The 57671-nt window shown below is 43.3% G+C and carries 47 protein-coding genes and 2 pseudogenes (1 of these 49 running past the window's edge); 26 read left to right on the top strand and 23 right to left on the bottom strand.

Annotated elements, in window-relative coordinates:
- From gcvP to AB6E52_RS12855, 3 genes are all read right to left on the bottom strand, one after another.
- Window positions 1–66, bottom strand: partial view of an aminomethyl-transferring glycine dehydrogenase gene (gene gcvP, locus AB6E52_RS12865; RefSeq protein WP_102319701.1) — the beginning only. The gene continues 2814 nt to the left of window position 1, outside the view; only the first 66 of its 2880 coding nucleotides appear in the window; the start codon lies at window positions 64–66; its stop codon lies off the left edge, out of view.
- A gap of 90 nt (window positions 67–156) precedes the next feature.
- The gene (gcvH, locus tag AB6E52_RS12860) at window positions 157–537 is read right to left on the bottom strand and encodes a glycine cleavage system protein GcvH (protein WP_008216962.1); all 381 of its coding nucleotides are present in this window, start codon (window positions 535–537) and stop codon (window positions 157–159) included.
- 51 nt (window positions 538–588) lie between these two features.
- Window positions 589–1881 (bottom strand): serine hydroxymethyltransferase, encoded by a 1293-nt coding sequence (locus AB6E52_RS12855; RefSeq protein ID WP_102319702.1) that lies wholly within the window; start codon window positions 1879–1881, stop codon window positions 589–591.
- 440 nt (window positions 1882–2321) lie between these two features.
- Here AB6E52_RS12855 and AB6E52_RS12850 point away from each other — a divergent pair, with 440 nt between their 5' ends.
- The 3 genes from AB6E52_RS12850 to AB6E52_RS12840 all read left to right on the top strand — a co-directional run bounded on the left by AB6E52_RS12850 (window position 2322) and on the right by AB6E52_RS12840 (window position 5867).
- A complete protein-coding gene (locus tag AB6E52_RS12850) occupies window positions 2322–2945 on the top strand; it encodes a helix-turn-helix domain-containing protein (RefSeq protein ID WP_017059847.1) in 624 nt (207 codons plus the stop codon).
- Window positions 2946–3392: 447 nt separating this feature from the next.
- Entirely contained in the window at window positions 3393–4526 is a 1134-nt protein-coding gene (gene gcvT / locus AB6E52_RS12845; RefSeq protein ID WP_102319703.1) for a glycine cleavage system aminomethyltransferase GcvT, read from the top strand.
- Between the two features lie 279 nt (window positions 4527–4805).
- Complete coding sequence (locus AB6E52_RS12840; protein ID WP_102319704.1) at window positions 4806–5867, top strand: trypsin-like serine protease; 1062 nt, start codon at window positions 4806–4808, stop codon at window positions 5865–5867.
- A 100-nt stretch (window positions 5868–5967) separates the two neighbouring features.
- Here AB6E52_RS12840 and AB6E52_RS12835 read toward each other — a convergent pair whose 3' ends face one another.
- Window positions 5968–6294: a hypothetical protein gene (locus AB6E52_RS12835; RefSeq protein ID WP_102319705.1), complete on the bottom strand. Its 327-nt coding sequence runs from the start codon at window positions 6292–6294 to the stop codon at window positions 5968–5970.
- 200 nt (window positions 6295–6494) lie between these two features.
- On the opposite strand from AB6E52_RS12835, the gene AB6E52_RS12830 reads away from it, so the two are divergent.
- Window positions 6495–6812, top strand: coding sequence for a helix-turn-helix transcriptional regulator (locus AB6E52_RS12830; RefSeq protein ID WP_102319706.1), 318 nt, complete (start codon window positions 6495–6497; stop codon window positions 6810–6812).
- 93 nt (window positions 6813–6905) lie between these two features.
- On the opposite strand, the gene arfB is transcribed toward AB6E52_RS12830, so the two are convergent.
- Window positions 6906–7316, bottom strand: coding sequence for an alternative ribosome rescue aminoacyl-tRNA hydrolase ArfB (gene arfB / locus AB6E52_RS12825; RefSeq protein WP_017059842.1), 411 nt, complete (start codon window positions 7314–7316; stop codon window positions 6906–6908).
- A gap of 87 nt (window positions 7317–7403) precedes the next feature.
- Here arfB and AB6E52_RS12820 point away from each other — a divergent pair, with 87 nt between their 5' ends.
- A complete protein-coding gene (locus AB6E52_RS12820; protein WP_017069882.1) occupies window positions 7404–8009 on the top strand; it encodes a beta-phosphoglucomutase family hydrolase in 606 nt (201 codons plus the stop codon).
- 63 nt (window positions 8010–8072) lie between these two features.
- Here AB6E52_RS12820 and AB6E52_RS12815 read toward each other — a convergent pair whose 3' ends face one another.
- The 4 genes from AB6E52_RS12815 to AB6E52_RS12800 all read right to left on the bottom strand — a co-directional run bounded on the left by AB6E52_RS12815 (window position 8073) and on the right by AB6E52_RS12800 (window position 14172).
- A complete protein-coding gene (locus tag AB6E52_RS12815) occupies window positions 8073–9977 on the bottom strand; it encodes a diguanylate cyclase (RefSeq protein ID WP_065584255.1) in 1905 nt (634 codons plus the stop codon).
- Between the two features lie 237 nt (window positions 9978–10214).
- On the bottom strand, window positions 10215–11963 hold the full coding sequence (locus AB6E52_RS12810) for a formate--tetrahydrofolate ligase (protein ID WP_102319707.1): 1749 nt from the start codon (window positions 11961–11963) through the stop codon (window positions 10215–10217).
- Window positions 11964–12258: 295 nt separating this feature from the next.
- A complete protein-coding gene (locus AB6E52_RS12805) occupies window positions 12259–13563 on the bottom strand; it encodes an inosine/guanosine kinase (protein WP_017069885.1) in 1305 nt (434 codons plus the stop codon).
- A gap of 129 nt (window positions 13564–13692) precedes the next feature.
- A complete protein-coding gene (locus tag AB6E52_RS12800; RefSeq protein WP_017064645.1) occupies window positions 13693–14172 on the bottom strand; it encodes a CreA family protein in 480 nt (159 codons plus the stop codon).
- A gap of 248 nt (window positions 14173–14420) precedes the next feature.
- Between AB6E52_RS12800 and AB6E52_RS12795 the strand changes: the two genes are divergently transcribed.
- The 3 genes from AB6E52_RS12795 to AB6E52_RS12785 all read left to right on the top strand — a co-directional run bounded on the left by AB6E52_RS12795 (window position 14421) and on the right by AB6E52_RS12785 (window position 17814).
- Entirely contained in the window at window positions 14421–14915 is a 495-nt protein-coding gene (locus AB6E52_RS12795; RefSeq protein WP_017064644.1) for a hypothetical protein, read from the top strand.
- A gap of 60 nt (window positions 14916–14975) precedes the next feature.
- On the top strand, window positions 14976–16784 hold the full coding sequence (locus tag AB6E52_RS12790; protein WP_102319708.1) for an HD domain-containing phosphohydrolase: 1809 nt from the start codon (window positions 14976–14978) through the stop codon (window positions 16782–16784).
- 304 nt (window positions 16785–17088) lie between these two features.
- On the top strand, window positions 17089–17814 hold the full coding sequence (locus AB6E52_RS12785) for an HAD-IA family hydrolase (RefSeq protein WP_017059834.1): 726 nt from the start codon (window positions 17089–17091) through the stop codon (window positions 17812–17814).
- A gap of 408 nt (window positions 17815–18222) precedes the next feature.
- Here the strand turns inward: AB6E52_RS12785 and AB6E52_RS12780 are convergent, their stop codons facing one another.
- Window positions 18223–19647: a methyl-accepting chemotaxis protein gene (locus AB6E52_RS12780; protein ID WP_017064641.1), complete on the bottom strand. Its 1425-nt coding sequence runs from the start codon at window positions 19645–19647 to the stop codon at window positions 18223–18225.
- 148 nt (window positions 19648–19795) lie between these two features.
- On the bottom strand, window positions 19796–21019 hold the full coding sequence (locus AB6E52_RS12775) for an aromatic amino acid transport family protein (protein WP_017059832.1): 1224 nt from the start codon (window positions 21017–21019) through the stop codon (window positions 19796–19798).
- A 446-nt stretch (window positions 21020–21465) separates the two neighbouring features.
- On the opposite strand from AB6E52_RS12775, the gene AB6E52_RS12770 reads away from it, so the two are divergent.
- From AB6E52_RS12770 to AB6E52_RS12760, 3 genes are all read left to right on the top strand, one after another.
- Window positions 21466–21594: a hypothetical protein gene (locus tag AB6E52_RS12770; protein WP_017059831.1), complete on the top strand. Its 129-nt coding sequence runs from the start codon at window positions 21466–21468 to the stop codon at window positions 21592–21594.
- A gap of 205 nt (window positions 21595–21799) precedes the next feature.
- The gene (locus tag AB6E52_RS12765; RefSeq protein WP_017059830.1) at window positions 21800–22411 is read left to right on the top strand and encodes an ACP phosphodiesterase; all 612 of its coding nucleotides are present in this window, start codon (window positions 21800–21802) and stop codon (window positions 22409–22411) included.
- Between the two features lie 57 nt (window positions 22412–22468).
- The gene (locus AB6E52_RS12760) at window positions 22469–23740 is read left to right on the top strand and encodes a DEAD/DEAH box helicase (protein WP_102319709.1); all 1272 of its coding nucleotides are present in this window, start codon (window positions 22469–22471) and stop codon (window positions 23738–23740) included.
- A 115-nt stretch (window positions 23741–23855) separates the two neighbouring features.
- On the opposite strand, the gene AB6E52_RS12755 is transcribed toward AB6E52_RS12760, so the two are convergent.
- Window positions 23856–24599: a TetR/AcrR family transcriptional regulator gene (locus AB6E52_RS12755; RefSeq protein WP_017064637.1), complete on the bottom strand. Its 744-nt coding sequence runs from the start codon at window positions 24597–24599 to the stop codon at window positions 23856–23858.
- Between the two features lie 150 nt (window positions 24600–24749).
- Between AB6E52_RS12755 and AB6E52_RS12750 the strand changes: the two genes are divergently transcribed.
- Genes AB6E52_RS12750 through AB6E52_RS12740 form a run of 3 tightly spaced genes read left to right on the top strand, consistent with a single transcriptional unit; the run spans window position 24750 to window position 29949 of the window.
- Window positions 24750–25838 carry an efflux RND transporter periplasmic adaptor subunit gene (locus tag AB6E52_RS12750; protein ID WP_102319710.1) on the top strand — a complete coding sequence of 363 codons (1089 nt, stop codon included), beginning with the start codon at window positions 24750–24752 and terminating at the stop codon, window positions 25836–25838.
- Window positions 25838–26893, top strand: coding sequence for an efflux RND transporter periplasmic adaptor subunit (locus tag AB6E52_RS12745; protein WP_102319711.1), 1056 nt, complete (start codon window positions 25838–25840; stop codon window positions 26891–26893). Before AB6E52_RS12750 ends, AB6E52_RS12745 begins: the two co-directional genes overlap by 1 nt.
- Window positions 26890–29949: an efflux RND transporter permease subunit gene (locus AB6E52_RS12740; RefSeq protein ID WP_102319712.1), complete on the top strand. Its 3060-nt coding sequence runs from the start codon at window positions 26890–26892 to the stop codon at window positions 29947–29949. The genes AB6E52_RS12745 and AB6E52_RS12740 overlap by 4 nt, the downstream gene beginning before the upstream one ends.
- Window positions 29950–30128: 179 nt before the next feature.
- Here the strand turns inward: AB6E52_RS12740 and AB6E52_RS12735 are convergent, their stop codons facing one another.
- Both AB6E52_RS12735 and AB6E52_RS12730 read right to left on the bottom strand, forming a co-directional pair.
- A complete protein-coding gene (locus tag AB6E52_RS12735; RefSeq protein ID WP_102319713.1) occupies window positions 30129–30866 on the bottom strand; it encodes an EAL domain-containing protein in 738 nt (245 codons plus the stop codon).
- A 576-nt stretch (window positions 30867–31442) separates the two neighbouring features.
- Window positions 31443–32078: a hypothetical protein gene (locus tag AB6E52_RS12730; RefSeq protein WP_017069925.1), complete on the bottom strand. Its 636-nt coding sequence runs from the start codon at window positions 32076–32078 to the stop codon at window positions 31443–31445.
- 252 nt (window positions 32079–32330) lie between these two features.
- Between AB6E52_RS12730 and AB6E52_RS12725 the strand changes: the two genes are divergently transcribed.
- From AB6E52_RS12725 to AB6E52_RS12715, 3 genes are all read left to right on the top strand, one after another.
- Window positions 32331–32576 carry a DUF2164 domain-containing protein gene (locus tag AB6E52_RS12725; protein WP_017059821.1) on the top strand — a complete coding sequence of 82 codons (246 nt, stop codon included), beginning with the start codon at window positions 32331–32333 and terminating at the stop codon, window positions 32574–32576.
- Window positions 32577–32729: 153 nt separating this feature from the next.
- Window positions 32730–33269 (top strand): cytochrome b, encoded by a 540-nt coding sequence (locus tag AB6E52_RS12720; protein WP_017067366.1) that lies wholly within the window; start codon window positions 32730–32732, stop codon window positions 33267–33269.
- Window positions 33266–33835 carry a YceI family protein gene (locus AB6E52_RS12715; RefSeq protein WP_102319714.1) on the top strand — a complete coding sequence of 190 codons (570 nt, stop codon included), beginning with the start codon at window positions 33266–33268 and terminating at the stop codon, window positions 33833–33835. Before AB6E52_RS12720 ends, AB6E52_RS12715 begins: the two co-directional genes overlap by 4 nt.
- A gap of 273 nt (window positions 33836–34108) precedes the next feature.
- Here AB6E52_RS12715 and focA read toward each other — a convergent pair whose 3' ends face one another.
- Window positions 34109–35560, bottom strand: a complete 1452-nt coding sequence (focA, locus tag AB6E52_RS12710; RefSeq protein WP_050650436.1) for a formate transporter FocA — start codon at window positions 35558–35560, stop codon at window positions 34109–34111.
- A 273-nt stretch (window positions 35561–35833) separates the two neighbouring features.
- Here focA and AB6E52_RS12705 point away from each other — a divergent pair, with 273 nt between their 5' ends.
- Window positions 35834–36739, top strand: a complete 906-nt coding sequence (locus AB6E52_RS12705; protein ID WP_065584985.1) for a LysR substrate-binding domain-containing protein — start codon at window positions 35834–35836, stop codon at window positions 36737–36739.
- Between the two features lie 205 nt (window positions 36740–36944).
- Window positions 36945–37439 (top strand): DUF1097 domain-containing protein, encoded by a 495-nt coding sequence (locus AB6E52_RS12700; RefSeq protein WP_102319715.1) that lies wholly within the window; start codon window positions 36945–36947, stop codon window positions 37437–37439.
- Between the two features lie 171 nt (window positions 37440–37610).
- Here AB6E52_RS12700 and AB6E52_RS12695 read toward each other — a convergent pair whose 3' ends face one another.
- The gene (locus AB6E52_RS12695) at window positions 37611–39410 is read right to left on the bottom strand and encodes an ATP-dependent endonuclease (RefSeq protein ID WP_102319716.1); all 1800 of its coding nucleotides are present in this window, start codon (window positions 39408–39410) and stop codon (window positions 37611–37613) included.
- Between the two features lie 238 nt (window positions 39411–39648).
- Here AB6E52_RS12695 and AB6E52_RS12690 point away from each other — a divergent pair, with 238 nt between their 5' ends.
- From AB6E52_RS12690 to AB6E52_RS12660, 7 genes are all read left to right on the top strand, one after another.
- The gene (locus tag AB6E52_RS12690) at window positions 39649–41388 is read left to right on the top strand and encodes a bifunctional UDP-sugar hydrolase/5'-nucleotidase (protein ID WP_102319717.1); all 1740 of its coding nucleotides are present in this window, start codon (window positions 39649–39651) and stop codon (window positions 41386–41388) included.
- Window positions 41389–41962: 574 nt separating this feature from the next.
- On the top strand, window positions 41963–42964 hold the full coding sequence (locus AB6E52_RS12685) for a TerC/Alx family metal homeostasis membrane protein (RefSeq protein WP_017059813.1): 1002 nt from the start codon (window positions 41963–41965) through the stop codon (window positions 42962–42964).
- 313 nt (window positions 42965–43277) lie between these two features.
- Entirely contained in the window at window positions 43278–43466 is a 189-nt protein-coding gene (locus AB6E52_RS12680) for a hypothetical protein (RefSeq protein WP_017059812.1), read from the top strand.
- A gap of 175 nt (window positions 43467–43641) precedes the next feature.
- Window positions 43642–44382: a DUF1223 domain-containing protein gene (locus AB6E52_RS12675; protein WP_102319718.1), complete on the top strand. Its 741-nt coding sequence runs from the start codon at window positions 43642–43644 to the stop codon at window positions 44380–44382.
- 200 nt (window positions 44383–44582) lie between these two features.
- Window positions 44583–45872, top strand: coding sequence for a DEAD/DEAH box helicase (locus tag AB6E52_RS12670; RefSeq protein WP_017059810.1), 1290 nt, complete (start codon window positions 44583–44585; stop codon window positions 45870–45872).
- Window positions 45873–46086: 214 nt separating this feature from the next.
- Window positions 46087–47805: an autotransporter assembly complex family protein gene (locus tag AB6E52_RS12665; protein WP_102319724.1), complete on the top strand. Its 1719-nt coding sequence runs from the start codon at window positions 46087–46089 to the stop codon at window positions 47803–47805.
- Window positions 47806–48033: 228 nt separating this feature from the next.
- Window positions 48034–48798, top strand: a complete 765-nt coding sequence (locus tag AB6E52_RS12660) for an aspartate/glutamate racemase family protein (protein WP_102319719.1) — start codon at window positions 48034–48036, stop codon at window positions 48796–48798.
- Window positions 48799–48892: 94 nt separating this feature from the next.
- Here the strand turns inward: AB6E52_RS12660 and AB6E52_RS12655 are convergent, their stop codons facing one another.
- The 7 genes and pseudogenes from AB6E52_RS12655 to AB6E52_RS12625 all read right to left on the bottom strand — a co-directional run bounded on the left by AB6E52_RS12655 (window position 48893) and on the right by AB6E52_RS12625 (window position 57264).
- A complete protein-coding gene (locus AB6E52_RS12655) occupies window positions 48893–50350 on the bottom strand; it encodes a phospholipase D family protein (RefSeq protein WP_029235238.1) in 1458 nt (485 codons plus the stop codon).
- Between the two features lie 84 nt (window positions 50351–50434).
- Window positions 50435–51085: pseudogene (locus tag AB6E52_RS12650) on the bottom strand (carboxylesterase/lipase family protein); the annotation flags it as partial.
- A gap of 278 nt (window positions 51086–51363) precedes the next feature.
- A pseudogene (locus tag AB6E52_RS12645) lies at window positions 51364–52573 on the bottom strand (carboxylesterase family protein); the annotation flags it as partial.
- A gap of 251 nt (window positions 52574–52824) precedes the next feature.
- Window positions 52825–54483 carry a hypothetical protein gene (locus AB6E52_RS12640; RefSeq protein WP_102319721.1) on the bottom strand — a complete coding sequence of 553 codons (1659 nt, stop codon included), beginning with the start codon at window positions 54481–54483 and terminating at the stop codon, window positions 52825–52827.
- A 326-nt stretch (window positions 54484–54809) separates the two neighbouring features.
- Window positions 54810–56165 carry an FUSC family protein gene (locus AB6E52_RS12635; RefSeq protein ID WP_102319722.1) on the bottom strand — a complete coding sequence of 452 codons (1356 nt, stop codon included), beginning with the start codon at window positions 56163–56165 and terminating at the stop codon, window positions 54810–54812.
- Between the two features lie 9 nt (window positions 56166–56174).
- On the bottom strand, window positions 56175–57041 hold the full coding sequence (locus tag AB6E52_RS12630) for an HlyD family secretion protein (RefSeq protein WP_017059803.1): 867 nt from the start codon (window positions 57039–57041) through the stop codon (window positions 56175–56177).
- A 10-nt stretch (window positions 57042–57051) separates the two neighbouring features.
- A complete protein-coding gene (locus tag AB6E52_RS12625) occupies window positions 57052–57264 on the bottom strand; it encodes a DUF1656 domain-containing protein (RefSeq protein WP_017059802.1) in 213 nt (70 codons plus the stop codon).
- Between the last annotated feature and the right edge of the window lie 407 nt (window positions 57265–57671).

Here is a 57671-nt window from a genome sequence, read left to right as displayed (position 1 = left end):
ACGAGCAACAAACTCGTTTTGTGTACCCAAGTCTTTCAGTAATTGGCTTTGAAGTAATTCAGTCATGATATCGTTCTACTTTCTCTCTGGAGCCGTGAGCTAGCCCCTAAAATTAAGCTGCTCACAAGAGCAGCTTTATTGTAATGAGGTTACCTATTAGTCTTCTTCGATAGAGCTTAGGTATTCTTCCGCATCTTTAAGGTTGTCTAGTTCAGACGCATCAGACATCTTCACTTTAACAATCCAACCACCTTCATAAGGTTCTTCGTTGATTAGCTCTGGGCTATCTTCTAGTTCTTCGTTGATTTCTACGATTTCACCAGAGATTGGCGCGTAGATATCAGAAGCAGCTTTAACTGACTCAACTAGAGAGAAGCTTTCGCCAGCTTCAATTTCGTCTTCAGTTTCAGGCAGGTCAACAAACACAACGTCACCTAGCATCTCTTGAGCGTGCTCAGAAATACCGATAGTTACAGTACCGTCACCGTTGTCTTTTACCCACTCGTGGCTGTCTGCAAACTTAAGTGTATTGTCCATTGCTTATTCTCCAAAAATTTATGAGGTTTTAATTTAAATCTTAAAAACGGTCTAACGGTAAAGAGGGAAGCGCTTGCAAAGCTCTTTAACTTGCTTGCGAACACGTTGCTCAACTTCAGCGTTGCCTTCAGGGCTTTCAACTAAGCCATCAAGTACATCGCCGATCCATTCACCGATAAGTTTGAATTCTTCAGTGCCAAAACCACGACTGGTTCCAGCTGGCGTACCTAAACGAATGCCAGAGGTAATCATAGGCTTCTCTGAATCGAATGGTATACCATTTTTGTTACATGTGATCCCTGCACGCTCTAATGCCTCTTCAGTTACGTTACCTTTCAAGCCCTTAGGACGAAGGTCAACCAGCATTAGGTGCGTGTCTGTTCCGCCAGTCACAATGTCACAACCGCGAGTTTGCAACACTTCAGCAAGAACTTTTGCGTTGTCGATCACTGAATCAATATAAGTATTAAATTCTGGGCCAAGTGCTTCGCCAAACGCCACTGCTTTAGCCGCGATAACGTGCATGAGTGGGCCGCCTTGTAGGCCAGGGAACACTGCAGAGTTGATCTTTTTGTTGATGTCTTCGTGGTTCGTCAGAATCATACCGCCGCGTGGGCCACGAAGTGTTTTGTGCGTTGTTGTTGTAACAACGTGTGCGTGTGGTAGTGGGCTAGGGTGAGCACCTGTCGCGATAAGACCCGCGATGTGTGCCATATCTACCATAAGGATAGCGCCAACTTCGTCAGCGATTTCGCGGAATTTAGCGAAGTCGATAACGCGTGGGATAGCACTACCACCTGCAATAATCATTTTAGGTTGGCTTTCGATAGCTAAAGCGCGAACCGCTTCGTAATCAATTTCAAGTGTGTCGCGGTCTACGCCGTATTGAACGGCGTTGAACCATTTGCCTGAAAGCGCAGGGCGTGCACCGTGCGTAAGGTGACCACCAGCGTCAAGAGACATACCTAGGATAGTGTCGCCAGGTTGAAGTAGGGCAAGTTTAACTGCGCCGTTCGCTTGAGCACCTGAGTGAGGTTGTACGTTCGCGTATTCACATTTGAACAGCTGTTTAGCGCGTTCAATCGCGATAGCTTCAACTGTATCTACGTGCTCACAACCACCGTAGTAACGACGGCCTGGGTAGCCTTCTGCGTATTTGTTGGTTAGGCAAGTGCCTTGAGCTTGCATTACTGCTTTAGAAACGATGTTCTCAGAAGCAATAAGTTCGATTTGTTCGTTTTGACGAGTGTTCTCTGCTTGGATGCCAGCAAATACTGCGTCGTCAGTACCAGATAGGTTCGTAGTGAAAAAACTGTCTAAGCTATGGTTTTGGTAAGCGTTCATTGTCGAGACCTTTCATTAAGCTAATGGTGATTATTTTTATAGTCCATTAGGTCTTAAGTTGATTTCTGCATCGGTATCGTTTGCGTTATATAGGTGTATAAATAGTGCGTTGCTTCTTATTTATACGACCATAGCGTCAAAGCGATCGTTGTAGGGTCAATGCAGCACGAATTGGTTCCCAAAAATTTCGGGTAAAAAACAGCTCTTACAAATGTTAAATCTATCACTTGCTGCAAGCTGAAGTAGCATCTCTTCATCTAACAAGTCGATAACATAGCTCCGATAAAATCAATTTTCAACAAAAATTTCCAATAGGAAACAGATTTTCTCGTTTTGCTACAGGGAGCACGCTTTATTTCTCTGTGTGCTCTTTAATCAACAAAGCGCTTCATGCAACAATGAAATCAATAGACAGGAAGTAAGAAATGAATGAGGGACCTATGTCAGAAGACATTTATGATGAGTACCCATCTTTAACGTTGGCGAAAGAGACGTTAGATCAGAATATCGAACCACTTAGGCTCGGCCAGCGTATTAAAGATATCCGCAGCAAGCTGGGCATTACGTTAGAAGAGGCGAGCCAACGTACTGGTTTGGCGCGCTCTACGCTGAGTAAAATCGAGAACGAACAAATCTCACCGACGTTCCAAGCGATGCAGAAATTGGCTATGGGTTTGCAAATTGATATGCCGCAACTCTTTGAGCCACCAAGAAAAAAGGTTGCCACAGGACGTCGTGACTTAACTAAAGCAGGTCAGGGCAAACCTCACCCAACTCCGACTTACGAGCATGAACTGCTCGCGACAGAACTTTCGAATAAGAAGATGATGCCGTTCAAGAGCCGAGTGAGAGCACGCACCTTTGAAGAGTATAACGATTGGGTTCGCCACGATGGTGAGGAGTTCTTGATGGTGATCTCTGGTGATGTGATGTTCTACTCAGAATTCTATGAGCCGGTACCCATGAGCGAAGGTGACAGCATGTATTACGACGCCAACATGGGGCATATGTTGATTTCTACTAGTACAGAAGATGCACTGATTTTGTGGGTGACTGCAAAATAAGTTAACAAAGTTAGAATTTCTTATAGTGAATACAAACGTTTGCTTTTGTTTCTAACGTTTGCCAAAAGACGCGATGTTGGTGTGAAAAGCATCAATATCGCGTTTTTGTATGCGACTGAAAGTTGTTTTTAAATTGTTAAATATCACATTTTGAGCTGTTTTAATCTTGTTAAGGGTGTAAAACTGACTCAGGCTTGTTTACTATAGTGAACACGGTTTACTCATGTTGATTGAAGTTTACTGAAGTGAATTCTTAGAAAGTGAGTCGTATAGCTTTTATACAGAAGCCTCTTTTTATATCGCTAGTAATAAAAGCCTATATAGAAGACATCACTTTTTACTATCTACTGTTTCTAACGTTAACCCATATCGTTAGAGGCGACTCTAAATAGAGATATAAGCGGCAGATTCGATTTGGAAAGCCTGCAACGCTTCATGGAGAATAAAATGACTCAAGAACACGCTAATCAAGACTTACTAAAAACACCTCTGCATGCACTTCACGTTGAAGTCGGCGCAAAAATGGTTCCTTTTGCTGGCTACGACATGCCAGTTCAGTATCCACTAGGTGTAAAGAAAGAGCACTTGCACACTCGTGACGCTGCTGGTCTTTTTGATGTTTCTCACATGGGGCAACTGCGTCTACACGGTGAAAATGCAGCCGCTGTTTTAGAATCTCTGGTTCCAGTAGATATTATCGACCTGCCTTCTGGTAAGCAGCGCTACGCCTTCTTTACTAATGAACAGGGCGGCATCATGGATGATCTTATGGTTGCTAACCTTGGCGATCACCTATTTGTTGTTGTGAACGCGGCGTGTAAAACACAAGATATCGACCACATAACGGCTCACCTTCCTGCAGACGTAAAAATGGAAGTGATTGATGACCGCGCTCTATTAGCACTTCAAGGTCCGAAAGCGTCTGAAGTTCTGGCTCGTTTCCAACCAAGCGTTGCAGACATGCTGTTCATGGATGTTCAAAAAGTCGATATCGACGGCGTAGAGTGCATCGTAAGCCGCAGTGGTTATACCGGTGAAGATGGCTACGAAATCTCAGTACCGAACGACCACGCTGAAGCACTAGCACGTAAGTTAACTTCAGAAGCTGAAGTTGAGTGGATTGGCCTTGGTGCTCGTGACTCACTTCGTCTTGAGTGTGGTCTATGTCTGTACGGTCACGATCTAGATACAACAACAACGCCGGTAGAAGCTAGCCTTTTATGGGGTATCCAAAAAGTGCGTCGTACTGACGGTGAACGTGCAGGCGGTTTCCCTGGCGCTGATATCATCCTTGAGCAAATCGCGACTAAAGACGTTCAACGCAAGCGTGTTGGTCTTGTTGGTCAGACTAAAGCACCAGTACGTGAAGGCGCTGAGCTGTTCGATGCTGAAGACAACAAGATTGGCGTTGTAACAAGTGGTACTGCGGGTCCTAACGCGGGCAAGCCTGTTTCTATGGCTTACGTTCGTACTGACCTAGCGGTTATTGGCACTAAAGTATTCGCTGAAGTTCGTGGCAAGAAGCTACCAATGACAGTAGAAAAAATGCCATTCGTACCTCAGCGTTACTATCGTGGCTAATCTCTTTTAAGAGAAACCACTAAGCTAAATGAAAGCCTATTGTTTGCTTCTCTTTATTGGGAAGCCTAACGGTAGGCTTTTTTGATTTTGGTAGCGTATGTCTTTGGTAACGTATTGCTTTTAACGTTACCCACTAACAACGGTTACTTAAAATTCGTTTATAAAATGAGATATGTGGCGATATCGTTACAAATACTTACTATAATCACGATTGTGACGTGTTATGGTGACGATTCATCATTTTTGTAAATAAGTAGTAGGGGTTACAAGGAGTTAACTATGAACGTAAACCATACAATGAGTCCGGTTCGTAAAGCCGTTTTAGGGCTTTTAGCGCCAATGATTTACACATCAAGTGTTATGGCGACAGAAAACTCGGTCGAAGTTTCTCCTGACGCGACTGTGACACCTTATATTGTTAATGGCAGCGATGCATCAGTTAGCGATTTCCCTTCAATGGCCAGCTTGTTCATCGATCGTATTGATTATGACGGTGTTTACTCAACAGGCCCTTACTGTGGTGCAACAATTTTAGATAACTATCATGTACTGACTGCTGCACACTGTATTTATGGTGATGAGAATGCTCAACTTTTCACGGTAGTTGTTCCTCAATTGGAAGATACTTCTCTATTCCCTAACGGTAGCATCCAGAAAGTACGAGTATCTGAGGTGTATTATCGAACGGATTATTCAAACAGTATCAATCAACTATTAAGAAATGATATTGCGATTTTAAAGTTAGAAGCTTCTCTTAACCTTCAATCCTCAGCTGAAACTGTTATCCCTCAATTTGATACATACCTTAATGCTGCGAATGATTTCGTTGCAGTTGGCCATGGTGACATCGAGACTGATGTTGATGGTACGACATTGCTACAACAAGTTGACCTGACATATGTTGATACTCTTAATTGTAAAGCTGTTTTCGGTCCGTTAGTCACTGATAAACAAATTTGTTTCAACGGTAACGGACCGAATAATGGCTTATACGGGGGTACATGCCAAGGCGATTCTGGTGGTCCGGTGTTTTGGAAAAATGGCTCTACATATGAACAGGTCGGTATAACGAGTTTTGGGCCGACTACTTGCGGTGATGACATCGGCGTAACATCTGTATTTACAGAGGTATATGATTATAAAGATTGGATTACGGATGTAACTAAAGGGGTAAATGATAGCACGGAAACTGTCCAGTTTACCGCGACAGAGGCAAAACGAGTTGCTGTTGCTGGGACAAGTGCGTCAACTGGCTCTGGTAGCAGTGGCGGAGGTATTTCATTTGGTTTGCTAGGGATGCTGATGTTGATTGCTGGTGTTAGAAAAGCAGTTAAACGTTAGATCTTCAATGTTTTGAACAAGTCGACGCTTTATTTAAAGATAGCGTCGACTTTTTATTTTTTACTTTTGCAGGTGTGCAGTTGGTTAGTTGCTTGTAGAACTAGTTACTCAGCTCGATAACCGCTTTACGGCTGTATCTTTCTAGAATCTCATCCATCTCTTTTATCGCAGCATTGATGCTTTTAATCCCACCTTGAGCCACACCTTTTTCATTTTCGTTCAATGCAGAAAAAGCTTGCTTTAATTCCTTACCTTCCAACATGTTCCCGTGCAGCAACACCTCTTTGTACGTGAGTAGCTTATGTTGTATTGCAATAATTTCTGGGCGGGGATTGTCTGATTCTAATGCGTGACTAATGCAAGGTAATGCCAATGTATAGCGATTCGCAATTTCCAATTTGACGTCTTTCTTATTCGCAATATGCAATTTTTATTATTTCCCAACACTTGAATACTCAAGTTACCTAGCCTGTACGTTCACAACTGATATCAGTGTGAAGGTTTATGAAACGTAACGGTTTTATCAAGCGAATAATATGCCTTTGATGGCTTATGTAAACCATCACAAGTCAATATGGTCTGCTTCTTGCTGAATTTAGGACATAACTGTCTTTTGAGGATGAGCTTATGTCACAAGAACCCATAATATTGGCGCTGATTGAGCGTAGGAAACAAGCCAACTTGTCTCAAGAAAAGTTAGCCTCGAGTGCAGGAATGAGCTTAAAAACCTATCAAAGGATTGAACGCGGAGAGGCGGACATCAAGATGTCTCAGTATCGTTCAATCACTAGAACCTTAAAAGTGACGGATTTGGATGTGGTGCTTGATATTGTTGGCGCATCACAAGTAACAGCGGAAGATGTAGCTGCGGTCAGTCGTCTGCTGACCAGCGAAGAGCGCCTGTTGTTTATCAAGCTGATTTTGTCGGTCAAAAAGAAGCAGTAGTCTTTCTTTCAAATAAACAGCGTAATAGATCGATTCGTTAGTCAAATTGACAGATACTTCTAGGGTAATGTGTTCTCTGAGGGCATGAAGCCATCAGCTCACTCTTCCACGCAGCTGTTTGGTGGTGCTTCTTTGTTTTTTGCTTTCTAAACGTCTTTTCTGAGAGCCACGCGTCGGCTTAGTTGCTCGTCTTACTTTTTGAACCTTTGTCGCTTCCAAGATCAATTCTTTCAAGCGCACTAAAGCATCATCTCGGTTTTGTTCCTGAGTTCTATACTGTTGCGCTTTAATGATAATCACACCGTCTTTGGTGATGCGGCTATCTTTGTGTGCGAGGAGCTTTTCTTTATAGAAGTCAGGTAGGGTAGAGTGCTTGATATCAAAACGTAAATGTATCGCGCTCGATACTTTATTGACGTTCTGACCGCCGGCTCCTTGTGCTCTGATCGCTGTTAACTGGAGTTCCCAGTCTTGAATCGAAACAGAGTTAGATATTTGTAACATAAACATCCATTTTGAACGGTAATATGGCGCCATGATACTGAATATTGGTTATGGTATCAGTAACTTTATTTAAGAGTGGTAGTAGTGATGAAAATAGATTTAACGGCATATGAAGGATTAATCTTTGATATGGACGGTACGTTGATCGATACAATGCCTGCACATGTAAAGGCGTGGGAGCGAACGGCTGAAGAGTTTGGCTTTCATTTTGAAGCGTCTTGGCTGCATAGCTTAGGTGGCATGCCGAGTTATAAGATAGCCGGTGAGGTGAACAGCAAATACGGTTTATCGCTCGACCCACAAGCGGTTTCTACGTTTAAAATGGCGTCGTTTGCGGCTATCGAAGACAAAGGAGACGTTATCCCTTGTACTCACTCTCTGTTGTTAGAGCATCTGGGTAACAAGAAGATTGCAGTCGGAACGGGCAGTCAACGTAAAAGTGCCGAACAGTTACTGGATAAGACAGAGATCTTGAGTAAGCTCGATATTCTCGTGACAGCAACAGACGTTAAGAATCACAAACCAAATCCGGATACTTTCTTAGATGCGTGTTTTGGTATGGGTTTGCAGCCAAAGCAGTGTGTTGTGTTTGAAGATACGAACCTAGGTAAGCAGGCTGCTCATGCTGCGAACATGGATTGTATTCTAGTGGTAGAGGGGAACAAACTAGAGTTCTATCCTGCACCAAGCTGATTGCAAGGATTGGGTTGTTAAACCGCCAAACTAATAGCCTAGCGGAACAATACTGATTTTCTGTTAGGCGATTTCGCTCATTTCGCTGTCTAGGAACAGGCACACACTGTTTCGACCTGCTGCTTTGGCTTCATAAAGTGCTAAATCGGCGCACTTGTAGTTAAGAGCAGGGTCGTTGGTCAGGTTGGTAATTCCACCACTGACCGTCACCACGTTATCGAGCTCAATACTGACTGCGATTCTCAATCTGTTAAGTACATACTCAGCTTCTTCTGTTGTGGTATGAGGCAGAATAACGCCAAACTCTTCGCCACCAATACGAGCCACAAAATCAGTTTCTCGGCACTCTCGTTGTAATACTTGAGCAACGGTTTGAATGACGCGATCTCCATAATCGTGACCAAATCTGTCGTTGATGCGTTTGAAGTGGTCTATGTCCAAAATCGCTAAACAAGACTGTTCGCGAGTAGGGTAACGATTAACACGAGAGCACTCATCTCGCAGCTCAAGATCGAATTTACGGCGGTTCCAACACCCAGCTAAGGCATCTTTTTCACTCAGGTTTCTCAGTTTGTTTTCTAGCTCTTTGTGTTTACTTATATCCACAAATGAAGCGACATAAAACTGAATCACGTCTTTCGAGTCTTTAATGGTTTGGATTCGCAATATTTCCGTGATCAAAGACCCGTCTTTACGACGATTAACCACTTCGCCTTCCCACATGCCTTTCTCTTTGATGATGCTCCACATCTTGATGTAGAACTCTTCGTTGTAGCGACCAGAGGCAAACATGGACGGTTGGCGGCCTTTTACGTCTTCTAACTCGTAGCCACTCACACGGGTGAACTCTTGGTTTACTTTGATGATTCGGTTGTTTCTGTCGGTAATCACCAAGGCAGACATGCCATTCATTGCGGCCTTAGCAAGTTGGCTCTCGATACTGTTCTTCTTGTGGTTGCTGTTCCACAATACGAAGCCAGCGGAGATCATCGAAATCAAGAAAGACAAGGTGATGATCTGAACGACGATCGCTTGTTTTTCTTGTCGGTATTGACTGCTGAACTGCTGATTTTCAATGTGAAGAACCATGTAAATAGGGCCTTCAAACTGTTTGATTTTAGGGCTGATGTCGGAATGAAAATACCAGTTCTCACCATCGAAATAGCTCGAAGATGTCTTGTCTTGAATCGCAGTCCAAAGCTCAGGGTATAACTTTGCGTAAGTCTGCTCTGAACGTGATTCAATTACATGTCCGAAAGATTCCGTAGGATCCGGCCCCATGATTATGTGTCCGGTTTTGTTGAGAATAATAGGAACAGCAGAAGATGCACCAATTTGATAGTGAAGGCGCTTATAAATCTCAAGCATGTTCAGGTTTGCGATGAAGTAACCAATAATGCGGTTGTTTTCAGCGACTGGCGTCATAATGCGTAGTGCTGGAATCAAAGGGCGAACGATCTCTCCGTTTTCGACTTCAAGATCAATACCGCGAGAGCTAATCTCACCAATCTTTAATTGCTGTAGTACCTCATAGTAATCACGCGAAGACTTGTTCTGCAGTTCACTATCTGGAACCACGATTGCTTGATTGTCTTTATAATTAACGCGAAACACTTCGTTGCCAGCTAGATCGAGGTAACGAAGCTGAGAATAGTATTTTTGGCCACGAGCTAACATCACCCAAAGATCTTGCAGGGTTTCTTTATGGATAATAGAAGGTTCTCGAATCGCTCGGAGTAGTGTTTGAGAGTCGGCGATTGAAGGAACAGAGTTAGAGATTTGCTCAACAATAACAGCGAGTTCATGAAAGCTGTATTCGATTTGATTTTGGCTAGACTGCTTAATATTTAGAGTGTGCTGAGCATCAATTCTGTCAAGTTCAGAATTGATGTAGAGGGCAGGGACTAGTCCTAGGGCAAAGATGGTACATAGAAATTGGCTGACTAGTTTTTTTATACTTGTATTCATCACTGTCCTCAAAGAATCAGCGCAATACTATATATTTTATAGGGTTTTTAATGTGATCTTGACCGAGAAGTTAAGACAAGATTCGCATATAACTACGATTTAAGTGCAACTTTTTGCATTTAAGCTTGATTGTTGAGCAATCACTTCGTTAGTAAATGATTACTCAATATAGAACACTGCTCCGAAACCTAAGCTAAATTAATCGCGATTAATTGCCGATTATCTAACTAAGGGCAGCTAGCTTAGGCCAACGATATTTCCATTACTATCAATATCTAACGACATGAATGCCGGTTTGTCAGGCAAGCCTGGCATGGTCATCAGATTGCCGCACAACGCGTAAATAAAGCCAGCACCAGCACACAATTTTAGTTCTCTAACAGGCACGTCAAATTGGGTTGGTGCACCTTTAATGTGTGCTTCTGTCGAGATTGATAGTGGTGTTTTTGCCAAACAAACCGATAGGTCGCTATAGCCATGAAGTTTGAATTCAGCCAGCTGTTTTTTAGCCAGTGGAGATAGCGAAATACTTGCCGCGCCATAGCCAACTTCAGCAACTGCCATCAGCTTTTCTTCTAGGCTTTGCTCTGAGTGATACAAAGGCTTAAATTCACTCTGTTTTTGGCAAGCTTTTACTACAGCGTGAGCCAGTTGAGTTGCCCCTTCGCCACCTTGACCAAATGCTTCGCTTACTTCAACGCTAACGCTTGGATCGAAGTCGGTGATCATCTGCTTCAAAGCATCGAGCTCTTGCGCTGAGTCTTGTGGGAATCGGTTAATCGCAACAACTGTAGGCACTTGGTATTGCTTAACGTTGTTGATGTGCCATTTTAGGTTCTCAAAGCCTGCAATTAGCGCGTCTTGGTCATCATTAAAAATTGAATCTGGTAATGGAGTGCCCGGTCTCAAATCGTATAAACCAGAGTTGGCCTTTAATCCACGTAATGTTGCAACAACCACAGCGCAATCGGGCTTTTTGTTCGACGCTTTCGCTTTTATGTTGCATGCTTTCTCAAAACCCATGTCTGAGCCAAAACCACCTTCGGTCACAACAAAGTCACTCAGTTTTAACGCTATCTTATCGGCAATAATTGAAGAGTTACCATGTGCGATGTTCGCGAAAGGCCCGGCGTGAATTAGGGTAGGGACGCCTTCAAGGGTTTGCATCAATGTTGGTTCAATAGAATCCTTCATGGTTACGGTCATTGCGCCTGCAACGTTGAAGTCATCTGCGATTAGCGGCAAGCCTTGTTTGTTGTAAGCAAGTACCACTCGTCCGATACGCTTTCTCAAATCTTGAAGGTTATTGGCTAGAGCAAGAATGGCCATTAGCTCTGAAGCGGCTGAGATATCAAATCCATCTTCGCGTTCAAAGCCGTTAATTGTTTTATCTGCTTCGTTTTTGCCAACCGTGATCATGCGTAATGCGCGATCATTGTGGTCAAGTACACGTCGCCAAACGATTCTGCTTGGGTCGATATCCAGTGCTTTTAAGCCTGAGCGCGCTTCAAAGGCTTCTAACCCTTCACGCTGCTCATGATACAAACGTGCGTCAATGGCGGCAGAGGCGAGGTTGTGAGCGGCCGTAACAGCATGAATATCGCCTGTCAGATGCAGGTTTAATTGTTCCATAGGGGCTACTTGAGAGTAACCACCACCCGCAGCACCGCCTTTTACGCCAAATATCGGACCCATTGAAGGCTGGCGAATGCAGGCCATGGCCGATTGGTTAATCTTTGCGAGGCCTTGTGCCAATCCGATAGTAGTGACGGTTTTGCCTTCACCAAGAGGTGTCGGTGTGATCGCCGTGACTACGACTAATTTACCATCTTGTTGGTTGGCGAGGCGTTCAAGTGATGTGAGAGACACTTTTGATTTGAATTGCCCTAATGGCTGATGTTCGTTGTGGTGCAGGCCAGCTTGCTTGGCAACCTCACTGATGTTTTTAAGGGGAGTAGAGCGACAAATATCAATATCAGACAGCATATTTGATCCTTATATCAGAACCGAAAAGGTGGTACGTAAACGTTTGCGTGGCGATAGTACTGTATAAATTTGCCAAGTAAAGGCAAACCACACGAATTATGTGCTGGAAGATAACAGATCTAAAGAGTCATTGCGCGAGATCAAATCTTAAACGAGCAAAATATTCGATATGATTAACTTCAGCTGCCGTTATATTGGTGTTGAATACAAAAAGGGCTGCATATAGCAGCCCTTCAAGGAATGGGTAATCTCACTTGGCGTTAACCTTTAAGAGGTAACTGCCTAATATGGTCGATTAACGATCCCAGTATGTTTCTTCTAAGCTATCTTCGCGTTCAGGTAATGCACGAGAAAGGCGAGGAGAGTGCTGAGTCAACACTTCGTAGCTTACACGGTTTGCGTATTTACAAATTTGAGACAGTGAAGAGTAAGTTAGACAAGTGTGCTCGTGTTTCTCTGAGTTTGGTACATTCACGTGGTGGTAGCTATTTGCTGCCATGTCGTGAAGTAGTGCTGAAAGTGCACCATCGCCAGCGCCATTGGTATTCTTAATCTCAAGTGGGCCACCTAGGTAAGGGCCAATGTGAGAGTACACTTTTACTGGGTCTTTACAGTCTTGCTTACGCATCGCACGGCTGAATTCGTATTTATTGAACTCAGGGATGTTACCCGGTAACAATGGCAGTGTGGTTTCGCGTTTCGCTGGTTCGTCAGTGTAACCTGCCATGTATAGACCAATAGGACCTGCAGTACATAGAACTAGGTCAACCCACTCAAGTGCCTTGTTAGCAGCCAATAGAGGATCTTTTTCACCCGTTAGCGCTTCACCTTCATCTTCGTTCATCGCGACGATGGTTACGTTTTCTTTCAGGTATTCTTGCCACCATTCAGCGTTGCCTTCGATCACATACTTAGTACCAAGTGTTAGTACAACAGGCACATTGTGCGCTTTCGCGTATTCAATCGCTTTTTGTACCGCTTTTGGCATCGGATCTTCAGGTTTGCCACGCATTAGGTATGACGACACAACCAATGCAGAAGCTTTCTCGAAGACTTTTTCAGGAATGCTTTCTGGAAGAAGTTGGTTCATGTGGCCTTCGTTGATTGCAAACGTACGTTCGCCATCTTCAGAAATCAGCGTGTAACAACGACCAATTGGACCATCAACAGTTTGAAGGTGGTTTAGATTCATACGAGAAGAAGTGCGGCAAAGGTAACGATAACCAAATGAGCCAACTTCAATCTTCTTAGACATTACGCCAAGCAGGACAGATTTGCTGTCCGCAAGTACGGAATAGTTGTGCAGTGTGTTGCCGATAGTATCGCCAGGATATTGATGCGTGATCAAACCGCGCTCAACTAACTCTTCATACAGCGCATCTGCTTTACTTTCTTCCAATACCAGTGAGTGACCTTTACTCAGCTCGTATTTTTCTAGGAACTCGTTGTCAACACGGGCTTCGATATCAACAATCGTTTGGCCAACACCCACAATCGTTGCGCGGTGAAGCTTAGGCGTTTGTTGAATTTGGTTGACCAACGGATCACGTGCGTGAGTTGGAAAGTAGTGCTTAGATTTACGCTGTCCAGGAAACTTCATATGAAAAATACAGTGAAAAAATTTTGCCGCATGATATCACATTTTGTTTCTGTTTCTTTCATTTTTATTACATTTTGAATCACCTGCACAATGTCTGTACAGGTGATTCAACTAACTATATGTTTGAAACTACTCGGTTGGCTGTACTAACGTCGCTGGATCAACGTAAGCCTCTGTACCCCATAGTGGAACAGTTGAAAGGCTGTGTTTGAAGCTACCTTCTGTTTCTTTGGTGGTGTAAGACAAGTAGAGCAGCGACTGATTCTCTGCATCGTAGATACGACGAACCTTCATTGTTTTAAAGAAGATACTTTTCGATTGCTTGAATACCACTTCGCCAGACTTACTCTTGTCTATTTGAGCAATCATTTCTGGTGTAATTTCACCTGTTTGACGACAAGAGATAGAGCTATCACTTGGATCAGAAAGGCTAAGGTTTGCTTCGATTGATGCGATATGACAGGTAACACCCGCGATCTTATCGTCATCTAATGAAGACATCTTGATATCCTTCATTGTGAAGAAACCCAGTGAGACGTCGCCAACCTCGTTGTCCGAACAGCCAGCTAACATTGTCACGATACCTGCTGCTATTAAGGCTTTTTTCATAAGAAGTCCTTTTTATTTATATAGTTCTGTTTACTATAAGGATATTGAAAGCTTGGATACGAGTGTAGAGCTTTTCGTTAAGTTCTTAAAGGATGTTGTTGGATAATGAAAAATATGAAGCATTTAAAGTACTTGTTGGCCTTGGTCATGCTCTGTATGCTCTCTGCTTGTAGCTCGGCACCTCAGCCGACCGTATGTCTTCCAAATAACTGCGATATTTGGGGATACTAACCGTAGGTACTAAAAGAATGAATAACGAAATACCTGAAATTGCACACAAGAAAAACCAATGGCTATTTAGTCAGCTCGATATTGCTTACCCCGCAAAAGAGAGCCTCCTCGGCCGTGAACTTTATCAAAGCAAACTTCCATCCAAGACATACCAACTCCTAGCACAAGATCAAACTCCTTCCCAAATTGATGAACTGCATAAAGTCGATTTCCATAAATTGACCGTGCTATTTTCACTCAACCAAGCAAGCGTTTACCAAGATGAAATCGAAAGGGCACACATGCTTGAGTTCTTGAGCCAAATTATGCTTTCTGACGATCATGTATTATATATTGGTACTCAAAACGGTGAAGTTGTGGCGAGCGCTATCGTCACAGAAGCGGATGGTTCCCTATTGATCTCGGATGTCGTTGCTGAAAATGGTCAAAGTATCAACAACTTTGCTAAGCAGTTACACGATTTTTGGGCACAAGATCATGCTTCTTGCGATAAAGTGTGGATCGAGAACTAAAGATTCTTTGACAAAGCGTTAATCTAAGTACAATACCCCGTCTTATTTAAAAGGTATTGTATGTACAAGCTATTGATATCAATCGCTGTATTGTGTGTTAGCGCTTATTCTTCACTCAGCTTTGCTAACTACTGGGATATAAAACGCATCCTAGTTTTACACTCATACGAACCTTCTTATCAATGGACTGCTGACTTCCAAAAAGGGATAGACAGTGCGTTCAGTCAGTCTCAAACCGAAGTTAAACTCTCAATAGAGTATTTGGATTCAAAGCGTGTCCACAGCCCAGAGTATTACGACTCTCTCGCGAACTACTTACGTGCGAAGTATGCAGGTTATAAATTTGATGGCGTAATTGCGACGGACGATAACGCAGCCAATTTTCTTGAATCTCTGCCTAATTTGATTGATCGCTCCACACCTGTCGTTGCAGCCGGCATCAATGATTTCAGCACCGACATGTACGCGGTGTCTGACAGAGCAACTGTGCTTTACGAGAACGATCAGATAGACGTTAATATTAAGCTGATCTCCAAATTAAGACCTAATCTAAAGAATCTCTATTTTGTAAATGATTACAGTGTCACGTCTGAATTGATTCATAAAGAAATGAACAAAATGATGGCTGAATTTTCAAATATCAATCTCGTAGAAATTCGCGACTTGTCGCTGGAGCATACGAGCCAATTTTTGGAAGGGATCTCTGCGGACGATGCGGTATTGCTCAGTCATTACAACACCGAGTTAAAGCAAGGGGTTTATCACACTTACCAAGAGATTGCGGATACGTTGTCAAAAGCGAGTGCTGCTCCGGTGTTTGCTTTATGGCAGTTCTATATTTCGGGTGATGTACTCGGTGGTTACGTTAATCACTCACAAAGCATGGGTGAACAGGCCGTCGATGCGTTGGATAAATACCTTCCACTTGGTTTTACTACACCGTTAACTCCCGGAGACAACAAACGTTTTGTATTCAATTACCCTGCAATGAAGAGATACGGGATTAGTGGAAACGCGTTACCTGACGAAGCGGTTTTCATTAACGAGCCTTCATCCTTTATTCGCAAAAACTTCCAGTTGTTATTGGGGCTGTCGATGGTGATTGCGGGTTTGAGCCTGATCATCTTGATGCAATTTGTCACTCTGCGCCAAAAGAAAGAGTTGGCGAATAAGAACAAACGAATCTTAAAGCTTCAGAAACAGACCTTGAATATCCAAAAGGATATGATTCATGTTCTCGGAGAGGCAATTGAAACCCGCTCTGGCGAAACTGGTAATCATGTTAAGCGTGTAGCCAAGTTGTCTGCACTGCTTGCTAAGTATCGTGGCTTGAGCCATCGCGAGGTCGAGATGATTGAGATCATCAGCCCAATGCACGATGTGGGTAAGATTTCAGTCCCTGAATCAATCTTGGATAAACCTGGGAAATTAACCGACCAAGAGTGGGAGGTGATGAAGCTTCATACTACGGCTGGCTATAACTTACTAAAGAGCGGAGCGGGTGATATTACCAACCTCGCGGCAATCATTGCTAACGAACATCACGAGCGTTGGGATGGTGCTGGATACCCGAATGGAAAAGTGGGTGATGAAATACACCTGTTTGCTCGTATCACTGCCGTAGCCGATGTGTTTGATGCGCTGCTTAGTGCACGTTGCTACAAAGAACCGTGGCCGTTAGAGATGGTGGTCGATTTGTTCGAGCGAGAGTGTGGCTACCAGTTTGATCCTCAGCTGACTAAATTGCTACTGAAACACTTACCCGAGTTTGTCGCTATCCGAGATTCGTATCCCGATACTGGAACTATAGAATATGCGTCTTCACCTTCGTTTGAAGCTAAGGTCTTAGAAGAGTCGGTTGTTAGCTAACCGTTGCTTTATCTGAGTGGCCTATACGTCTTGGCTTCTTTATCTATTCACCACGATCCGGCTAGGAAGTAGTGATTTATATTTCCCCTGAAATTGAGTCACTTATGTAAACCTCGCAGTCTTTGATTTCGTAGAATCTGGGGTCATTTGATGAAAACTGTTGCTTATGCTGAGCGATAAAGTGATCAACTCCATATTTCGCGAAGAGAAATAAGCCTGTATCTGCAAACTGTTACCTCAATCATCTCGCGCATTGAAAGAACACTATAGGATAAAACTTGGATTCAATCTGAGTGAGATACCTATGCGGTTAGAACAGACTAAATGTGTGATTTTCGATTGTGACGGAACACTTATCGATAGTGAAAAGCTGTGCTGCCAAGCTTTGGTGAACGTTTTCACTGGCTTTGGAGCGGAGCTAAACGTCAACGACTGCTATGCGCACTTTCAAGGCGGGAAGCTAGCCGACATCTTAATGGATACACAAGAACGTCTTGGGTTATCTATCTCGATTGATACACTTGAGCCGTTATATCGCAATGAATTACAAGCACTGTTCCAGCGTCATTTAAAACCGATGGATGGCGCTATCGAACTTATTGAATTCCTCAAACAACAAGACATCGAGTTTTGTATTGCTTCCAATGCACCGAAATCTAGGGTTGAATCTTCATTGGCGATGACAGGCATGCTAGACGACTTCAAAGGCAAAGTGTTCTCAGCTTTTGATGCTAACAGCTGGAAGCCAGAGCCTGATCTAATCATGTACACGGCCATGAACATGGGCTTTCTGCCAAATGAGTGCATCTACGTGGATGATACGTTGAAAGGGATTGAGGCTGGTGTTCGCGCGGGTATCCAATCGTTTCGATTACGCCCGAGTATTGATGAAGCAATCGTAGATCCCGAAGCCGACTCAGCAGAACTCGCGGCTCAGGATATCTACAGTTTAGAAGAAATTTCAGTTTGGATTAATGGCAAGCACTGCTCAAATGGTGGTATATCGAATTCTGCAGCTTTGGTGGGGTAGAGCTTAGTTGAAGGCTGACTACCTTACTAAATTGTTTGGTGTGGAAACCGCAAGATGCACAAGTAAACTTTTCTCCACTTTCTGAAAGCAGATACTCGTCGTGTTGGCATAAAGGGCATGTAATGTCGTCGGTGTTTGGTGTTTCTGTTTTATTCATTATGTGTCACCTGCAGCAAGGGGGTAAGCGAAAAAAGACCCGTTCAATTAGATTACTCCTAAGCTCGAATATTAGACAGTTCTGACACTTCTTAATCTCTCCTTTGCGACTTGCTTCATGGTAATTGATAATGTCATCGTTATTGACCATGGTTCTTGTAATGTTATTAAACAAAAGCCAAAAAGAAAGGACCCATTACGAGTCCTCATTAGTTTGTTTTCAATTCACGCCGCTAGTTCACCAGTTGATCCTTAAGTTCGGTAGCGTGCCAATGTCTGAGATAGAGAAACCGACGCTTCTGTTAGCCTAGATACGCCATTTGAAGAATTCTGAGCCACGTCTTTAATCACATCGGATTGGCTTCGAATATCGTTAAGCTCTGCTGCAATCGTATTGGCAACGTTACTTTGCTCATCGGCTGATGTTGCGATTTGGATACTCATGTCCATTAGTGCTTGAGCTGAATCTGCAATCGAGTTTACGTCGTGACCAATGTTTGAAATCAACTGGCTACTGGTTTGCGCTTGGTCAACAGTCTGTTCGGTGATCTTCGCGATATTTTGGCTCTCTTGCTGTAAGCGTTCAATCATCGCTTGGATTTCTACAGTAGCCGACTGAGTGCGGCTTGCCAGTGTTCTTACTTCATCAGCAACAACAGCGAAACCTCGGCCTTGCTCGCCCGCACGAGCGGCTTCAATCGCGGCATTTAAAGCAAGTAAGTTAGTTTGCTCTGAAATAGCATTGATCGTCGTGATGACCTCGTTAATTTGGCTCGTATTCACATTCAAGCTAGTAACAGAAGATGAGGTTTGCTCAATCAAAGAAGAAAGGGTGGTGATTTCCGAGATTGCCTGTTGAACCTTCGCGTGGCTATCGTTGATTTGCTGCGCGTCTTGTTCTGTTTGTTCAGTTGAGCGTGCAGAGATGTTAGAGACTTCATTTGCCGAAGCTGTCATCTGATCCATTGCTGTCGCTACAGAGTCTAGAGAGGCATTTTGGCTCATGATTTGTGTTTCGCTGCGCTTCATCTCAGTTTCGAAAGAAGCCGATGTTTCGCTTAGCGTTGCTGCACTGTGGTTTACGTTGTTGACTAACTCACTAAGCGTGTCCATTGAACGGTCAAGCGCACAACCAATCGTGCCGAACTCATCACGGCCAGGGTGGAAGCCAAGGCGTGATGTTAAGTCACCATCACCAATCTTTTGAGTCGTTGAATAAAGAACCCAAAGTGCGCCGCCTAGGAAAGTCGCTACCCAGTAACAGAAAAGACCAAAAGGCACACACCACAAGAAGCTCAGTAATAAAGTGTACAGTGCTTGCTGCTTTTGATTCTGTATATCGTTAGTTGAAACGGTAAGTGAGTAGTAGTTGCCATCTTGTGCGAGTGCTGTGGCAGTCACAGAACCATTATTTGAAATAGTGGTTTGTTGAGCGCGAGTTTGCTGGCTAACAGAGCGAACAGATGCCGGGGAATCTGATGCTGATAAAATGCCTTGCAGTTGATACTCGACCTGCTGTTTTGCAGTTACGTCAATGTGTTCCATTTTGTTGACGTAGTTCAGTCCAGCTAGGCTTGCCAGAGCGGCAAAAAAGATTAAGAAAATGACCCAAAACTTGTCGTTGATCGACATCTTAATAAACAGTTTGTCTATCGTTCGAAATTGTACTTCTTTCATAAAAACTCCACGGTAAATCCTTTACCGTGGACTCTAAATAACCGACCTCAATAAAAATGTGACTTAAATCGACTAATTGTGAAAATTAATGATAGTGATATGTCATTTATGAGATCTGAATCAAGTAAATTAGTTCTGTATAGGTTTATTAGCCTAAAGAAGGCAGTAACCCTACTGAAATAAGAACTTGAATCGCAATGATAAATACGCCAACGCTACCTGCTAAAAACAACGCTTTGCTACCGCCTAACACTTGGTAACTGGCTTCTGAAGATTGTGGTTTGACAGAGAAATCAGTGTAACGAACCTTGTAGACCATCACTGTTGGTAACAGAATCGCGAGCACTGAAAGTGCAATGGCTGCGTAGCCTAAAGCCATGATGAAGCCTTGTGGGTAAAATAAGGCAAACCCCAGTGGCGGTAAGAAGGTGATAGCAGCTGTCTTAACACGTTTTGCGTTACCTAGTTTCTTGCTCAGTGAGTCGCCCATGAATTCAAATAAGCCCAAGCTCACACCAATAAAAGATGTCAGCAGTGCAAGGTCCGCAAACACACCGACGATCACGCTTAGGTTGGATTGATGAACCGTTTGCGATAGCGAGACTAATAGCGCGCCCAAGCTTGTGTCAGACAACAACTGCTCTTGGCTAATCACGCCCAAAGTAACACTTTGCCAGAAAACGTAGATAACCAGAGGCAGTGCCGAGCCAATAATCATTACCTTACGTAAAGAACGAACGTCACCATCTAGGTATCGAACAATTGATGGGATGCTGCCGTGGAAACCAAAAGAGGTAAACACAACCGGAATAGCCGCAACAATCAGGCCTTGCTGTAAAGGCATGCTCATTAAGTATTGAGAGGTAATGTTTGGCGCTAGGAAGCTGAGTACCAAAACCATCGCGATAAGCTTTAAGCCAAACAAAACGCGGTTAACTTTATCAACACTGTGTGTACCAATCGTAACAACGCCGGCAACTAATAGGGTAAATAGAAGCGTGGTGATTTGAGCATTAAGTTCGATACCCGCGATATCCGAAATTCGTTGGTTAAATTGCGCACCGCCGCCAGCTATGTATGCCGCACACAGAGCGTAGAAAAGAAACATCACCGCGAAGCTCGCAATCCACTTTCCTTTTGTCCCCAAAATGGTATGAGCTAACGTGTGTAGGGTAGCGTCAGATTCTGCGAATTGGTGAAGCTCTACCATTAATAGCGCAGTAAAAGCCATTAACGCCCATAAACCCAGCATCAAGAAAAGTGAAGTTGAAAAGCCAATACCTGCAGAAGCAAGTGGAAGAGCGAGCATGCCAGCACCAATGGTTGTGCCTGCAATGATCAAAGTACTACCAAAAACCTTTGATTTATTCATTGTATATAATTCTTTACGTTAGGGTGTGTTTTCATTGTAATTCTTCTAGCTTAAGCGCATAAACCCAAAGAATATCTCGATTTTGAAGTATTCTGATTGAATTTAATTCCAAATGCAATTCTTATTGTAATAAAAAACATCCACTGTAAATTAATATTTACACAAAGGGGCGTGTCAGCATTCAAATGAGCAAAGCAAACGTTTGACCATGATCGGTTTCAAAATTTATAGAGTAATTTGTTGTACTTGGTGTAAGGTGGCAGTACATATGTCGTTCGCGTATACCCCTTTAGCGCAAAAAAGCGTTAATGATCGCGAGTAGCTTTAAGCTATGAATATGGAATGGGTAGAGTAGAGTGCGTTCATCAAAGTGACATAATATAAGTTCAAGATGGTGCACTAGTTAATCGGACATCATGTCCACATCAAGGAATAGAGGGGGCACAATGAGTGACCAATCTTATAATGACGAAAGTCTAGAGTTGTTAGATGCTATGGAAATTGGCATTGATTTGTCTGACTATGAGCAGACAGTGAAACAGTTAGCAGAAGAGCTTTTCAAGTCTTCGAACTAAGCTTTTAAGATCTTTAATTCAGTTTCAACTGAAACGTTTTAAAGCTAAAAGTTTTCTTAGCTAAAGCTTCTCAAAGCAAACAATTCTAAACTGAGCAAATCGTATTCGCTCACACGTCATACCAAAACTATCCTCATTAAAGTTCGCGAAGATAAACGAGTACGTTTACCATGTTACTTAGTTCTCGATACTTTAATGAGGTTCAATGAACTTTCTCGCACACCTTCACATCGCCAAGCACTGTAACAGCAACTTAGCAGGTAACCTGTTAGGTGATTTTGTTAAAGGCGACCCTAATAAACACTATTCTGATTCCCTTTCTGACGGTATTAGGCTTCATCGATTTGTTGATAGCTATACTGATCGTCATGATGTATCTCGTTCTGCAAAATCACTTTTCTCAGACCAAACACGACGCTTTGCGCCTATCGCACTCGATGTATTTTGGGATCACTGCTTAGCCAATCATTGGGATCAGTTTTCACAGCAGACATTAGAGCGTTTTTGTTTAGATAGCCATGAGCAGATCTTTGAACATCAAGAGCCACACTGGCCTGAAAATTTCGTTATGGTTCATCAGAAAATGGCTGAGCATAGATGGTTAGAGAGCTATCAAGACATGTCATCTATAGAGGTGGTGTTGCAGCGAATGGCGTTGAGAAGGCCTAAGCTCGGTATGCTCGAGGCATGTTACGATGACCTCGAACGTCACTATGATACGTTGCAGTGTCACTTTAATGAGCTTTATCCCAACGTTTTAGAGGAAGCTAAGCAGTTTAATGCGCTTCAAATGAAGAAAAATCAAAAGGAAAGGTAAACAGCGTAATGCAGGTTTGCTACAATCCGCGCCTATTTAATCTTTGAGCATCATACTATGTCTGAATCTACAAAATCTTTTAACCAACTAGGATTATCTGAGCATCTTCTTGCCACGTTGTCTGAGCTTAATTTTACGGCTCCTACCAGTGTTCAAGAACAAGCAATTCCATTGGTATTAGAAGGCAAAGATGTACTGGCTGGTGCTCAAACGGGTACAGGTAAAACGGCTGCGTTTGGTTTACCGATTATTCAAAGATTAATCGAGACAAAAGACAACGTTATTCCGAACCCTAAGCTCGTTCGTGCGCTTGTATTAGTGCCAACTCGTGAATTGGCACAACAGGTTTTCGATAACTTAACTAGCTACGCAAAGGGCACCGACATTAAAGTCGTGGTGGCTTACGGCGGCGTTAGCATGAAGGTGCAAACTGATAACTTACGCGGTGGCGCAGATATTCTTGTCGCGACGCCTGGTCGTCTTATTGATCACATGTTCACTAGAAACATCATGTTGAGCCAAACGGAAGTACTGGTACTGGATGAAGCTGACCGTATGTTAGATATGGGCTTCATGCCTGACATCAAGCGTATTCTTTCTCGCATGAACGAAGTGCGTCAAACTCTGTTCTTCTCTGCAACGTTTGATAACAAAATCAAAGCGATTGCACACCGTATGATGCAGAAGCCAAGTGAAATCCAAGTTACGCCAAAAAACAGCACCGCTGAAACCGTAACACAGATGGTTTACCCGGTAGATAAGTCGCGTAAAAGTGAGCTATTAGCGTATTTGATTGGTTCAAAAAACTGGCAACAAGTGTTGGTGTTCACAAAGACTAAGCAGGGCACTGATGCTCTCGTTAAAGAGCTTAAGTTAGACGGCATTAAAGCGGCATCAATCAATGGCGATAAGAGCCAAGGTGCGCGTCAAAAAGCCCTAGACGATTTCAAGTCAGGCAGAGTTCGTGCGTTGATCGCAACCGACGTGGCAGCTCGTGGTATTGATATTCAGCAGCTAGAACAAGTTGTGAACTATGACATGCCATTTAAAGCAGAAGATTATGTTCACCGCATCGGACGTACTGGCCGTGCGGGTAACAGCGGCTTAGCGATCTCTTTGATGAGTCAGGATGAAGCTTACCTATTGGGTGATATTGAGCGATTACTTGATACTCGCTTGCCTCAAGAGTGGCTAGAGGGCTTTGAACCAAGCCTTGAAAAAGATCTAGCGCCCGATCGTGGTGGTCGCAGCAAAAGCCGTTCATCAGAAAAACGTAAGATGAAAGCGAAGCTTAAGATTCACCAAAACCGCGGTAAAGCACGTCGCTAATAAGCTGTACAAAGCTCCAGTTTAAAGATCTATACATATAAAAACGCGCCGTTACAGTGACTTCTGTAACGGCGCGTTTTTGTATCTTATAAGCTCATAATGGTTATGAACCCGATTAAGCTTTATGTTCCTGGTTACACTTCCATTCACATGGCACTTCATAAATCAGCTCTTCAATCGAGGTTGGATTTAGAGCCCACTCTTCATCAATATTGAACTTGCTGACCATCTGCGTGTTGAAAAGCTGCCAATGCTTAAGTAGGGCGTCTTCGGGTGAGGTGACCATATCACCTTCATTCCAAGTGCTTTCCATAAAGGGAGTGAGGCATACAGCGCCGTTTGCGTACATGATCATTTGCCATTTAACTTCGTAAATGTTGATCATTTTGTCTGGGTTAGCTGCATTGTACTCAGCGGCAAGCCCGTTAATCTCTTTTTCAACATCGCCGACATTGTCGATGAAGTAATCAACTAGGTTGTCTTCTTGGCGAACAGAATCTGAAATAAGCTGCATTGGCCTACGTGAGTGAATCATGTTGGTGAACAGACGCATGCTAAACAGGTAGATAGCGATATTTGGCGCAACATCTTTTGGCAGCTCTTCCATAATCTTACTGATGTAAGACTGAAAATAATCGTGTAAACAATCACTTATTGCATGCCAAATCTTTTCTTTGCTACCAAAGTGGTGGCGGATAAGGCTATGCGAGACGCCTGCCTTTTCACTGATGTTTCGCAGTGATACACGATCGTAGCCAAAGTCACAGAACATGTCTGCGGCAACGCTCATGATCAAAAAACGCGTCTCTTCGGCGTCTTTTGCACTTCTTCTACCTTGCTTCTTTTCGGTCATCTTCATTTCACATAATTACCTGATTACAACATTCTACACTGTTTTTACTGAAATAAAAAATACTGCACAAGTGGAAAGTAAATCTTGAGAATTATTTAATATTAAATATACTGCCCACCTGTGTAATAAATCATAATAATTAAACGGAGAGGCATCATGCAGTTCAATTTGTCGATCAATGCCATATCGAGCAAGCGCATGGGAGCTGTTATTGCAGCACTATTGCTCGCAGGCTCTCTAACTGGATGTGACAAAGTTCAGTCAGAGGAAAATGTGCAGGTAATCAAGCCAGTCAAGCTGTTCGAAATCCCACAACAGACTGATATTGATCTCGATAGCTTCATTGCAAAGGTTGATGCAACCGACCGTGCGGCACTTTCTTTCCAAGTGGGTGGAGATATAGAAACCTTCGATGTTCGTATGGGACAAGAAGTGAAGAAAGGTCAGGTGTTAGCTGTATTAGACGCGACGGATTACCGTATTGCCGTTGACGCAGCCCAAGCTAAATTTGATCTGGCGAACAGTCAATACAAACAAGCTTCTGAGTTATATGCGAAAAAACTGGTCAGTACCGATTACTACGACCAAGCCGTGAACACCTTTACTGCCGCTGAAGTTGAGTTGGACCAAGCAAAAACAAACCTTGGCTACACTACCTTAGTTGCTCCATTCGATGGCGTGGTATCGATGGTGTTTGGAAAGCAATATCAATTGATCGCAGAAAAGCAGCCTGTACTGAATATTTTGAATCACAGTGAAATGGATGTGACGTTTTCAATTCCAGTATCAAAGCTTGAAGACCGTTCTATTCAAGACCTAACGAGCTCAAACATGTGGGTTGTGATGGACAGCCACCGCGGCATTCGTATCCCGACTCGCTTTAAAGAAATCTCAACGCAACCAGATGAAGATACCAACAGCTACCAAGCGGTTGTGTCTATCGAAAAGCCAGAAGGCATCAATCTACTTTCTGGTATGACAGCGCAAGTTGAAGTTCAGAAAAGTAAATCTGACTACGGCATTGGTATTGTGGATTCAGCTTGGTTAAACAAAGACGTAGCCCATGGTGAACTATGGCGTTATAACCCTGACTCTCAACTGATTTCTAAAGTACAAGTCCTTCTTGATGAGCAAGGCAAGGTTATCGACGGATTGTCGTCTGGTGACCTTATCGTTGAAGCGGGTGTGGATGTGTTATCAGACGGACAACAAGTAAAAGCTTGGCTTCGTGAGGGCGGTATTTAATGAACCTTTCAAAATTATCAGTTGTTGTCGCGTCGGTTCTGTTACTTCAAGCCTGTAACAATGAAGCTGTTCACCGTGAACAACCACCTTTGTTGGTTTCTACCTTTGAAGTTGGCGCACCGCTTACTAATCAGTTCAGAAGTTTTAATGGACAGGTGATGCCAGCTGAATTGACTCCCTTGGCATTTAAGCTAGCAGGCGAGATTCAACAAGTATTAGTAGAAGCGGGCGACAATGTCGAAAAAGGGCAGTTATTAGCCACCTTAGATAACGCAACGTACGTCCAAGATCTGACTGATGCTCAATCTCAATTCAAACTGGCGAGCAAACAGTTGGCCCGTGGTACTGAGATGTTTGGCAGCGAAATGTTATCGCAATCAGAACACGACCAACTGACGGCTAACTACAAGCTCGCATCGGCGAATTTGGCGGCGGCAAAACGCAAGCTAGGTTACACAGAACTTTTAGCGCCATTCTCAGGAACAGTTTCAACTGTCGATAAGCAACGATTCGAAAATACGACGCCTGGAGAAACACTACTGAGTGTGTACCAGAACGACAAGGTGTATGTGCGAATTCAAGTATCAGATTCGATCTTGGCGTCAATTAGCCCAGACATGCGTTCAAATACCTATCGTCCTGAGGCGACCTTTGGCGGTCACACAGGCCAATATCCACTGACGTATCTAGAACACACCAGTGAACTGCACCCACAATCCCGTACCTACGAATTTTGGATGCAGATGCAGCAGCCTGAAAGTGAAATTCTGCCGGGCACGAGCGTTACGGTCAATGTAGATATGGCGAAAGCGGGCCTGAGCGATGTTCAAGGCTACCAATTACCAATGACAACGCTAGAAGCGGGCTCTGAAGCGAATCAGTTCTATGTGTGGAAAATGGAAGACGGACAAGCATTCAAAAGCGAAGTAGAAGTCGACAAGATCAGTGGCCAAGGCGCACTCATCGCTCATGGTGTTGAGCAAGGTGAGCTACTCGTAAATTCGAATTTAAGAAAACTCCGTGACGGAATCCAATTGTCAGGAAAAGCAGAATGAACATCGCAGAATATTCAATAAAGAACAAAGTAATCAGCTGGCTGTTTCTAGTCATTTTGGCCATTGGCGGTGTGACGTCTTTTGGTAATCTATCCCGTTTAGAAGACCCAGCTTTTACCATTAAAGATGCAATGATTATTTCAACTTACCCTGGCGCTACGTCAATGGAAGTTGAAGAAGAGCTGACTTACCCACTAGAAAAAGAGATAAGACAGCTTCCGTACATCGACAAGATTACCTCGACATCATCGAACGGTATGTCCCAAATTATGGTCAGTATGAAGATGGACTACGGTCCAGACGAGCTGCCTCAGATCTGGGATGAAATGCGCCGTAAGATCAACGATCTACAACCAACACTGCCAAGTGGTGTAAATTCCGTTCAGATCATCGATGATTTTGGTGATGTGTTTGGTGTGATGATCATGCTGACCGGTGATGGTTACGATTACGTTGAGCTCAAACAGTACGCAGATTACCTAACGCGTGAAATCGAACTGGTCGACGGTGTCGGTAAAGTAAGCATTGCAGGTGACCAACAAGAACAACTGTTTGTTGAGATGTCACTGGAACGCTTAGCCGCATTGAACCTAGATATGTCGACGGTTACGTCACTGCTAGCACAGCAAAACAGTGTGGTATCGGCAGGCGAGGTGATGCTGAATGGTCAAAGCCTTACGATCAAGCCAAACGGCACCTTAAGCACGGTTGAAGAACTAGAAAACCTGATCATTCATGGTCGCGATACAGGTAACCTGATTCGCTTGAAAGATGTCGCTGAAGTAACTCGTGGTATTCAAGAAAAGCCGGGCAATGTATTAACGTACAACGGTAAACCAGCAATCAACTTGGGTATTGCGTTCTCTTCTGGTGTAAACGTGGTTGAGATTGGTAAAGCACTGGATGCGGAACTGGATCGCCTAGAAAGCATTAAGCCAGCGGGTGTAGAACTGAATTACTTCTACAACCAAGCGCAAGAAGTAGACAAATCTGTGGCTGACTTCTTAATCAGCCTAGTTGAAGCGGTAGCCATCGTTATCATTGTATTGTTGTTCGCAATGGGCTTACGCAGTGGTTTGATCATCGGTTTGGTTCTTCTATTGACGGTATTCGGTACCTTCATCCTGATGGATTACAACGATGTTGAACTGCACCGCATCTCTCTGGGGGCACTGATCATCGCGCTGGGTATGCTGGTGGATAATGCGATTGTTGTCGTTGAAGGTATTTTGGTGGGCTTGAAGAAAGGCAAAACCAAGCTTCAAGCAGCGAAAGACATCGTCAAGCAAACACAATGGCCACTGTTAGGTGCGACCATTATCGCTATCACAGCGTTTGCACCGATTGGTTTGTCGAAGGATGCGACAGGCGAATTCATGGGTTCACTGTTTTGGGTACTGTGTTTCTCACTGTTTTTGAGTTGGGTAACTGCACTAACACTAGCGCCATTCCTTGCCGAGATGTTGCTTAAAGAAGAAGACAAGGTTGATGAGAACGAAGACCCATACAAAGGCATCCTGTTTGTGGTATTCGGTGCGTGTCTGAAAGTAGCACTTCGATTTAGATGGCTTACTGTAGTTAGTATGGTCGCTCTATTAGCAGTTTCTGTCGTCGGTTTTGGTATGGTGAAGCAGCAGTTCTTCCCGCCGTCAAATACCCCAATGTTTTACGTAGACATGTGGATGCCAGAAGGCACCGATGTTCGTGAAACGATCAAGCAGACAGAAAAAGTTGAAAGCTACATTCGCCAGCAAGACGACGTGGAGTTTGTAACGACAACGGTTGGGCAGGGCATGCAACGTTTCGCTCTGACATACCAACCAGAGAAAAGCTATGAAGCGTACGCTCAGTTACAAGTAAGAACGACTGACCGCGACACCATGTTTAAGGCGTTAGAGACGCTAGACAAAGACTTAGCGAACGAATTTGAGCAACCAACGTTCCAGTTCAAGTTGATTGAGTTTGGTCCGTCACCCGCTTCAAAAATTGAAGCGCGTATTATCGGTGCCGATCCACAAGTACTGCGTAACATTGCAGTTGAAGTCGAAGACATCTTGCTTGCCGATCCAGGCTCTCGAAATGTTCGTCATGACTGGCGTGAACGCACTAAAGAACTTGTACCACTGTTCAACGAATCTAAGGCTCGTCGCCTAGGCATTTCAAAAACTGACTTGTCTGAGACATTACAGATGGCGTTTGGCGGTTACAACATCGGCCTACTGCGTGATGGTACTCATATGTTACCTATCGTGGCGCGTTTACCGGAAGAAGAGCGTTTTGATTTCGAATCGCTAAACAATGTGAAGATTTGGAGCCCATCACTACAAACTTACATCCCAGTTGAGCAAGTGATTGATGGCGTAGAGCTTCAATGGTCTGAGCCACTGATTCAGCGTCGCGACAGAAAACGTACGCTAACAGTATTGGCTGACCACGATGTTCTTGGTGATGAAACGCCAGCGAGTCTGTTTGCTCGTGTGAAACCAAAGGTAGAAGCATTAGATTTACCAGAAGGCTACAGCATTAGCTGGGGTGGTGAGTACGAAAGCTCTAAAGATGCGCAAGAATCTCTGTTTGGTTCACTGCCAATGGGTTATTTGCTGATGTTTATCATCACGATGCTTCTGTTTAACTCGGTTCGTAAGCCGCTTGTGATTTGGTTTACGGTTCCACTCTCTATCATTGGTGTTTCAATTGGTCTGTTAGGTACCAATATGCCATTCAGCTTCACAGCGTTCCTTGGCTTATTGAGTCTAAGCGGCATGATTTTGAAGAACGGCATTGTACTGCTTGACCAGATCAACAGTGAGCTATCAACAGGTAAAGACCCATATTTAGCGGTTGTCGACAGTGCGATTAGTCGTGTACGACCGGTATCTATGGCAGCATTAACGACTATCTTGGGTATGATTCCTTTGGTATTCGATGCATTTTTCGGCTCGATGGCGATTACCATCATGGCAGGCTTAGGCTTTGCTACCGTACTAACGCTAATAGTAGTACCGGTGATGTTCGCTATTTTATATAGAATCAAACCGTCCACTGCGGGTTATTAGGGAATGATATAAAACAGATTCTTTTAAGCCAGCCCAGTCAAATTTGACTGGGTTTTTTATGCGTGTTGTCCCGTCCTGAAATGTGTTGACACGTGAGAGCGGTAAGAGGGTACGAATAGGCAAGCATTAAAAAATCCGCTACTCAATGGGCAAGCGGCTTTAAGAACAATAGGGCGATTCTAAATTGCTAGCCGTATGTCTAACTCAATCGGCTTTGGCATGGCTAAGTGGTAGCCTTGATACATATTGAAGCCTAAGCCCTGCATCGCTTCGAGTTGTTGTTGGGTTTCAATACCTTCAATCACTGTCTTTGCGCCAATTTGGTTTGCAAGATCAAGTACTAACTCCATTTCTCGAGTGTCGCCTTGTTCAAAGTCCAACATAACCGAGCGGTCTATCTTGATGATATGAGGGTTAATGTGACGAACGCGTTGTTCGGTTGATGCTTGTGTTCCGAAATCATCAACAGCGATTTGAAAACCATTTTCCGCCAATGAATGGGCTGCGTCTTTCAAACGTTCTTCACTCTCTACATTAAGCTCTACCAACTCCATCACTATCTGTTCGCATGAAAGATTAAGCTCGTGAAGGCGTTTAGCTAACAAGCTATCGCTGACCTTTTCTGCAGCAAACAACTCACCAACGTTTGGAAGAACGTTCAAAAATAGATGTAAATGACGGATTGTCGATTGTGCGAAGTTACGGATATGAATCGCTCGACTCAACCTCTCTACATTGATTTTGTCTGTGCTTGAGGTTTCGTCGGAATGGAAGAAGTGATCAGGACGAACAATATCACCTTTGTTATTTGAAATGCGCACCAAAGCCTCAACACCTATTTGAGTCATAGAAGAGTCGAATATAGGTTGATAGACGCTTCTAAGCGTCAGGTCTTGGTATTTCGCAATAAACTGCATATCAGCATCTACGGATATACAGCTAATAAATTCACTTCTGTCTGATAAAATCATAGTCGCTAGTAAAGAGGGCTTATTCAATGGCGGACGTACATGTCGCGGCTGTCACAATATTGACAGGTGTAAGTAAATTGTCAATTAATAAAAACTCATTTGTAGAGTCAATATTTAAATAAATATAATTAACGAAAAAACAGCATGATAATTGATATTAGTCATTAAAATTACTTATCATTCACCATTAATAATGACTATTGTGAATTTAATCTCTGAGTAATCTATCTCATATCAACACCAATCAATATAAGCTTTCAACGCTAATACACCAGGTGAAAGTAAGGATAAAGCCTCAGGTTATGGGGGAATGTCAAAGTTACATTATTAACAAACAACTCTGTTTGCATATAAATGATATCTACTTCTCAAAATATGAACGATGAGCTGATAAGTTATTATTTTATCGAAGATAAATTTTGATTGATTATTGGGTAGGGCTTGAGTTGGGTTTTATAAAATATTGGGATGGAGGTCTAACTATTTACTTTCAAGACTGATTAAAAAAGTTGACCCGTATTCTTACTGCCATTGAAGTACTGCGTAAAGTTGCAGATATTTACGAACCAGTTGTTGATTTCCTGACCGCTTTAAAGGGTGTCCAAATTTAATGAAGCAAGGGCTGATTTTAAAATTATTATTTAAGTCAGTAGCAAATTGAGAATCACTCTCTCTTAGGGTGATGCCTTGTTGGCTGTATTCGGTGATCTCATCTGGGAGTTCACCCATCCACCAATGCAATAATTCGCCACTGTTTTTACTTCGGCTAATCCAATGGTCGGAGACAATGATCAAAACGTCATTGGGTTGAATGGAAAATCCATACTCTTGTTGCCAATTATGGATGTCCAACATCAACTTTCTACGACATGTTTTCCCGGCGCTCACCATATGATGACTGATCATCCAAACGGTACCAATTTCGGAAGATATTCGGAAGTGTCGAGGCGTTTCGCCAGAAGAAAGCATTTCAAGTGGGCTGATGTTGCTTGCATGATTAAAGCTAACGAAGGTGTGCTCCATTCGGCGAGCAAATGCCTTTCCTATATGGTGCTCACTGATCCCTTGATTGTGCACCGTAGGGTAGTGGCGTTCACAGAGCTTTAGGCAATCGTCTTGAAATTGATTAACGCTTTTAATCACTAGATCTAATAACAATGAAGTCCCTTATACACAGCTACTATCTTATTGATGGGCAATAGTACGGTAATTGCGGTTCCGTTACCTATCGTCAAAGTGCGAGTTCTTGATCTCTCTATCAAAATTAACCATTGCTGAGTGATTTTATGGATAGCACTGGCGCTCTACAGGTCTGTATTCTAAATTATGAGGAATTCTAGCTAGTTACCTCGACTATAGTCTAGTCAGCAAATCACAATTGATCTACTTACTCTTTATTTGGAAACATTCATGACCATTCAATTAGATTCGAAACAAAAGTCTGAGCTTACTCATACGCTCCAAAAGTACCTGCAGGATGAACTCGATGTGGAGCTTGGTCAGTTCGACACAGAATTCTTGGTCGATTTCATAAGTAAAAAGTTTGGGGCGGTTTACTACAACAAAGGGATAGAAGACGCTCAAAAAGTCATGGAACGTAAAATGTTAGATATCTCAGATGAGCTTTACGAGATCGAACAAATCGTTGAAATCTAACGTTTAGCCCAAACTTGTTCAAATAATTTGAATAACTCGTTTAATTTGAAATGATGTTACCAATGTAAAGCTTGGTAAATAATATGTTACACAAACTTGGTGTAGGGTACGCTTTTCGAAACTACACTACTCGTTAACATTCGGAAGAGATGCATGGACAACAACGTTAGAAATTACAACCCTTTAGCAAGAGCGATGCATTGGATTTCAGCTCTCGCGGTATTTGGCTTATTTGGTGTAGGCCTGTGGATGGTTGATCTTTCATATTACAGCGAGTGGTACAAAACAGCGCCAGACTATCACCGCTCGGTAGGCATTCTTTTGGCTGCCGTTACCGTTATCCGCTTGGTCTGGAAACTAGTTACCGCGTCACCTAAAGTGGAAGGTAAAAGCTATGAAGTTGCAGCAGCGAAGATCGCTCACGGCTTCATGTACATCAACTTAGCGGTTTTGTTTATTTCAGGTTATTTGATTTCGACATCAGATGGCCGCGGGATAGAGGTATTCAATTGGTTCACTGTACCAAGTATGGGCGAACTGTTTGCAAACCAATCTGATCTCGCAGGTACGGTTCACTACTATGCTGCATGGGTACTGATCATTATGGCATCAGTGCACGCCTTAGCGGCGATAAAACACCACGTTATCGACAAAGACGATACGCTACGAAAAATGATAGGAGCTTCAAAATGAAAAAGTCAATTATCGCTACAGGATTAGCATTTGCTATGGCAATGCCTTTCGCTGCGAACGCCGCTGATTACGTGATTGATACAAAAGGTGCGCATGCTTCAGTTAACTTTAAAGTTAGCCACCTAGGTTATAGCTTTATCCAAGGCCGTTTTAACACATTCTCAGGTGATTTCTCATTTGATGAAAGCAACGTTGAAGCATCAAAAGTAAACGTAACTATTGATACAACAAGCCTTGATTCAAACCACGCAGAACGTGATAAGCATATCCGTAGCGGCGATTTCATCGATGCTGGTAAGTTCTCTGATGCGACATTCAACAGCACGAAAGTTGTTGATAAAGGCGACGGCAAACTTGAAGTAATGGGTGACCTTAAACTTCACGGTGTAACTAAGCCTATCGTTATCGAAGCTGAATTCATCGGTGCTGGTCAAGACCCATGGGGCGGTGAGCGTGCAGGTTTCGTTGGTACAACTCGTCTAGAACTTGCTGACTTCAACATTCCAGTAATGGGCGCTTCAAGCTATGTAGATATGGATCTACACGTTGAAGGTGTAAAGAAGTAATCTAGCTATTGTTGATCGCTAACTAGTATCAATCTCTTATGTAACACCAAAAGTTAAATAGATACTTAGAAAGCAACAGTTAGAAATAGAGAAAGGCGCAAAGTTTTCACTTTGCGCCTTTTTTATTGAGATAAATGGCAACGCGTTTAGGTCTGTTTTGTGTCAAACCGTTTAGTACGTTAAAAGCCACCGTTTACCTCTAGCCAGTCAACGTTGCCATGACTGAGTTATCTAATTGAACTACTAATCCCTAATAGTTCAACTTAAGATTAGTTAAGCCGTTTCTAGTTCAGCTTGTGGAACCACGTTTAGTCGGTCACCGTAGATTGGACGTAGTGCTTGCATCACTTCAATGCGAGTCAACACACCTACCATTACGCCGTTTTCTAACACTGGAAGCATATGTGGTTGGCTTACTTTCATCGCTTTTGCACGCTCTTCTAGAGAAAGAGATGTCAGGCGAGTAGCGAAGCCCATGCTTGTCGTCGGGTACAGTTGCTCTTTGTCGATGCATAGGAACTCAGCAACGTCCACTAGCTTGTCGTTTGCGTCGATTGCCACAACGTCACGGCTCATTAGGTCTACAACTTTTTGGCCTTTAGTTGGGATGTAATCTTGGCACCAAAGGTCAACCATTACGTCATGAACAGAGAAGATACCCACTAGACGACCTTCAACATCGCAAACAGGAGCGCTAACAAGTTGCGCGTCTAAAAGTGTATCAATCGCGACTGATGTTGGCATTTCTACGCTCAGTGTAATTGGTTGAGTGTTCATGATTTGCTTGATAGTAGTTGCTGTGTTCATAGTAATTTCCTTAACTGACGTAATTTCTGTTGTTTGTGTAATAGCGGTAATTTTTGCTGCTTTAAGTTGTGGGCGACGGTAGATGCTCCAGTTCGCTAAGCCGACCAATACTGAACCACCTACGATGTTGCCGATTGTCACTGGTATTAAGTTTGCGGTGACAAATTGCATGACGTTTAGGTCTGCATACTGGGCTGGTGTTGCGCCGATTTGCATCCAGAAGCTTTCTGGTGCGAATGCTTGAATCGTGATGCCTAGCGGAACCATGAACATATTCGCCACACAGTGTTCAAAGCCTGAGCTTACGAACATTGCAACGGGTAACACGGTCATCATTGCTTTGGTCATTGCGTTAGCAGAGCTGAACGTTAACCAAATCGCTAAACACACCAACAAGTTACAAAGCACACCCAAAGCAAACGCTTGAACTGGGGTGTGGTGTAGCTTGTGTTGAGCAATGTTTAAAGCGTTTAAGCCCCATTGCCCGCCATCCAGTTGATACAAGCCTGCTGCGCTTACCAAAGCCAATAGGAACATGGCACCGATAAAGTTGCCGACATACACCTTGCCCCAGATAGACAGCATCTTAGTGAAGGTGATTTGCTTGTTAGCCCATGAGATGCTTGATAACACTGAGCTGGTAAATAGCTCACCACCGCAAATCACAATCAAGATCAAACCCATACTGAAGGCAAGACCGCCGGCTAAGCGACTCAGTCCCCATCCAGCATCAGCGCTGCCCGTGGTTACCGTGATGTAGAATAAAAAAGCAAGCCCGATGAATGCGCCAGCCATGATTGCCAAACTCAATGTCATGCTGCTGGTTTTATTTGCTTTACTTAATGCAAACTTCTCTGCTTCCGCCATCATTTCTGTTGGTGAGAACAGTTGATGATTTTCAGAAGTGCTGGTTGCCATATCCCCCCCTTGAACAATCCGTCATGTGTAATTCCTAGTGTTAATGACTTGGTTAATCCGTAATGGTTAATCAGTAATGTTTTGCAGGGCTCGTTGTGTCCTGCCATTCCAGATTAGGGCGTTGAGGGGTAGAGGTAAAATTGATAATTTTTAGAAACCACATCAAATTTATTGATATAGATTTGGTTACGCGTAGAATGAAATTGATTGCTCATTGGCTTTATAAAAAACGAGCATCAGGACACAAATAATTAAAAGCATTAAGGATGAATTTTGCGTTATTCATTAAAGCAACTCGCGGTATTTGATGCAGTAGCAGACTCCGGGAGCGTTAGTCAGGCAGCAGACAAATTGGCGTTGACTCAGTCGGCGACAAGTATGTCTCTTGCACAGTTGGAAAAAATGCTCGGCAGGCCTTTGTTTGAAAGGCAGGGCAAGCAAATGGCTCTTACTCATTGGGGGATGTGGCTAAGGCCTAAAGCGAAGCGTTTACTGCAAGATGCGCAGCAAATTGAGATGGGTTTTTATGAGCAGCATTTACTAAGTGGAGAGCTCAAACTCGGTGCTAGCCAAACTCCAGCGGAACACCTCGTTCCTGATCTCATCAGTATTATTGATAACGACTTTCCTGAGATGCGAATCTCGCTCGGCGTGCAAAGTACCGATGCGGTTATTGATGGCGTATTAGATTATCAATATGACTTGGGTGTTATCGAAGGTCGTTGTGATGACAACCGAGTTCACCAAGAAGTGTGGTGTACCGACCATTTAACGGTGGTTGCATCGGCTCATCACCCGTTTGCGAAGCGTGAACGAGTCAGCTTGGCACAATTAGAACAAGCAAAGTGGGTATTACGCGAACATGGTTCGGGTACTCGCAAAGTTTTTGATAGCTCTATTCACCATTTAATTGGCGATCTCGATGTATGGCGAGAGTATGAACACGTTCCTGTTTTAAGAAGTTTGGTTGCAAACGGCCCATATTTAACGTGTTTACCTTATCTAGATGTCGAACAGTTTGTTGAGTCAGGGCAACTGGTGACGTTGAATGTTCCTGAGCTTGAAATGGAAAGAACCTTGTCCTTTATTTGGCGTGCTGACATGGCAGAGAACCCACTTGCTGAATGTATCAAGCGTGAAGGTAAGCGCATGATGAAAGGCAAACGGTCGATTCTTTAGTCGCTACTCAACACCAATTCTAATAACTAAATATGTTGAATAAGCGATTCCGGTCTCCATCTAATGATAAATGCGCAAGTGCATACATTATTAATGTGATCGTGATCGGCTAAATAAGGGCTATCTTCCCATAGTATGCTTACTTGATTTTAAGTGAGGCTAAATCCGGTTGCGTTCAATTACGTAATTAGGCTTTAGAAATAGTATGAGTACATTAGTCGCGATTTCATTAACAACAGGTATTTTGTCAGGTCTATGGGGATGGATTGCTATCTCTTTCGGCTTATTGTCATGGGCAGGTTTCTTAGGTTGCACCAGTTACTTTGCTTCGCCAACAGGCGGAGTTAAAGGACTAGCAGGTAGCTTATTGACCAACATGACTGGCGTATTCTGGGCAATGGTGATTATCGAAAGCTCAGCCTTCGCAGGGTTAGAGATTTTAGGCTACATGATTACTGCTATTGTGGCTTTCTTTATGTGTATTCAAGCGAAACAAGCGTGGCTAGGTTATATCCCAGGCACCTTCATTGGTTGCTGTGCGACGTTTGCTGCAGGTGGTGATTGGCAACTTGTAGTGCCATCTTTACTGCTTGGTGGTGTATTTGGATACTTGATGAAAGCAACGGGGCTATGGCTTCACGAGAAATCGACTCAATCTTCGGAAGTTGTTGAACAACACGCTAAACAGGCAAAGGCTTAATTCGTTAACCTAACCTTAGTTAGTCACTGTGAACTCTTGCAAGATAACCCCCAATTAATTTGTATATCGATTTATACAGGCACACCGTTTGGTGTGCCTTTTTTGGTTGAGGTGACTAGCTAAATATTTCATCAGTAGAGCAACTGATAGCATCTATAAAACAAATTATGTTTAGGTATTTCCATTCGCCATGGTGATCACGCGTTTTAATGTCCACCTTAATAAAAGCGGAATGCATTCTTGTCCTTGATTCTCGCAATGAGAAACAATGGCGAGTGCAAGGTCGGGTTTTGCATGTTTCTTCAATACCTTGGCAACCACTTTCTTTGGAGGGATAGGGTGATCGTATGGAATCTTAACCATGTCACGGAAAAAGCTCTCAAATCCATTCATATATAGGTAATGCTCGATATCTTTATCTGGCAGTTCCGTGAGTCGATGTCTTTCCTGATCATTACCAAGCTTCGATAGCACCGTTGCTGCGTATTTTTTACCCGCCGCATCGCCGTCAGTTACCACATGCCAATCGATGCCAAACTCTTGCGCGACCTTAATCAGTGCCTTAAGTCCTGATTGGGCGAACTCAATAATCTGCACACCTTCTGCTGCTAGGTTATAGCCACATTGGTTGGCAAGTTCATTGAACAACCAAACCTCGGTTTCACCTTCTACTAATAGCCAACAGCGAGCAAATAGTGCCCCAGAGCGGTGGAAGCGGATATGAAAACCAATTCGTCGAAGTTCATCCTTACTGAAATGGTTCATGTTGAGTTGATTGGCGATGGTTTTGTCTGACTGACGAACCAAGCGACGAATCGATTGAAGTGGGACCGCCGCAAGTAGGTCGCCACTGTTGGTGGTCAGGATTTTCTGCATGGGCAATTTCTGCATCAAGCTCCAAGCCCTTGCCAAGTGTGTTGGGTGCAATCGACCTTCTGGATCTTCAAGGATCAACAGAGGGCGCGCACATCGCCTTAAGTCGTTTGGCCCTTTAGCTTGTAGATAAGCGTTAAGTAACCCCATGAATAATAAGCGAGTTTGTTTGTTCTTGGTCTCTTCGACGAGTTGATGAATACTCTGATCATTGGTACCCGCAGAATAAAGCAATCCGTCTCGCTGTTTTCTAGGGTTACGACGAGAAGTACTTTTGAAAGAAAAATAGTGCTCGATCAAACTTTGCATCGATTCTAGGCTACTGCGCATTTCACCTTTATTAACATGTCCGGGTATCGCCATAAGACGGCGGCAGGTGTTGTCTATTCGTTTTTCTATTCTTGCCTGACGGCCATTGCCATTGCCGTTACTGGCGTTTCCATTCGTGCCATGACCATTGGTTGTGTGATTATGTCCGTTCCCATGCCCGTTATTTGGATTGTTGTTCCCATTTCCGTTTGCATTGTTAGCGTGACCGTTATTAGCGTGAACATTAGTCGGCAGGTGAGCATTGTGGTTGAGTGAATTTCCGTTGAAAGGGCGATCAAAGTGCCTTGCGTCTCGTAAACGGATCACAGGATGTAAGGTCATTAATTCTTGAGCGAGCTTTTCTGAGTGATGGAGTTTGAGCGGATTACCGTCCAAACCAAGAAATGCATAGTGTGTTGTTGTCTCATACTGTTCTAACGTCGCGCTGATGCGATAGTAGATGCGAAATACGCCAAATTCATCTTGAACCCAAATAGGTTTGAGTTTGCGATAACGACCTGCGTTAAGTTCGCTCTTATCGTTAGCTTTTAAAGCGAGAACAATTTGAAGATGTTGAGACTGCGGGTGTGAAACAGAGTAATCGACATGAAAATCGGTCATTTCAAAGTGATATGGCACACCGTCTGAGGGCAGAATGACGGAAAGGGCATCCAATAATGAAGACTTACCCCAAGTATTTTCACCAATAAGCGTGGTTAGCTCGTCAAACGCGAGTGACATGCGCTTGATACCTCGAAAGCCAGAAATCTCGATTCTTTCTAGTTGCATAGGCTTACTCCTAACGGAAGGCTCTGCTAATTATTTGAAAGCTAACAGATATCTTTAATCATAATCGAAAAATCCAAATCCGGTATGCTCACCTGTCACAAAACCCGTTGTTTATTAATACGGTGCAAAATGAGATTTTTGATCTATCTCGAGTATTTTTTTGCAGTGCAGTTTCATAAAATTCACGATTCTGTCATGATTCTCGACCTAGTATGAAGGGACAAAGAGAGAAGAAAATATGACTAAAAAGAATAAGCCGACAAAAATAGTGTTGGCACACATCAACGACACCCACTCATACTTTGAACCAACCTCGTTACAGCTATCACTTAAAATGAACAACCACATCATTGAACCTTATGTCAGTGCTGGTGGCTTTGCTCGAATTTCAACACGCTTCAAACAAATAGAACAAGATGCCCAGCGTCAGAAGGTTGGAACCTTGTTCTTGCACGCTGGTGACTGCTTCCAAGGCACGTTGTACTTTTCCTTATTCAAGGGAAAAGCCAATGCCGATTTGTTGAATGCCCTTAATATAGATGCCATGACGCTCGGTAATCACGAGTTAGACATGGGTAATGAGCCCGTTGCGATTTTCGCGAAAAGAATCAAATTCCCGCTGTTGGCCGGTAACTGGAATCTATCGAATGAGGATATCAATAAAACTCATACGCTAGCGGACAACGACATTGTTAAGCCTTATCGGCCTGAAACACTAAGTGCTTCTTTTATAACGAAAGAGTTTGATGGCGAGAAGGTCGCAATATTCGGCTTAAGCATCGACAAGATGGCAGGCATCGCTAACCCAGATATCGATACACCGTTTGAAAATGCTTTGGAAACAGCAAAAGCGACCATTGAGCAAATCCATCAAGCAGGTATCAACAAGATTGTGTTACTTAGCCATCTTGGTTACGAAGCTGATTTAGAGTTAGCAGCCAACGTAACAGGTATTGGTGTCATCGTTGGTGGTCATAGTCATCGCTTACAAGGTGATTTCTCTGATATCGGCTTAGTTAAAGATGATGAATACGGTGTGAAAATTGGCGATACCTATGTTGTGCAAGCGGGTTTCCACGCCATGAGCTTAGGACACTGCGAAATCGAGTTCGATTCTCAAGGCAAAGTGACGCACTTCAATGGTAAAAACGAACTGTTATTAGGCCGTCGACTCTTTATAGACGCGAAACTGAGTGAAGTAGGGCAAGACGATGCCCACGATATGGCGTGTGAGTTTTTAAACAATCACCCTAATATTGCAGTGTGTAAGAAAGATCCTGAGCTGCAGAGCATTCTGACGGATAAATACCAGCCGCGAGTTCGAAAGCTTCAGCAACAAGTGATTGCTCATGCAGACACTAAACTTCGCCATGTACGTATTCCAGATGCTAAAGGCCCGAGTCAACTAGCCCCCTTGGTTGCTCAATCATTTCACCATCTAATGAACAAGAAAGGGCATCAGGTTGACTTTGCCATTCACAACGCCGGTGGTGTAAGAAATTCACTGAACAGCGGCGATGTCTCTGTTGCCGATATTGCCGGAAAACTACTACCGTTTGCCGTACCTATTGGTGTGTATGAAGTAAAAGGTGAAACGATCGCTGGCATGCTTGAAGGTGCAATCAATAACGCGATTGATAATGGTGTCGTGGGCACAGGTTCAGGTAGCTTTCCTTATACACATAATTTGAGGTTTTGTTACCACAAAGAAGCGCCTATAGGACACAGGATTCACCATCTAGAAATTCACTCTGATGATTCAGGTTGGCAAGCTGTTTCTCGCAACCGTATTTACCGGGGCGCGTCGTCAGCCTATACAATGAAAGGCAAAGAGGGCTATAACGCTGTGTTGGATATGATCGGTGATGGCACGGTCACCACTGACTCTATGGCAGACTGCTTCATCGAGTTTCTGCAAGACCACCCAGAGTCGCTTCAACTCAATGAACCGTTGAATTGCATGGAGTGTTTTAGATAACTAAAGCTGATACTGATATTTAACACTATTACTTTGGGTTATTTATAAAATTGGCATTGTTTATGCTTTATCTCTGCAGGTCGCCTTCTTGTGGAGATATGCATGGATAAGAAAGATTGGTTAGATGCGGTAGCGGTTGTCGGTTGGGTATCAGTTTGGTCAGCGTTAGTGTATTTAATACCTGCCGCAGGGCTGTAAATTGCTCTTTTTGCAACTTCATTACGCAGTGCAATAGTGTGTTTGACTTGCGAATTTATTCTTAGAATCAATTCGCGTGTCTATTTGACAAAGTGGCATCAATCAGAAAGGAGCGTTTGCTCCTTTTTTGCTTTTTCCGTGCAAATTTATATAGACGAAACACAACCAGAGGATTATTATCCACGCGTTTGGGGAGTAGTTAGCGCAAGTTTACATATCGTCATCTCGTTAGGCCAAGAGTCTATCCGGTATGTAAAGGTGAAATCCCATATTTCACTTCAACGAGACCAACGCAATCACAGTCAAGATCCGTAATGGCGCTTGATATGCTTTGTTTGCGGAAGGTCTTTGTACAGTTCTTCCGCCCGGAGGAATAATGAACTCAACTCAATCTCTATTATCTACAAATAGTGAATCCTTTTTTTCATCGCCAATCATGACGACTTATGCGGGCTTTTTCCTGCTAACGGTTATTCTCGTCTCTATTGATATCTATCAGACTCGTGGCGGTAACGTTACTATCAAGAAAGCGGCAATCTGGAGTGTTTTCTGGTTTGTACTTGCGTTTTTGTTTGCTGGCTCGATTTACCTATTTTGGGACATTTATGCGCCGAACAGTGACTACACAGCGCAAAAAGCAACCGTGTCATTCATTACGGGTTACTTGTTAGAAAAATCCCTTAGCGTAGACAACTTGTTTGTTTTTGCGATGATCTTTGCTCAATACCAAGTTCCTGAGCATCTAAGACCTCGTGCACTTCTTTGGGGCGTAATTGGTGCATTGGTGCTTCGTGCAATTATGATCGCACTAGGCGCACAGCTATTGGCGGAATATCACTGGGTGCTTTACGTGTTCGCTGCGTTCTTGATTGGTACAGGTATTAAGCTGGCATTAGACAAGGGCGAAGAGGAGAGTGTGAATACTCTGCCTGAAAAGCTACTTCGTAAAGTGATGCCGGTAACAGAGGATTTCCATGGCCCTGCATTAATGGTTAAACAGGGTGCTAAATGGGCATTCACTCCTATGATGTTGGTCATCGGTGCGATTGCAGTGATGGACGTGATGTTTGCACTGGACTCTATCCCTGCAATCTTCGCGGTAACACAAGAACCGTTCTTGGTACTTGCGGCTAACGTGTTTGCGTTACTTGGTCTTCGTTCGTTGTATTTTGTACTGCAAGGTATGATGGACAAGTTCATCTATTTGAAACCCGCGCTTTCATTCATCATGGTGTTCATTGGTGTGAAAATGCTTCTGGTTGATAGCGAGTGGGCTATCCCAACTTACTGGTCATTGGCGGTATTGGTTTCTACGATGACGATTGCGGTTATAGCGTCGGTTTATGCGAAGAAGCCAGGCATTGAACAAGTAAATTAAAAACAAATATAACTTATCGAAAAGTCGATAATGAACACGTGGCTGATGAAGTGGAAAATTTATTTATGTAAATTTTCTGTGACATTGGCCACTGTTGTTTGCGGGGCATTTGTACTAAATGCATGATCTAAACACTATATTGAATTTGTACTCACATAATCTGCATATCTATTTTGCGGCATTGTTAATGGTTTGTTTTATTAGAAAAACTAATCCCAAAATCTAATTTTAGTCATTTTTTAACCTGCAAAAGATCACCTATTATTCTTGTCATCAGAACGAAACACATTAATAAATTTATAGAGAGGCAATCATGGCTCAAGCAGTACAAATGAATACTATCGCTGTTCCTAACTCTATGGATAAGAAAACCTACTCGGTTAACTTCAAAGGATTGATTGCACACATTTTCGATATTCTTTTCGTAGACAACTCTCCACGTAGTTACTACGCAAGCGACCTATCTGGTCACATGCAACGCGATATCGGTATTAACCGTTAATCTCAGCGTTAACATGTAAATATAGAATTTTAAGAAAACGCCAGCCTCTAAAGCTGGCGTTTTTGTATCTGAAATAAACTCAATCTCTTCGTAAACTAAGCACCTGAAAGAAAAACCTAGGCATAACGGTCTGTATTTGAGCGCCATTCAATTCGCTTTGTACAAGGATCTCGGTATGTCACACGCCAAACGCAATTCATCATTGATTAAACTTTGTTTATTTGCCTTACCGATCGGCTTCTATTCCTCAGTGTCGCTTGCACAAACCTGGAGTAATGAAGGCCAGCCCGCACAGGTTATCGAGCTCTTCACCTCTGAAGGTTGTTCAAGTTGTCCTCCCGCTGATCAGTACCTCAGTACTTTTGAAGACCATCCAAAACTTTGGACACAAGTTATTCCGCTTGCCTATCACGTCGATTATTGGGATTACTTAGGTTGGGGCGACAAGTTCGCGAGTAAGGCGTTTAGTCAGAAGCAACGCTTGTACAAAGCTTATGGAGTAACAAGTGGGGTTTACACACCCGGCTTTGTTGTCGATGGAAAAGAGTGGCGCGGTTACTTTAACTGGTTAGACAGAACGTTGCCTTCTCTTAAACAACAAAATAACCCCAAGCTAACGGTCAACCATAAAGGCGATACGTTCAGCGTAAGTTACGAAGGCAAAGGTGATTATGTGGCACATATCGCTCTATTGGCGATGAACGAAGTCACCAGCGTTAAGGCGGGCGAGAACAGGGGTAAGAAACTCGAACATGATTTTGTTGTGGTTTACGATGGTTATCAGCGTGGTGAGTCTGAATGGCAATTTAATATCAATTTTGAGCCACTTGTCGCTACACCAGACGCAGTCGCTGTTTGGTTAACCGAGCCGAATTCGTATGCACCGGAACAAACGGTAGCAGGTTGGCTGAACTAACTGCAACCCACGACAATTGTGTAGCTGGAATACTCTTAGACGAAGTTGGTACGGCGAGTATCGAGGTTCTCACATCGATAACTTCGCTTCTGACGGATATTAATCAGTGAAATAGAAGCGAAGGGCGATTTAGTTACGTAATACTGCTGAAATACGTTAATATAGCGCGCTATTATTTTAGCTTTGAGTTCCTGCAATTAATGACTAACACCACTACACCAACCAACTTCTCTGATCTTGGCTTAATCTCTCCTTTGATGGCTCGTTTATCTGAGCTTGAATACCAACAGCCAACGCCTATCCAAGCGCAAGTTATTCCAAGTGTGTTAGCAGGACGCGATTTAATTGCAGGCGCAAATACCGGTTCAGGTAAAACCGCAGCATTTGCACTTCCACTGTTACAAAAGATTCATGAAGATGCCCCTCTGGACCGTCGTTCAGGCAAAGGTAACTTTGTTTCTGGCCTTATCTTGGTTCCTACTCGTGAACTTGCTAAGCAAGTGGCTGACAGCGTTAAATCTTACGCTGTGCATTTCAATGGCGCGATTAAAACGGTTTGTGTGTTTGGTGGTGTATCGGTAAACACTCAAATGCAGGCGCTACGTGGCGGCACTGATATCTTGGTGGCAACACCGGGTCGTCTGCTTGACCTTATTTCAAGCAACGCTATCAAGTTAGACAAAGTGAAAACGTTAGTGCTTGATGAAGCTGACCGAATGCTAAGCCTAGGTTTTACCGAAGAACTTGATGCAATCTTGAAGCTCTTGCCGAGCAAAAAACAAACCTTGTTGTTCTCTGCAACTTTCCCAGAGCAAGTTAAAACGCTGACTCACGAGCTTCTAAGCGATCCAATTGAAGTTCAACTTCAAAGTGCCAATGCGAGCACACTGGTTCAACGTGTATTCGAAGTAGAAAAAGGTCGCAAGACAGCGTTACTCGCACACCTAATTCAACAACATGAATGGCGCCAAGCTCTGATCTTCGTTAATGCAAAGAACAGCTGTGAGCACCTAGCAGACAAGCTTTACAAGCGCGGTATCATCGCAGAAGTATTCCACGGCGATAAAGGGCAAGGTTCACGTACTCGTATCCTAGAAGATTTCAAATCTGGCGAGATTGACGTTCTGATCGCGACAGACATCGCGGCACGTGGTCTGGATATTGAGAAGCTTCCAGTGGTAATCAACTTTGACTTACCGCGTAGCCCGTCAGACTACATGCACCGTATCGGCCGAAGTGGTCGTGCAGGTGAAGTTGGTCTTGCGTTATCTCTGATCGATCACGAAGATTACCACCACTTCAAAATCATCGAGAAGAAGAACAAGATTCGTCTTGAGCGTGAGCAAATTGAAGGCTTTGAAGTGGATGAAGAAGCGACAGCTGAACTGATCGCAGCACTAAAACCTGTTGCGCCACCGGCCGGTACTGGCAAGAAGAAAAAGAAGAAGAAAGCTCCAAAAAACCAAGATGTGTGGCTGAACAACAACTGATCTTGAGTCAGCAAGCCATATAAATCAATAAGTAATAGACATTCAAAAGGTGCTTAATTGCGCCTTTTTTGTGTCTGTAGGGCTGGGATTTGAGTCGTTAATAAACGACTGTTGCAGTGTTAAACAACCCGATAAGCCGTTCGAAGGATAGCGTCCTCCATAAGAGATTCGGCGATTTAACGCTTTGCTCATAACCTGTTCGGGTTTTGAGCAATTGGGTAACCGCGTGAAGACCTCGATTAAACAATTAGTGCTGGCCACTTCATTTTTCCTGTTTACCCAACACTCTTCTAGTGCTGCTGAATTTGAGGTTAAAGGGGTTAATAAAACTCTCACCGAAAATGTAGAATTATATTTAGAACCTTTAGCCGATGTTCCTGCATCACAGCTATCGAAAACGAAGCTATCTAAACGTATTCAAGATGCACTCAACCCTTATGGTTATTATCACCCACAGCTCGATATCGACCTCAATGATTCTGATAACGTGATCATTAACATCGATTCTGGTCCTGTCATGCGCATCGCAGAATCGATAGTAAAAATAACAGGTGAAGCTAGCCTAGATGCGGAGTTCATCAATATACTCAATCAAAGCAAGTTAGGCTCAGGTTTAACTTTGTCTCACCAAGAATACGACCAAACTAAGCGTGCGATTTTCTCTTTAGCAAAGCGGAAAGGTTATTTTGACGGCAGGTTTATCGAGTCAAAGATTGAAGTTATTCCTAGCGAGAACATCGCGAATATACACTTGTATTTTGCAAGTGGTCCACGCTACAAGTTCGGTTCTATAAGTATTCCTGATGATGGGGTTGACCCTACTCGTATCGAGAAAATACCCACCTTTAAAAAAGGTGATGATTTTGACACCATCAAGTTAGGTGAACTGCAATCTGATTTGTCAGACACTCAATGGTTTCGAAGTGTCATCGTACATGGTGACTTTGACAAACTTGATGACAACCTAGAAGTTCCAATTGAAATCATTGCCGAGCCAAGTTCTCGAAATATCGTGCAGGTCGGTGGCGGCTATTCTACTGATCTCGGTTTACGCGCCTCTCTCAGTTGGTCAAAGCCTTGGTATAACCGGAGAGGCCACAGCTTTGAAACACAGACATATTTGTCTGAACAGGAGCAATCACTTCAGTTGGGGTACAAAATCCCCACAGAGAAAGTCACAACGGATTACTTTGGTATTCAGTTTGAATCGAAACGAATTGATCATCGAGACACCAATAGCTTTACAAACGATCTTAAGTTCGAACGTTACTGGCAATTAGACAGTGATTGGCAAAGCACCATTTATGTCAAATACTTGCACGAACAGTACCGTCAGGCGTCTGAGGAAGAGCAATCGCAATTACTGTTACCTGGCATCAGTTTTTCTCAGGTTGATCGTAAAAATGATCAGTTGGAGCTCAATCATCGACACATCTATTCTGTCGAGTATTCTGACCCTAGTCTGTTCTCTGACTCAAGGCTGTTGCGGTTGGAAGGAAACAGTGTCCTTTCATGGGATATTAGTGACAGGCAGAAGCTCCATTTCCGCTCCAACGTAGGCATCAACATTGCCAAATCATTATCTGATGTGCCGTCGTCACTGCGGTATTTTGCTGGTGGCGATGGAAACCTGCGAGGTTATGGTTACGAATCTATCTCCCCTAGAGACGAGAATGGTGAACTAACGGGGGCACGTTATATGTTAACTGCTGGGCTCGAATATCAGCATCAAGTCTATCGTTCAATTTGGTTGGGCGCATTTCTTGATGTGGGTGATGCATTTGATCAACAAGCGGATTGGAAGCGTGGGACGGGCGTGAGTTTGATTTGGAACTCACAGTTAATGCCAGTTAAGCTCGATTTTGCTTACGGCTTAGATGCGCCTGAAGGCGACGAATTTCGTATTCATTTTTCCTTGGGTACTCAATTCTGATTTTTGTACGCTGTTTATGCACTCGCGAGGATGCGAACCATCTAATAGGATTCAAGTAAATCGAAAGAGCGTAATAACCTTTGTGCTTTAGCAAACACAAAGGTAAAAACAATGAAAAAGCTACGATTCGGTGTATTTGGTAATATGGGCCCTGAAGCAGATGCTCTGTTCCAAGATATCGTCGCCAAGAAAGAAATTGAACACGGCGCACTTAAAGACTAAGACCACATGGCCATGATAGTGGTGAAAAACTCAGATATCCCCGATCGATCTGAAGTGATTAACGAAGGCGGTACCGATCCTGTGCCTGAACTGATTGAGTCAGCGTGCATTTTAGAACATGCCAATGTTCAGTTTGGCGTAATGACCTGTAACACCGCTCATTACTTTAGACCTGAGGTTCAAAAGCACACCAACGTTTATATCGTCGACATGCTTCAAACCACCGTTGATCAAATCAAAGAGCAGAACTCTGAATCTGTTGTTGGTATTTTATGTACCAACGGCACATACAATTCGGGAATCTATGATCGTTACCTAACGGACGCGAATCTGGTGTTCGTTAAGCCAGATTCCTTTGAGCAAGAGCATAACGTGCATAGTGCTATCTATGGTGAAGTAACCGGTGAGATGACAGAGTGTGGACAAGCAATCCGAGAAACCAACGGGATCAAAGCGGGCGAGTTTGAGCGTAATGCCGCACTGCTTGCTGTAGCGATTCAATCCATCGTAGAGAAGGGCGTTGATACGGTTATTTGGGGATGCACGGAACTTCCTTTGGTTAGAAAGCAACTTGAAACGGCATTTCCAATAGTCACTTTTATTGATCCTATGGAAGCGGTAGCTGAGCGTGTCGTTGATATTTACCGTCTCGCTGAGCAATATGTGGAGCGTGGACATGTGGATTACAACATTAATGATGTTAATTCGATCTTCACAACGCTTGATATGGTGAACTACGTAGCCCAAAGAGCGATGACCTACCGTCTATAAGCTCAGATACGTGTATTTGAAATATGAGAAAGCCGCGAATTACGCGGCTTTTTTACATTTGGACTGGAGAAAATTAAGATTCGAAGCTGAACACTTAAAGCTCGAACTCGCCATTCATTTTTCGAAATAACCAATCAGGTACCTTGTTCCATGAACTGTAGTTCGGGTTCTTAGTATGGATTTGTTCCTCTGAAGCCCAGATGGTGTCACCTGATTGTTCTCGCGACACAGCCCAGAACAACTCCTCTTTCTGACGTGTTAAGTAGTGTGTCACTTGCTTCGCAAACTCTTCACTGTCAACCAACACCCCAAACTCAACGTTGAGAAAGTCTGATCTTGGATCGAAGTTAGAAGAGCCAATATAGGTGACACGCTCATCTAAAATTACTGTCTTGTTGTGGTAGTAGGTATCAACATGAAAGTAGTGATCATCATTGATCGCTTGGCTTTTGTACTCATAGATACTTACGCCCTTGTCGAGTAGAGTCTCACGGTGTTTTTCGTAATACGCAGGCACAAAGCCCGAATCATTAGAAGCCGATGAATTCGTCAGTAAGGTGACTTCGGCTTCGCTCTCTCTAAGTGCATCGACGAATACAAACTTGTTATCGCTTGGCACCATATAAGGCGTAGAAATAATAACCTTAGAAGGTGTCGGTACTTTTTGCTTCATCAAGTGTTCAATACGTTGGCGAAAGTAGGGCTTGTTGTCATTGAGTTTCTCCAGTGAGTCAAATACCGGCGTGACAGAGGCTGAAATGAACTTCGGTTGGTTTAAGCTCTTTATCTGCCTTTCGACTTCAGACGTGATCAATGCTTGATTCTTTTCACCTTTGTTCAACGCTTTGGTGAACGCTTGGTATTGCTCTTTCTCTTTGATTTTAATGCGTTCTTGAATTGGCACTACATGCTCACTGTTCCACAACGCTTGGTAGTTTCGGTCGAAAGCAGCAATCACGTCGCCTTTAAACAGCACATCCATATCAAAGAAGTTGGCACTTTCGCTGTAGCCAAAGTAGTCATCACCGATGTTGCGCCCACCGAGGATCATCGATTGGTGATCAACGTTAAAGTATTTCTCATGCAGTCGATTATCTAACTGTTTTTGATGAGTAGAGAAGTTGAGCGCACGACCAATCCAGCCAGCTTTACGTGACTCAAAAGGGTTGAACAGTCGAATCTCAATATTGGCGTGTGAGTCCAACTCCGCAAGCCATTTGTCATTGAATACCAACAAGTCATCCAGTGTGAGGCGCACGGCCACATCGCGGTCAGCGGCGTGTTTCAGCTCGTTTAACAGCATCAGACCCAGAGTGTCGTTTTCCCAAGAGAAGTAAGTCATATCAATCGAGTGTTTTGCTTGGCGAACCAGATCAATGCGGCGCGCAAAGGCTTCAGGCGCACTCGGGATCAAATAGACTTCGGCTTGATGTTCTGTGCTTTGCCAGTTAGCTTCGAAGTCAGGTTCAACATCGGGGTAAGGTTGGGCACATCCTGTGACCAAAGCAATCAACATTATTGTGCATGCTGTTTTTAGTTTGCTAAGTGTCATAACTAACCTGCGTTTAAACATAAAATTTGGATATAGAAACGGCCAGCGAGCTGGCCGTTAAAGTAGGAAGGGTGTTGAATATGTTTAGTTTAGGTACCAGTCCCAAGGCATAAGACCTTGCTCTGCTAGACCCGTTAAGCGACCTTCACGAAGCTTAGGATCAACACCTGGGTTTGTGACATAGTCCCAGTCGAAGGTAGTGCTGTTGTCGCTGAATCCTGCACCATCAATGACAAGCACATTGTCGGTAGCATCGCTGTACTGGTAGCTCTGGAACAATTCATCGCTAAACCAAAGACGCGACATTTCGTTCATAAGGGCTTTATCTTTGCTTGATGGATTTACTTCGCTTCCATCAAAACGTACAGCTTTGTTGAACATAAATGGCAGTTCTGAACCGTTACATGCACCGCTGATGCAACCAATCGTTTTGAATAGATCAATGATTGACAGTTGGTCGTATTCGCCCGTTTCTTCATTTAGACCTGTTTTATAGTTCCACATGTTAAAGCTTGGTTTGTGCTCAAAGTGGTATAGCGTTGCTTCTACTTCGCTGTTTGCTGCCATATAACGAGCTGGGCCATTGAACAAGGTGTCATTTAGCAGGGTTTTAAATTGCTTCATGTTGTCAAAAGCGCCACCTAAGCTAGATTCTGAATTAGGGAAAAAGTCAGTTAGGTTTAAAACTTTATTAGTTTGTTCATGGCCGTTTAATTCAATATCTACATTTTTTACGATACATTCGATTACCTCTATTGGGTCGTCTTTAGCTAGACAAAATGGCGTAGGAAATCCTATATCAACAGATGAATCCATCCCCCAAAATAGTTCACTAACAGCTGTATATGCAGTGAGTGAAAGACCTTCATTTGCAGCAACGTCCTTAGAACTCATGTTATTTATTCTTGCCAATAAACGATCTTGATTGTGCTCATCATCTAGCCATTTCAACGCATCTAAGGCAATGGCCTCTGAGCGCTTACCTTTTATTGCTTCAGTTGAAAGAAATTCGTCAATGATAGTTGGAATCAAAAAGGTCACACTGAACAACATCCCAAAACTATTTGCTTCATGAGCATTGTTTCCCAAAATCGTTTGTACAGAAAGATCAGAATTTAGTGGTGATTTAGATGGTTCTATACATATTGCCTCTGACTCATCAGTGGTAGCAAGTGACTCACAACCTAGATAAGGAGCAAATGGCATCAGTGTTTGCATAGGGGTCTTTCCTGATTTGGGGCCTACTTCTAACTCTTGACCCAAATAAGAAACTGAAACCGATAGCGAACTCAATAACCAATTTTTTAGCTGTTCAATACCATCCAAAGCTGTTTCTTGCGACGCCATGATCACGTCAAGCGAAGTGTTTGCTGTAAAACCCTTACTGCGATCTTTTGCAACGTCATAGCTAGGATACTCAAAACCATACGGGTTGCTCTGCATGATGGCACGTTGGAAATATTGACCTGCGATATCGTCATCTTGCTGCAAGAAACCAATAGACATAGCGCCTGAGCCTTGACCCATAACGGTTACGTTTTGAGCGTTACCACCGAAGTCAGCGATATTATTGTGTACCCACTCCAAGGCACGCTTTTGGTCACCTAGGCCATAGTTTCCATCTTCGTTCTCGCCTTTAATCCATTGAGTACCTAACTGACCAAGACGGTAGTTGAAGCTTACGTAGATGAAAGGCTTACCATCGTCGCTTCCTTGAGCAACCACCGTATCACCTTGGATGAGCGGCTCTGCACCAGAACCGTATTCGAAATCACCACCGTGAATGAATACATAAACCGGTAGTTCTGCGTCAGCATCTACGCCTACTGGGCGCCAGATATTGAGGTTCAAACAGTCTTCAGATTGTGTCTGTGAAACGGTCTTCAATTGAGGACATGCATCACCAAACGTAGTCGCATCAATGTCACTCCCAAGATCAACCATTTCACTGTGCTCAAAACGCTCTGCATCGGCAAATTTAATGCCTTTAAAAGACTCAACTGAAGCCAGTTTGTCGTCTTCGGTATTCGACGTAATAACCAGCTCTTCTTTGGTCGCTTTGATACTTGCGTCGCCGATTTGAATAGTAAAGGTTTCCGCAGGGGCAGGTACGAGAGGTTCAGGTTTGTCTGGCATTGGAACCGTTGGTTCAACGTCTGTGTCACAACCAGCAAGAGCGGCCGCAATAGCGAGCGCGATGAGAGAACGATATGCAATAGTCATAAAAAAGGTGTCCACAATAAAATTTGGTAAAGTAACGAACAGCGCATCGATACCGTCAAACCTGTCCTTCCATCAGGTGATTCGCTCCATCATTGGTGCGTTTGACGTGGTTGTTTATTTCACTTGCTCTCTGTTGAAAACAAGGGGGCGCAATGTCGTTGGTATGATGTCGGCGCAAGTAAACGTGAGATTTACACCGATATCAGAGTTCAATGAGCTAAGAGCTTATTAGGTCTAGAAGATCAAACGTTCTAGAAGCGATAGCCAAGGTTCAATGTCACAGCCGAACGAGTTTCACCTTTGTTGTACAACACGGTCATGTTGTAATGCTTGCCAATCTGTTTGTTGACTCCGGTTAAAAATGCCCACTGGTTAATGTCGACACCAACGTCGTAATCAAACTCAATATCGTCTGTCTTTACAGTACCTTGCATACGTGAATCTAAACCTTGGTATTCAGCACCAACGAAGAATTGAGCGCGATAATCAACTAATTGGTAGCCCAACATTGGCTGAATCGTGACAATGCCGTCACCCCAATCATCCATCCCTTTCAGACGGGTTTGTGAATAGGTGCCGGTCAGTGATGCAAAGAACTCTTTGTAACCAACAGATAGTGTTGTACCCGCACCGCGTAAGTCATATTCGAGATGCAGTGGTACATTTAAACGCCCACTGTTACACAGTGCTGATACGCCCTCGCACAGTTTGTCACCTAGACCAGGTAGTTTGTTATTGAGTTTATCTTGTAGATATTCTCCCGCAGCGCCGGTGTAAGAGGCATCAATATTCGCGTCAACGTTTACCTTTCCTACATATCCGAATACATTCCAGAACGGCAGAATATTCACATCACCACGTATTGAAAGACTTTCTGCTTTAACCGTTGCAACGCTATCTTCAGGGTCGAACAGGTCATTCAAGCGCACACCGCCAATCACGTAATCGGTCATAGGAAGGTTCATGTCTTGATTGCGATAAGCAACTGAAACACCGAATGGTAATGGCAAATCGATACCTTGACGACGCACCATGTCACCCATTAAAGGGAATACTCGATCTAACTTAACACTCGCTTCTTGCATACGAGGATCTGAAACTTCTTTTAGACGCTCTTCATGCAGGACATTAACGCCGTTGTCGTCTTCATAAATTGCGACGGGTTCAGTTACAGCGCTCATGGTCATCGGTTTCGTTTTAGACGTACCCTCGATGTTAGTTGTCTTACGTTCAATAACGACTTTACCAGAGTCTAACTTTTGGAAATCAATCACTTGGTAATAGGTATCGACTTTTGACTTACCAAGATTAAATGGCTTGTCGTTGGTGATTACCATGCGTTTTGGTGTGCCGCCTACAAGTTCAATATCAACATTCAAGAAACGGAAATAGGCGATGTCTTGTGGTAAGCCGTATTTCGAATAGTTGAAGCTAATGGTCACGTCGCCGTTGTCTTTTTCATTGACTTTCACTGACGATGGATCGAAGCTTTCTGCATAATTTCTTAGTCGATACTCAGTGCGCGTAAACTCTTCAATTTCATCGATCAGTTTTTCGTTTTCATCCAGCTCTTGCGGGTTGTATTTGACGCGCAGGTCGATGTTGCCTTTGCTGTCTGTGTTTTTTATCAGATAGACGCTTGAGTCACGAACCTCATCGCCAATTTGTATGGTTCGATGTGCGTGTTCAACTAGGTGTTCGCCCTGTACGAGCGAACTGATTGCTAGCTTTGGTAAATCATGACTGATGCCATATTTGTCAAATAGTGCTCGACCTTTTTCCATAACTTCGCTGTAAGTATTGGTTTCTGCCGCAGACGCAAAATTGGGGGTGGTAAGTAATAGGGCGCTCGCTAACACAGAAAGAGTATGGGTCTTACAGGCGCTGGTGCGTATTTCAAAAAAACTCATGACGGTTTCCACGCTGAGTGGCCTCAAACCTTCGAGACTCAAACAGTCGATGTAATACTGAACGTCGTGTTCAGTTGTTATGTATTTATCCGTTAGGATTGCTAGTGTGAATGTCGCGACTAAAAATGCATTGCGTCAATCAATGAGAGGATTTTAATAGGAGGTGGCAGATCGCGTTAATCGCTTTTGATGGACGCTATCCTCACTTAGTAATAATTAGCATTAATCAATTGATTTATAATGATTTTCAATAGATAAAAAAACGGCCTGTGAAGTAAAAATACTTGGCAGACCGTTTTGTTGTGAGTTGTTAAGCGCATTTAGTTCTAAGCAGCTACCCTCACTCTAAATAGATCAGTAAACAACTTCGCTATCATCAGAATAATCAAAATGTTTACGAGCATCAAAAGTGGCGTTTCAATTCCATAAACAGGTGTGAGGTTGAGCGCACCAGATGTGAGAACAACTAATAAGTTAATACCCAATATTCGGTGTACCATGAGCTTAGGTGTCGCGAACACTTTCCATATCACCATAATGTTAAGGAAGTAGAATAGTCCCAGCTCCCATAGTTCTGTCATTAATGGCATCACAAAGATGTATTGCAACAGAACCACCGACCCTGTACCCAACACACCATAAAAAGCGTCCTTAATAACGCTTGGTGGCATGGTCGGCACCATAGAAGAGAATACACCGGCTAACATAGGAAATATGAAACCACCTGGAACTGGAAGATAAATCCAAACCAACAGCGATGTGATAAACATCGACACGCCTTGCAGCACTTTGCGCCCATCTTCATTCAAATGTTCAACAAACGTGCGATGTGCATGATGCCAAGACACGTCTTTATGATCACCTATGACATTGAGTTCACCCTCAACAAGAGATTGTTCTGGTGTTAATACATCGAACGTCTTCAAGTTGTGAGTAAGAACTGCCCATTGGATATCTAAGTCTGATTCGCTGTTACTTTGTTTGAGTAATGTATCTTGGATATGTGCCATTTCATCGATACGCAAGCGCCATGTTTGGATGTTCTCTTTAAGGTGGTAGCTTCCGGTCAGTGGCAGATCTAAAAGTTGATACAGCTTATCAATATTCGCGGTGTTGCTTTCAAGTGCGGCAATGTCGATGTTGTCTGTTTTTTCCATCGCAACTAACAACGCTTGTTTACTGGTTTCGAAACGTTGTACAAAGTTGAGTTCAGTATTCACTGGCCACACGATGCGATACACAATAGAGAACACAACAACACCTAATAGTGTTTCTTGAAGTCTAAGTACAGCAAAGTGAAAGGTGGTTTGGTTATCAAACCCGCCCAGACAAGCAACAATCGAACACACGGTAAATCCTATTGAAAAGATGTAGCCGTATTTCTCGTCACTAGACATGAAAATACAAGTGCCCAAGAACACGGTAAGAAATGTTAGAAACAAAAATCGATCTTGTGAAAACATCGCAATGAGGAAAAAGGCATAACCGGTCCCTAACAAGGTTCCCATTAACCGGTTATGGCCTTTGTTTATTGAATGGGCGAAGCTCTCGTTCAATGCCATCACTGCGACGGCTATCGCAGCCCAATACGGTTTTTCCCAACCAAACCACAACGCTAGGCAGATTGCGATAACTATAGAGAGTGCGACTTTAATCGCGTCTTTAGTCGATGCAGTGAACATAAGAATCACCTAGCTATTTTTGATTATTTTGATCGAGGCAGTCATACCAACACGCAGTTGTACGTCTTCTGGTATTTTGTCTAACTTCACTTTGATAGGGATGCGTTGAGCTAGGCGTATCCATTGGAAGTTTGGATTCACGTTTGGCAATAAATCATTACCTGTGCTGCCGTCTTGCTTCGCGATACCAAAACCAATACTTTTGATATGTCCTTCTAGCTGAACATTGTTGTGCATCATTAAGGTCACATAAGCAGTGTCCTGAGCATCGACACCGACTAAATCAGTCTCTTTGAAATAACCTTCAATCCAGAAGCTATCTTCATCAATTAGCGCAACCACAGGTGAATTCGCGACAACTTGAGAGCCAACACGTAGGTTCAGATTGGTGATATAGCCGTTAGTAGGCGCATATACCTTGGTGTACTCAAGGTTGAGATGTGCTTCTTCTACGTTCGCTTTTGCCAGTTCGACATTTGCGGCGCTGGTTTCTACCGCGTTGTTCAAGTTGTTTAGTGTCAGCACGGGCACGGCACCGGGCGTTCTTTTCTCTAAATTCAACGCGCGTTGCTCTTCGTTTTTGGCTTTGGCGAGTAGGGCAAATGCTTGTTTTTGAGTCGCAAGTGCTTTTCTGTAGGTCGCCTTGTAAATACTCGGATCGATCTCAAAAAGAAGATCGCCTTTTTTTACCTTCGAGTTGTCTTCGACATGCACTTCAATGACTTGACCCGTGACTCGAGGTGTAATCGAGACGATATAAGCGCTGACTTGTCCGTCTCTGGTCCATGGGTTACTTGAGTACGACTGGTAATAGCTATAAACCACAGTTCCCGCAGCAGCCAATAATAAAAGTGTGATGAGATAACGTTTGATCACAGTAAGTGCCTCAAAAAATGGTAATAAAATGGCCGATAGCGCCAGTAAAAATCACGATCAAGCTCAGTTCTGCTATTGCAGGAAAGGCGACGTACTTATGAAGGCCAAACCGTGTCGCGATTGACCCTGTTAGCATTGTCAGTATGTAAGCCAGTGCGATAACCAATAACAGCGGTGGGAAGTAGACTTCATCCCACACAAGCTCATGCGGCATGGTATTCATGGTTCTGTTCTCTATTTGTTTGATGAATGCAACGGTAACGGAGTTCGATTTATTGTGATAATCGCTTATAGAGGATCGTACCCATCAAAATCCAACTTTATTCGGTGATTATGCCAACTGCCTCTTTGTTGAGAGCCGTAAGCCAGTAAAACAACGGTAGGTAGGTTGTCGTTCTTGAAGTGGAAACACTTAATTGAAATTGATTTCGAAAATCATCTACTTTTGCCGGTTTAAGATAAATCCATTTAAAACAATCACTTAAGATGTAAATTGCACTTCAAAAACTATGCGAACAGTTAAAGTGATGATTTGATCCATCAAATGGGATTACATAATAAAACCTTTTGTTCTTAATATTCGGTTCGAAGCAACGAGATGCTTTATTTATTTTGAATAATCCAACAAAT

Origin of the sequence: Vibrio sp. 10N.247.311.13 (assembly GCF_041467595.1) — a bacterium.
GTDB classification, from domain to species: Bacteria; Pseudomonadota; Gammaproteobacteria; order Enterobacterales; family Vibrionaceae; genus Vibrio; species Vibrio crassostreae_C.
The sequence above is the reverse complement of the archived record's forward strand: the minus strand, read 5'-3'. Positions and strand labels throughout refer to the sequence as shown.

Excerpts from the sequence above, each read along its gene's own strand:
- gcvH (WP_008216962.1), bottom strand. The coding sequence starts at position 537 with ATGGACAATACACTTAAGTTTGCAGACAGCCACGAGTGGGTAAAAGAC.
- AB6E52_RS12855 (WP_102319702.1), bottom strand. The coding sequence starts at position 1,881 with ATGAACGCTTACCAAAACCATAGCTTAGACAGTTTTTTCACTACGAAC.
- AB6E52_RS12850 (WP_017059847.1), top strand. The coding sequence starts at position 2,322 with ATGTCAGAAGACATTTATGATGAGTACCCATCTTTAACGTTGGCGAAA.
- gcvT (WP_102319703.1), top strand. The coding sequence starts at position 3,393 with ATGACTCAAGAACACGCTAATCAAGACTTACTAAAAACACCTCTGCAT.
- AB6E52_RS12840 (WP_102319704.1), top strand. The coding sequence starts at position 4,806 with ATGAACGTAAACCATACAATGAGTCCGGTTCGTAAAGCCGTTTTAGGG.
- AB6E52_RS12830 (WP_102319706.1), top strand. The coding sequence starts at position 6,495 with ATGTCACAAGAACCCATAATATTGGCGCTGATTGAGCGTAGGAAACAA.
- arfB (WP_017059842.1), bottom strand. The coding sequence starts at position 7,316 with ATGTTACAAATATCTAACTCTGTTTCGATTCAAGACTGGGAACTCCAG.
- AB6E52_RS12820 (WP_017069882.1), top strand. The coding sequence starts at position 7,404 with ATGAAAATAGATTTAACGGCATATGAAGGATTAATCTTTGATATGGAC.
- AB6E52_RS12815 (WP_065584255.1), bottom strand. The coding sequence starts at position 9,977 with ATGAATACAAGTATAAAAAAACTAGTCAGCCAATTTCTATGTACCATC.
- AB6E52_RS12810 (WP_102319707.1), bottom strand. The coding sequence starts at position 11,963 with ATGCTGTCTGATATTGATATTTGTCGCTCTACTCCCCTTAAAAACATC.
- AB6E52_RS12805 (WP_017069885.1), bottom strand. The coding sequence starts at position 13,563 with ATGAAGTTTCCTGGACAGCGTAAATCTAAGCACTACTTTCCAACTCAC.
- AB6E52_RS12800 (WP_017064645.1), bottom strand. The coding sequence starts at position 14,172 with ATGAAAAAAGCCTTAATAGCAGCAGGTATCGTGACAATGTTAGCTGGC.
- AB6E52_RS12795 (WP_017064644.1), top strand. The coding sequence starts at position 14,421 with ATGAATAACGAAATACCTGAAATTGCACACAAGAAAAACCAATGGCTA.
- AB6E52_RS12790 (WP_102319708.1), top strand. The coding sequence starts at position 14,976 with ATGTACAAGCTATTGATATCAATCGCTGTATTGTGTGTTAGCGCTTAT.
- AB6E52_RS12785 (WP_017059834.1), top strand. The coding sequence starts at position 17,089 with ATGCGGTTAGAACAGACTAAATGTGTGATTTTCGATTGTGACGGAACA.
- AB6E52_RS12780 (WP_017064641.1), bottom strand. The coding sequence starts at position 19,647 with ATGAAAGAAGTACAATTTCGAACGATAGACAAACTGTTTATTAAGATG.
- AB6E52_RS12775 (WP_017059832.1), bottom strand. The coding sequence starts at position 21,019 with ATGAATAAATCAAAGGTTTTTGGTAGTACTTTGATCATTGCAGGCACA.
- AB6E52_RS12770 (WP_017059831.1), top strand. The coding sequence starts at position 21,466 with ATGAGTGACCAATCTTATAATGACGAAAGTCTAGAGTTGTTAGATGCT.
- AB6E52_RS12765 (WP_017059830.1), top strand. The coding sequence starts at position 21,800 with ATGAACTTTCTCGCACACCTTCACATCGCCAAGCACTGTAACAGCAAC.
- AB6E52_RS12760 (WP_102319709.1), top strand. The coding sequence starts at position 22,469 with ATGTCTGAATCTACAAAATCTTTTAACCAACTAGGATTATCTGAGCAT.
- AB6E52_RS12755 (WP_017064637.1), bottom strand. The coding sequence starts at position 24,599 with ATGAAGATGACCGAAAAGAAGCAAGGTAGAAGAAGTGCAAAAGACGCC.
- AB6E52_RS12750 (WP_102319710.1), top strand. The coding sequence starts at position 24,750 with ATGCAGTTCAATTTGTCGATCAATGCCATATCGAGCAAGCGCATGGGA.
- AB6E52_RS12745 (WP_102319711.1), top strand. The coding sequence starts at position 25,838 with ATGAACCTTTCAAAATTATCAGTTGTTGTCGCGTCGGTTCTGTTACTT.
- AB6E52_RS12740 (WP_102319712.1), top strand. The coding sequence starts at position 26,890 with ATGAACATCGCAGAATATTCAATAAAGAACAAAGTAATCAGCTGGCTG.
- AB6E52_RS12735 (WP_102319713.1), bottom strand. The coding sequence starts at position 30,866 with ATGCAGTTTATTGCGAAATACCAAGACCTGACGCTTAGAAGCGTCTAT.
- AB6E52_RS12725 (WP_017059821.1), top strand. The coding sequence starts at position 32,331 with ATGACCATTCAATTAGATTCGAAACAAAAGTCTGAGCTTACTCATACG.
- AB6E52_RS12720 (WP_017067366.1), top strand. The coding sequence starts at position 32,730 with ATGGACAACAACGTTAGAAATTACAACCCTTTAGCAAGAGCGATGCAT.
- AB6E52_RS12715 (WP_102319714.1), top strand. The coding sequence starts at position 33,266 with ATGAAAAAGTCAATTATCGCTACAGGATTAGCATTTGCTATGGCAATG.
- focA (WP_050650436.1), bottom strand. The coding sequence starts at position 35,560 with ATGGCAACCAGCACTTCTGAAAATCATCAACTGTTCTCACCAACAGAA.
- AB6E52_RS12700 (WP_102319715.1), top strand. The coding sequence starts at position 36,945 with ATGAGTACATTAGTCGCGATTTCATTAACAACAGGTATTTTGTCAGGT.
- AB6E52_RS12695 (WP_102319716.1), bottom strand. The coding sequence starts at position 39,410 with ATGCAACTAGAAAGAATCGAGATTTCTGGCTTTCGAGGTATCAAGCGC.
- AB6E52_RS12690 (WP_102319717.1), top strand. The coding sequence starts at position 39,649 with ATGACTAAAAAGAATAAGCCGACAAAAATAGTGTTGGCACACATCAAC.
- AB6E52_RS12685 (WP_017059813.1), top strand. The coding sequence starts at position 41,963 with ATGAACTCAACTCAATCTCTATTATCTACAAATAGTGAATCCTTTTTT.
- AB6E52_RS12680 (WP_017059812.1), top strand. The coding sequence starts at position 43,278 with ATGGCTCAAGCAGTACAAATGAATACTATCGCTGTTCCTAACTCTATG.
- AB6E52_RS12675 (WP_102319718.1), top strand. The coding sequence starts at position 43,642 with ATGTCACACGCCAAACGCAATTCATCATTGATTAAACTTTGTTTATTT.
- AB6E52_RS12670 (WP_017059810.1), top strand. The coding sequence starts at position 44,583 with ATGACTAACACCACTACACCAACCAACTTCTCTGATCTTGGCTTAATC.
- AB6E52_RS12660 (WP_102319719.1), top strand. The coding sequence starts at position 48,034 with ATGGCCATGATAGTGGTGAAAAACTCAGATATCCCCGATCGATCTGAA.
- AB6E52_RS12655 (WP_029235238.1), bottom strand. The coding sequence starts at position 50,350 with ATGACACTTAGCAAACTAAAAACAGCATGCACAATAATGTTGATTGCT.
- AB6E52_RS12640 (WP_102319721.1), bottom strand. The coding sequence starts at position 54,483 with ATGAGTTTTTTTGAAATACGCACCAGCGCCTGTAAGACCCATACTCTT.
- AB6E52_RS12635 (WP_102319722.1), bottom strand. The coding sequence starts at position 56,165 with ATGTTCACTGCATCGACTAAAGACGCGATTAAAGTCGCACTCTCTATA.
- AB6E52_RS12625 (WP_017059802.1), bottom strand. The coding sequence starts at position 57,264 with ATGAATACCATGCCGCATGAGCTTGTGTGGGATGAAGTCTACTTCCCA.